Origin of the sequence: Aeromonas sp. s4, assembly GCF_040907855.1 — a bacterium.
GTDB lineage: Bacteria > Pseudomonadota > Gammaproteobacteria > Enterobacterales > Aeromonadaceae > Aeromonas > Aeromonas caviae.
Window position 1 is genome coordinate 57672 of record NZ_JBFOCP010000049.1, and the last position, 40778, is coordinate 98449.

The window sequence follows — 40778 nt, forward strand, 5'->3', positions numbered from 1 at the left end:
TACTGGAAGCCGCCTGTTGCAGAATGTTCTGCTTGGTCATGTTGGCGGTCTCGGTTGCAAAATCTGCGTCGCGGATACGGGAGCGAGCGGCAGAGACGTTTTCCGAGATATTGGCCTGGTTGCGAATGGTGGAATCAAACCGGTTCTGTACAGCACCCAGCTCCGCCCGCTTGCTATCCACCACCTGAATCATCTTGTCCAGATTGGCAAAAGCCAGCTGAGCATTAGAGTCTGTTGAACCAGATATGTCGCTTATAGTGGACCAAGTCACTGCTGTTGATGCAGCTGTCACAACCCAAGCATCAGCCGTTGTACTCGCAGCAGAATTTGTTGCTGCAGCTACTGTAGCACTCCCTTTTGTGGCACTGGCAATACCAGACATCGTAAAAGCAGTGGTCATTTTGAAGGAGATGGTCTGACCTGCATCTGCGCCAACCTGGAAGGTACCTTTGTATCCACCAGCCAACAGTTTCTGACCACCGAAAGTGGTATCGTTGGCAACACGGTTGATCTCGGTAGAAAGCTGCTTGTATTCAGCCTGCAGAGCATCTCTGTCATCTTTGTTATTAGAGCCATTGGCTGACTGCTGAGCCAGTGTCCGCATCCGTTGCAACATGGAGGTCACTTCATCCATGGCACCTTCCGCAGTCTGAGCGACCGAGATGCCGTCGTTGGCGTTGCGGTTGCCCTGGTCCAGACCATTGATCTGGGAGGTCAGACGGTTGGAAATCTGCAGACCTGCCGCATCGTCCTTGGCGCTGTTGATGCGCAGGCCGGAGGCCAGACGGGTGTAGGAGGTATCCAGGGATTTGGTGCTGTTCATCATGTTACGCTGAGCGTTGAGCGATGAAACGTTGGTATTGATATACAGACTCATGATTTTTCTCCTAAGCTATTAAAATTTAACTTTAATTCACTCAGGCTTTATTGTGTTTTGTGCCTGATATGTTTAGTTAACGGCGCCTTTTCACAAGACTTTAATTTCTTTTTTCTGCCTTTATGGCAGTAATCGCCGCCTAACCTATATATCGGCCTCTATTCCCTTCCCTTGAGAAAAAAATCGGGATTTTTTGTCACCTGACAGCCCGCCCCCCGGGCCATAGTGGCCACAGCCCGCATCAGACAAGGCGGGAGCGTGATCTTCACCCAGCCTTCAGAAACCGGCGCTGGCTCCCACTTTTGCACGCCAGCATTGCTCATCCCCACACCTTGCCCCTAAAATCGCCGCCCCATCATCTATTGGACGTGAGTTGTTCTCCATGCAGACACTGGTTGAGCAGATTGTTTACATCAGCGACATGTTTGGTACTGCGGTATTCGCGTTTTCGGGCGTACTGGTGGCCGGCCGTCTCAGGATGGACGGTTTCGGTGTCATGGTGCTGGCGGCAGTCACCGCCATCGGGGGTGGCACCATCCGCGACATGATCCTGGGGGCAACCCCCGTCTTTTGGGTGCGCGACCCCCTCTATATCTGGGTGGTCATTGCCACGGCGCTCATCGGCATGTGGATGGTCAAACTGCCCCGTCGCATGCCCTGGTATGTGCTGCCGGTGGCAGACGCCTTCGGGTTGGCGCTCTTTACCGTGATCGGTGCCCAGAAGGCCCTCAATTTCGGCACACCCGGGCTCATTGCGGTGATCATGGGCACCATGACGGGGGTTGCGGGCGGCATGATCCGTGACGTGCTGGCCCGGGAGGTGCCCATGGTGCTGCAAAAGGAGATCTACGCCACCGCCTGCATTCTGGGCGGCATCCTCTATACCTTGTCGCTGGAGGTCGGGGTAGACAGGGTCAGCGCCATGCTCATCAGCATGCTCGGGGTGTTTGGTCTGCGGGTAGCGGCCATCTACTGGCACCTCTCCCTGCCCACCTTCTCGCTGCAGCGCAACTGAGAAGTCTCAGAGTGGGCGAGATCCCATCCCGGCAGGGACAAGATTGAACCAAGCCGGCTTTTCTGTTGTCATACAGGGGTCGTTTCAAGCCGGAAAACCTCATGCAAAAACTTGGGCTCATTACCACACTTGTTCTGATGATGGTGGCAGCGGCTCATGCGGGGGCACAGGCCCTGTTCGGGCGTCTGGCATCCACCCCGGTGCAGCAGTTCAACCAGCAGATCCGTCAGGCGAGCAGCAGTCAGCAAGGCTGGGTCAACGACTATCGCGAAGTGGCTCGCCGCTTCGTCGGCCATAAAGATGTACCCACCCGTATCCATGCTCAACAGCTGGACAACGATCTGGTGCTCTCGGTGGCCCTTGATGGCCAGCGTAGCGACATGCTCTACATCCTGACCCTGTTTCGCAGCAACAACCTGTGGCAGATGCGTCAGGCCGAGATGGGCTGGCGCTGTCAGGGTCAGGAAACCTTCACCCCGGTCCCCTGCCCCTGAGCATCTACCTTCATCCGAGTGAAATAAAAAATCCGGCGCCTTGGCCGGATTTTTTATACGCGTCTTGCCGTCACATCACGGACGGTAGACCTTGACGTTGGCAAAGCCCTTCTCTTTCAGGTAAAGCGCCTGCAGCTTGCTCATCACGCCGCGATCGCAATAGAGCAGGTAGGTCTTCTCTTTCGGCAGATCACCAAAGGCGGTGGCCAGCTTGAAGAAGGGGATATGCATGATCTCGCGCCCTTCCACCACCAACGGCTTGTCGTCATGCTCCTCCATGGAGCGAATGTCCAGGATCACCTCGTCGTCACCGCTCTCGGCGGTGGTCTCCACCTCCTGCACCTCGGCGGCGGTCTCTTCACCGATGCGACGAATGTCGAGGTAACGGGCCTCGGCCACCACCTTGTCCAGAATGGCAAAGTCGAAGTTCTCCTCTTCCGCCTCGATGCGGGAGAGCTCGGCCTTCACGGTCGGCTTCTTGGAAATCACGCCGCAATACTCCGGCATGGTCTCCGCGAACTCCAGGGTGCCGATGCGGCGGGCTTCGCTGATGATGTCCGGCTTGTCCCAGGTGATGAGCGGGCGCAGGATCACCTTGTCGGTCACCCGGTCGATGACGTTCAGATTGGTGAGGGTCTGGCTGGAAACCTGGCCAACGCACTCGCCGGTCACCAGGGCCGGGATCTGGAACTCGTCGGCCACCTTGGCAGCGGCACGCATCATCATCCGCTTGAGCACCACCCCCATCTGGCCGTTGTCGATCTTCTCGAGGATCTCGGCCACCACGGGCTCGAAGTCTACCGCGGTGAAGCGCACCCGGTGGGAGGAGCCGAAACGGTTCCACAGGTGATAGGCCACCTGCTTGACGCCGATCTCGTGAGCAGCCCCACCCAGATTGAAGAAGCAGTAGTGCACCCGGCAGCCGCGCTTGATGAACTGGAAGGAGGCGACACCCGAGTCAAACCCGCCGGAGAGCAAGCTCAGCACATCTTCCTGGGTGGCGATGGGCATGCCGCTCAGCCCCTGGTGGATGGCGCTGACGATGAAAAGCTCCTCGCCATCGATCTCGAGGTTGATCTTCACATCCGGGTTCTTGAGGCGCACGCCGTTGCTCACGCAGTGCTGGTTCAAACCACCGCCCACGTAGCGCTCCACTTCGAGGGAGGAGAACTCGTGCTTGCCGTGGCGCTTGGCACGCACGCAGAAGGTCTTGCCCTCGAGCTGATCACCCCAGACGGCTTTCACCTGCTCGAAGATGTCGTGCAGGTCGGTAAACTTGCTGGCCTGCACCTCGAGGAAGGCCTGAATGCCGGGGATGCAGGCCAGGGCTTCGATGGCTTGCTCGCGGAACTGGTCATTGCGGGAGCTCACGATCAGCTTGTCCCAATCCATCCGCACCCGGGCATCGTCGTCAAAGCGGCGCAGGACATTGCGGATATTGCCCTGCAGGATCTTGATGAAGCGCTGGCGAACCGACTTGCTCTTGATGGTGATTTCAGGGAACAGCTTGATAATGAACTTCATGGTAATGACTCGGGTGGCCTTGATTTAAGGGCGCGAATTATATCAGAACTTTGTGAGCAGCGCCTACTGCATGAGCGGCCGCTCACATTCCCCCACGCAAAGTTTGCCGCATCCGGGCAATCATGCGTATATTCCCACCCCTGCATCCTGGCAACACAGCATCCATGAAAACCCATATCTACTACCCCGGCATGGAGGTACGCGACGAGCTCTGGCTCAAGTTTGCCCTGCTCTATCTGGAGCGGCTCGCCTTCGTCTTCACCGTCAGTGAGAAGAGCGGTCTCACCGCCCTGCTGGAGACCCTGCGCCAGCAAACCGACCTGCTGGCCGAGCCGCCACAACCCGCCTTCTTCGCCCATATCACGCCCCAGGTCGAGAGCCAGATTGCCGGCCTGGTCGCCCCCGATTTTGTCCGCCACAAAGTGTTTGGCAACAGAGAGCTCATCGCCCGCTGGCGTTCAGCCGCCAACCACGACTGTTTCTGCCCGGCTCAGGCGGGACTGGAGCGGCTGCACGGGTTTTGTCTGACCCACGGCTTTGCGACGCAGGATGAAGGGGGGATCAGAATGGCGCGCCGCTTTGCCAACCTGCTCTCCATGCGCCTCGCCCGTGAGTGGGCACTCGCCAATGACGGTGCGCTTATTACCGATCACGACTATCTCGACCGCCTGCTTCACCTGCTCGAATCCCGCTACCACAATCGCGGCGGTCAGGATTGCTTCCACCTCGAGATCCCGCTGCAAGTGCCCACTCACCTGGCCGACATCCCGTTTGCAGAGCTCATTGCCCTGCGGGGGCGAAGCGGCTTTCGTCAGCAGCTCGCCGAGTTCCATCAGGCCCTCGATGCCCTGCTCGCCATGCTGGGCAGCGGCTACGCCGAACCCGCCGTGTTGACCCGCTTCGAGCAGGCCCAGCAGGGGTTCACACCCTTGCTGGGACCCGAGACCGTCACCCTGCCGCTCACCACGCTCGTCAGTACTGGCTTACCGGCCATGGCGATGCTCCACCACCTCAAGGGGAGTCACCCACAGAGCGACCTGGTATTTCATCCCATCAAGAAGAGCCACTTCCACCAGCGCAAGAGCCGGCATTTCTTCACCCGGCTGGGGCAGGTCAAGCCCTGACTCCCCGCCTCTGCCGGGGAATCGACAATCAACTGACGGCATCGGGACCATCACCGATGCCGTCAATATTCTGGCGCTCACCACGCCCTCAGGAGGGGTTTTCCAGCCGAAACTCGATGCGATCGCTGTTTCCCGCCTCATCCACCACCACCAGCTGATAGCGGCCCGCCTTGCTCACTACTTGATCCCCGTCCCAGCGCAGCCGCTGGCCGTTGAGAAACCAGGCCGGCTTGCCGACACCGCCGAGCACCCTGGGCTGCAACCGATAGCGCTGGCTGCGGATAAGGTTACCCTCCCCCAGCGCCACGATGCGAATGGGGGCCTGCTGCTCGGCGCTCAGCCCCTCCCCCGCGCAGCCCCTGGCAAGCAGCGCCTGACGCCGCTCGCCCGGTGAGCGCCATGGCTCCAGCGACAGCGGCCAGAGGGCCCGAAAGCCGGATTGTGCCGCATCGTGGCAGCGGGTCAGCGTCGGCTTGCCGTCGACAGTGAGCGCAACCTGGCGCAGCGGCGAGGGCCAATCCATGGGGTCCGGCAAGGTGGGAGGGTCGCGCCCTTCCAGCAACCAGGCGCTCTGATGCTGCAAACAGGCCTCAGGCAGGGTCCCGCTCGTCTTGCGCCCCAAGGGCCAGCAGATCTCCGCTTCGCTCACCGTGTTGGGTTGTGCTGGCAGGGGGCTGTTGTCCGAGAGCCGCGAATAGACAGAAAGCAGCAGTGGCACTGCCGCACTCTGTCCATAAAAACCGGGCATGGGGGTGCCATCGGGGCGCCCCACCCAGACGCCGATGGTCCAGCGACCGGAGACTCCCATGGCCCAGCTGTCGCGATAGCCATAGCTGGTGCCGGTCTTCCAAGCCAGCCGGTTGACCCGGCCGGTCGCCTCGCTGGCAAAGGGTTGGTCCGCCCGTCCCTGCGCGCTCAATATTTGCCAGATGACCCAGGCCGCTCCCGGACTCAGCAAGGGGCGTGACACCGCCTGCTGCCCCGCCAGCCAGACCGGCATCGCCACCTGCCCCTGCCGGGTCAACGAACTGTAGAGCGCCACCAGCTGCTCAAGCCGAATGCCCGCCGCCCCCAGCGCAATGGCCGGATTGGGTTTGTCGGAAAGGGCCAGCCTCACCCCGGCGTTGTCGAGACGGCTGACCAGTTTGTCGGCCCCGAGCGCCTCCAGCACCTGCACCGCCGGCACGTTGAGGGATTGCTGCAGCGCCTGGGTCAGGGTTACCGGCCCCTGAAAGGCACCGGAAAAATTGGCGGGGCGGTACTCCGAGCCCAGCCTTGGCGCATCGGAGAGCAGAGAGGCCGAGTGCACCAGCCCCTCGTCCATCGCCAGACCGTAGATGAAGGGCTTCAGCGTAGAGCCGGGAGAGCGGATCGCCTGCACCATGTCCAGATAACCGTGGCGGCGCAGATTGCCATACTCGGCGCTGCCCACATAGGCTCGCACCGCCATGGTTTTGATGTCGACCAGGAGCAACGCCGCTGAGGTCTGCTCGGGGAAGCGGCGGATATAGCTTGCCACCAGTCCCTCCAGCCAGCGCTGCAGATCCCCGTCGATGGTGGTATGCACCAGGGCCCCGGCCTCATGGTCGGCGGCGAGGCGGGCAAACAGCGGCGCCTCCATCGGCGTGAAGTGACCGCGGGCCAGCACCGGCTCGATACGCCCCTCCAGCCACACCTGTTCGGGCCAAACGCCCTGTGCCACCAGCCGCTGCATCACCTTGTCACGGGCGGTGCGGGCCCGCTCGGGATGCCGGTCCGGCCGGTTGCGGCTGGGAGCCTGGGGCAGCACCGCCAAGAGCGCTGCCTCGGCATGGGTCAGCTTGGCCGCACTCTTGCCAAGGTAGGCAAAACTTGCGGCCTGCACCCCCTCCAGATTGCCGCCAAACGGCGCCCGGTTGAGGTAGACGGTGAGCAGGGTGCGCTTGTCGTAGTGCCACTCCAGCTGCAGTGCGCGCGCCATCTGGCGCAGCTTGCCGGGCACGCTCCTGTGGTAGGGCTCGATAAGACGCGCCACCTGCATGGTGAGGGTCGAGCCCCCCGACACGGCCCGCCCATAGCGCAGCCACTGCCAGACCCCGCGCACCATGGCCACCGGATTGACCCCGGGATGACGCCAAAAGTAGCGATCCTCGTAGCCCAGCAGCGCCTCGATATAGCGGGGGGAGACCTGCTCCAGGGTCACGGGGTAGCGCCACACGCCGCTGGTATCGGCAAAGGCGCGCAGCGGCCGCCCCTTCATGTCGAGCACCACCCGTGCGTAGGCAGGGTCGAGTGGCGGCGGCGGGAATAGTCGATCCAGCGCCAGCAATGACAGGAGCAGTGCTACAACGCCCAGCACCGAAAAGCGCAGCCAGCGTGGCAGGCGACCAAGCCAGCGCCAGCCAGCGCGGCCAGTGCGACCCAGGCTCAGCCAACCACGCTGCCAGAAAATGAGCGGGCGAACCCGCTCAAGGGAGGGTTTGTTACTCAGAGATACACACCTCGTGGATATCCTCACCCACAGCCCGGATCTCGGGGCGGTACATATCCTCCACCTGGGTCGGCGGCACCTGATAGCGACCCGGCGTCACCGCCCGCATCAGGTAGACCAGTTGCTGGTTGCTCCCGGCGCTCAGATCCAGCGCCGCCGTGTAGCGGTCATCGCGAAACTCCTGATGCTTGAGGTAGTCGTTCCACTCGCTCTGCCACGCCGGTTTCCCCTCGATGGAGAGATCTTCGAGCTTGATGCTGTTGCCAAGGGCCGGATTCTCCAGCTCGAAGCCGGCGGGCACCATCTCCACCAGCAGGGCATCGGGCACCGCCGATTCACTGCTGACGTTGAGCCGCACCACCACCAGATCGCCCACCTTCACCTTGGTCGGGTCAAAACGCTGACCGTCGCTGTTGAACCAGCTGCGGGTCACGCTTATCCCCTGACTCAACCGGGTAGGAGCCTGCTCGGGATAGCCGATGAGGGTGCGCTGCACATAGAGGGATCCCTTGCCCTCGTTGGTGACGGTGCTCGCGGCCAGTGCCTCTGGGGCGCTCTGCTGCAGCGGAGCCGAACCGCTCAGGGATCCACTGCCAAGAGAGGAGGTCACCTTGGCCTGCCAGTCGGCGGCCGGATCGAAGCGGGCTAATCGCAGCAGGGCGAGCCGCTCCTGAGTGCTGAGCCACTGACGATGAGCCAGGGTATCGGCCACCTTGGCACTGAGGGCCGGCCAGCGCTCCGCAGCCAGCTTGTGCTGGCGCAGCAAGGAGAGCTCAAGGGCCTGATCGCGCAGCGGTGAACCGTAATCCCCGAGATAATCGTCACCGCGCTCGGTCGCCAATGCCCGGCTGAGGGCCTTGGCGGCGTTCTGCTCATCCCCCATGGCCGAGAGCGCCAGGGAGAGGTGCAAGAGTGGCAAACCGGAGCGGGCGTGATCGGCCTGCTGCTCCCAGACAAGGCGCAGGGTAGCGAGTGGGGCCTTGCCTACCCGGGCCAGCACATAGGCACTGTAAGCCTGATAGGCAAGACGGCTGTGCTCGGGGGCACTGCTCCAGCGCTCGCCGTACTGGCTGTCGGTGAGATAGGTTTGCAGCCGGTTCAAAGCCTGATTGAGTATCGCCTCCGGCACGGCGTCGCCCGCCTCCTTGCGCGCCAGCAGGTAGTCGGCGGCATAGGCGGTGAGCCACTGCTCCTCGTCGGAGCGACCATCCCAGAGGCCAAAACCGCCACTGGGCAGTTGCAACCGCTGCAGCCGTTGCAGCAGGGCGCGCTGCACATCCGCCTCACTCGCCGCTTTCTTACCCTCTGCGGGTTTGCGCCAGGCGGCCCGCTCATCCGCCGTGGTCAGCAAGTAAGGCCAGGCACGGGACAGAGTCTGCTCCAGGCAGGCATAGGGGTAGTCGGCCAGCGCCTGCCACTGGGCTGCCGGATCCCAGGGGGGAGTGCCGGAGAGGCTGAGCAGCCCCTGCAGGTTGGCGCGATCCAGCCCGGTCAGCTCAGCTGGCGCAAAGCTCATCTGCTGGCCGGGGGCCAGCATCTGGTAGCGCTGGCGAGTCTCGGCAGGCCAGGGGGAGCGCAGCGGCAAAGTCCAGTCGCGGCTTATCGCAAAATCCTTGCCGCTGGCCGCCAACTGCAGGCTTGCCACGCCGCTCGCCCCGGTCACGGTGAGCGGCAGGGTCAGCCACTGCTCCTCGCCATTTTTAAGGGACAGGGTGCCTGGCAGCTCGCCATTTGCCTTGAGCCCGCCGTTGAGGGTCCAGACAAGGGAGAGGGTCTGATCCTCACCGCTCATATTGCGCAGCTGCACCAGCGCCCGGGTCTCATCCCCTCTGGCGCCAAAGCGCGGCCAGCCAATTTCGGCCACCAAAGGTGCGACCACCTTGACGGCGCGCTCGGCCTCGCCGACTTGCTGTTCGTTCCAGGCCAGCGCCATCAGCGCCAGCTCGCCGTTGAAGTTGGGCAGATCGAGCGGGATCACCGCCTTGCCCTGCTCGTCAAAACTCACCTCGCCGCTCCAGAGTGCAGCTATCTCGACTCGGCTCTCCAGCGCGCCGCCCTTTTTCAGCGGCGCCCGGTCCCCCCCGTAGTTGAGGCGGGCCAGCTTGCCATCTTGCGGCGGGATCACCTGGCCGTAGTTGTCGAACAAATCCTGGGCGAAGCGCTTGCGACCAAAGAAGATCTCGAACGGGTCGAGGGGTTGATAATCGCTGATATTGAGCACGCCCCGATCCACCGCCGCCAGCACCACGCGGCCCTGACTGTTGGGGGTGGAGGTCGCGGTCACTTCCAGTCGAGTGAGCGGCACCGCTTTGTCCGGCGCGCTCAGGGTGAGCGGCAGACGGCGCGCTTCCCGATCCAGGGTGAGCGGCACCAGACCGACCGATCGCAGGCTCTGCACACTCTTTTGGCTCACCGGCTTTGAGTCACTGTCTGGCGCGGCGATCTGGGCCGAGATATGCAGGTCATGGCGCTGCCACTCGGGGCTGACCGGGATCTCGAACTCGCCACGGGCATCCTTGGCATCGTTGCCGGCCCCCTTGAGCTCGATGCGCTGCCACCAGCGCAGGCCGTCGCCATCTTCCACCAGCAGCAACCCCTTGCCGGGGCGCGGGGCCACCAGGGTCACGTTGGCCTTGTCACCCGCCTGATAGGCGCGCTTGTCGAGAGTGATGGCAATCTTGTCGGGCCGTGCCTGCTCGCCACCGCCGCCCCAAGCGTAACTGCCTATCTCCACCCGCAGGCTCGATTGATGGCCCTGACTGTTCTCCACTTCCAATCGATACCAGCCCGCCGCCAGTTGCAGCGTGAGCGGGGTCGGCCCCTTGCCATCCAGCTGCAGGGTCTGCTCCTGTTCCAGATAGGGCTGGCTGTTGAACTCGTACTTCCACCCCTCCCCATCGGCGTAGTGCCAGTAGTAGTCGCGGTACTCGTTGATGAGGCGCACCTTCACCGACCCCGCCACCGGCTGGCCTTGCTCATCGAGGTTGAGGATCTGGAAGGGGAGCGGCTTGCCCCCTTCCACCCGCACCGCCACGAAATCGGCCTTGAGGGCCGGCCACTGGCTGCCCATGGGCCAGCCATACTGGGTGCGGCTGCGATTGACGGCGCGGCCACCGGGCTCGGCGAGCGACACCCGATAGGCCACCTCCAGCGGCCCGAGGGCGCGCACCCCATCGAGCTCATCAGCTAACGAAAAAGTCCCCTGCCCCTGCGCATTTAGGGTGAGATTGAGAGGCTCGAGATCCTTGGCCTGCTCGGCAAGCAGCACGTCACCCAGAGTGAACTCCTGCCACTGGGTAAAGGGCATGGTGGCGCGGCTTAACTTCACCTCCGCCTTGGCCTTGGTGGCACTGGCCGGCGCGCCGTAGAGATAGTCCCCCTGCAGTGGCAGAGTGAGGGCCGCGTCCAAATCAGTGACTTCGCCATCCGGCCCCTTGCCAAGCTGCAGTTTCAGCCGCTCCGGCAAGAACTCCTCCACCAGAAAGGGCCACTCGAAGCGACTGCCGGCGGCGGTCTTGAGGTTGATGGTCCAGCGCCCGAGCGGCGCATCATCCGGCAAACGCAGACCGTAGTGGGCCGCGCCCAAATTGTCCGGCAGCAGGCGCTTTTGTTCGAGCAGCTGGCCGTCCGGCTGTTTCACCTCCAGCTCCACCGCCATGCCCGGCAGCAGCTGGCCATCCTGCCCCTTGAGCAGGATCTCGCTGTCGAGCCGCTCGCCGGGGCGATAGAGATCGCGCCCGCTGAACAGATAGAGCTGTTGGGCCTGCCAGGGCTGGGTGCCGAGATCGAAGGTGGAGAGATCGAGGGCCGCCCCATCGAGGCGCAGCACCGCCAGATGCTTGCCCTGCTCGGCCAGCAGCAGGCGAGCCCCCTGCACCTGATCGAAGCGGCGATGACCCTGGGGGTCGGTGGTTTGCACCTGCAGCCGGTTGCCCTTCTGGTCGAGCAGGGAGAGCTGCACATCCTTGAGGGGGTCGGCGCTGGTCAGGGAGCTGACGAACACCTCCAGCTCATCGCGGTAACGGCGGGCACTGAGCCCCATGTCGCTCACCGCAAAGTAGGTGGTCTCCTTGCGCCAGTCGTAGTTGCCAAGGGGCGACATCACCGCAAAGTAGACGCCAGCCTCCGCCAGCTGAGGCTCCTTCACATTGATGAGGCGGGTCTCGCGCCGGTTGGCATCGAGCTCCAGCGCATAGCGGCCGCTGAACACCCGCTTGGCCCGCTTGGTGATCTGCTCAAGCTCCCAGTTGCCCATGCCGGCACCGGGGCGATACTCGGCCAGGAAACGGGGCAGATACTCCGCATCGACCCGGAAGAAGTCGATATTGACCTCGTCCACATTGACCGCGCTGATGGGCAGGCGCAGCTCGTCGCGCAGCGGCAACACCATGCCGCTCGCGGTAAACGACGCCCCTGCCTCCAGCGGCCGGGTCTTGAGGGTCCAGCGCTGGGGGGATGGGCCCAGCCCCGCCTTGAGGCTCACCTCGTAGCGTTTGTCGGGTTGCACGTTCGGGAAATAGAGGGTGCGGCCATCGTCGGCGAGGATCCACTCCCCCTGCACCTGCTTGCCCCCTTCACTCACAGAAAGCCAGCTCTGCCAGTTTGCCTTGGGCGCCAATGGGCCGGAGAAGACCAGGGCCAGCGCCGGGGCATCGCGGTATTGGCGTGCATTTGCCTGCACCACGGAGGCGGGCGCTCCCGCCTCCTGCCGGGCCATCGGTTCTATCGTCGGCACCTGGCTGGCAGGCTTGTCGGGGCCGCAACCAGCCAGCAGCAGCGCCGCCAGCCAGGCCACACGGGGAAGACGAGTCACGGGGCAGGAGAGAGAGAAGTGCATGGTGTTCATCCCGGGTTGGATCGCCGCAGCGCAGGAGCCAATAGAATAAAGCGTCACTCCCGGGAACACCAACTGCCATATCGGGCGGCATCGGCCAACAGAGATGGGCGCATCGCCTCGAACGGGAGCACGGCGCCCCGTGAACCGCGAGGTTTATTCGAGACCCTGCATGCGTTCTCCTGTTCCATGAAAGAGGATTGTCGTGATTTTCTGAACCCAGGCTAAACCGGGCACCACTGTTCACTTGTGCGTGATCGGGCCATTCATTATGCTCGGCCCTGCTCAACGCAGGCCTTCCAATCAACGACATATCAAGCAGATAAATATTTTTTAAGCCTTGAACACCTGTGCCATACATAACGTGCAGGTGCGCTCGATGTATGCCTCAACCATTGAAAACAAACTTATTAATTGTCCATCGACCAGAATGCCGACCTTGAGTTCACACAGGGTCAGTGGGGTCATGCATCCATCCCTCTCTGGAGTCATATCAGCATGGAAAATAACGATCTGTCCCTCGTCGAAAAAAGATTGGTTGCCCGATTCCTGGACATGTTCATCAAATTTGGCCTTATTCTGGCGCTAGGCTCGTTCTGCTTCACCGTGTTCTCCCCCTTCATGAACATGATGCTGTGGGCCCTGATCCTGGCGGTCACCCTTTACCCCCTCCATCAGCGCTTTGCCGCCCGACTCGGGGGAAAACAGGGCCAGTCGTCCACCCTGCTGGTCCTGCTGGGCATCCTGCTCATCGTGGCCCCCACCGTGGCCATGCTCGGCTCCCTGGGTGACAGCGTCAGCGCCCTGATAGACAAGGTGAACAACAACACTCTGGTGATTCCGGCACCTTCCGCCGACATCGCCAGCATCCCGCTGATCGGTGCCAAGCTGCACGCCTTATGGACCAAGGCATCCGTGGATCTGCCGAGCCTCCTCATCAGCTACAAGCCGCAGCTCGGCGACATGGCCAAGCAGACTGTCACCATGCTCGCCAGCATGGGGGGCGGCCTGCTGGGCTTCGTCGCCTCTTTCATCGTGGCTGGCATCATCATGGCCTGGGGGGCACCGGGTGCCATCAGCGCCGAGCGCATCGCCATGCGCATCACCGATGAGCGCAAGGGCCTCGCCCTGACCAAGCTGTGCACCAGCACCATCCGGGCCGTGGCCATGGGGGTCATCGGGGTCGCCTTCATCCAGGCCCTGCTGGCTGGCGTCATCATGTCCCTCGCCGGGATCCCGGCGGTCGGGATCTTCTTCGTCCTGGCGCTGATCCTGGGTATCGCTCAGGTCCCCGTCATCCTGATCACGGGACCGGCCATTGCCTTCATGTGGATGGCGGGGGATCACGGCACCCTGCTCAACGTCATCTACTCAGTGCTGCTGGTCGTGGCCGGCATGGCCGACAACGTGCTCAAGCCGCTGCTGCTGGGGCGTGGCGTCGATGCGCCCATGCCGGTAGTGCTGCTGGGGGCCCTCGGCGGCATGGCCACCAATGGCATCCTCGGCATGTTCATCGGTGCCACCCTGCTCTCCATCGGCTATCGCATCTTCATGGCCTGGGTCAACGACGGTCTGGCCAACGCGGAAAAATAACCCCATGGCCGACGCACTTTCTCTCCTTCGCCCCCTGTTTGCAGGGGGCACCTGCCTGCTGCTCGGTGCCTGTACTCTGCTCGGGCCCGATTATCAGGCCCCCGGTGTCGAGGAGATGGCCAACTGGCACAGCGCCAGCGAGGGTCAGCAGGCGGTGACGGTGACCGACTACCGACGATGGTGGGACAACTTGCACGATCCCGTGCTGAGCGCCCTGGTGGAGGAGGCCTTCCTCAAGAATCCGGACGTGCGGATCGCCGGCCTGCGGATCCTCGAGGCCCAGGCCCAGCTTGGCATCGCCGAGAGCCTGCTCGGCCCCCAGGCGACGGTGGGAACGGCAGAATTTCTCCAGGCAGGTCAGACCCGGGGCGGCCACAGCAGCGCCGGCAGCAGCTACGGCGCCGGCTTCAACCTCGGCTGGGAACTCGACTTCTGGGGCAAGTTCCAGCGCGGAGTCGAGGCGGCGGATGCCAGCTATTTCGCGAGCCTGGCCCAGTATGACGACATCCAGGTGTTGATGGCCGCCCAGGTGGCCCAGCTCTATGTGAGCATCCGTACCCTGGAGGCCAGGCTCCAGATCGCCCGGGAGAATGCCCGCATCCAGCGGCGCAGCCTGGAGATCACCGAGCGACTGTTCAAGAGCGGCAACAGCGCCGAGCTGGACGTGCAGCAAGCCAGGACCCAGTACCTGGGCACCCTGTCCGGCATTCCCCAGCTCGAGACCAGCCTGCGCCAAAGCCAGAACGCCCTCTCCACCCTGCTCGCCCGCGCCCCGGGGCCCCTGCCCGAGATGACCACCAACACCGGCAAGATCCCCCAGGGCGAGCTGGCCCTGGTCACCGAGATGCCCGCGGATCTGCTGCGCCGCCGTCCTGACGTGCGGGGGGCGGAGCGTCAGCTGGCCGCCCAGTCGGCCCTCATCGGGGTGGCCGAGAGCGAGCTCTACCCCTCCATCACCCTGCTCGGCACCCTGGGAGTCAATGCCAGCGGCGGGGAAAGTGGCACCTTCTCCTGGGCCGTCGGGCCGTCGCTGAGCTGGAACCTGCTGGATCAGGGGCGGCTCGGCAACCAGATCCTGGTGCAGGACGCCCGCTTCCAGCAGCTTCACGAACGCTATCGCGACAGCGTGTTCAAGGCGGCCCGCGAGGTGGATGACGCGGCCGTGGCCTATGCCAACGGCCAGGAGGAGATCGCCCTGCTGACCCAGACCGGCGAAGCCGCCCGCCGCTCCCTCGAAATCGCCAACACCCAGTACCGCGAGGGGATGGCGGACTTCCAGCGGGTGCTCGACTCCCAGCGTGCCCTGTTCAACCAGCAGGAGCGCCTGGTCAACAGCCGCGGTGCCCGGATGCGCGACCTCATCACCCTCTACAAGGCACTGGGTGGCGGTTGGGAACAGGGGCGCGAACGTCCCCTGGTGACCCCCAAGGTGGAGGCTCAACTGCGCACGCGCGCCGACTGGGCCCCCCTGCTCGACGCAGCCCACTCCCCCATGACACAGAAGGCAAACGCCCATGACTGACACAGCCTCTCCCGGCCAGGCCAGCCGCCGCGCCACCCTCGGGCTGCTGGCCGCGATCCTCCTCCTGCTCAGCTGGTATCTGCTGGCGGACAGGTTGACCCCCTACAGCTCCCAGGCCCGGGTGCAGGCCTTCGTGGTCCCCGTCGCCGCCGAGGTGGCAGGCCAGATCAAGCGGGTCTATGTCCACGACAATCAGGACGTGGAGGCCGGCGCCCCCCTGTTCGAGATCGATCCCGAGCCCTATGACATCGCCCTGGCCAAGGCCAGATCCGACTACCAGACGGTGCTGAGCGGCGTCAAGGCAAATACCGAAGGGGTCAAGGCGGCCGAGGCTTCCCTGATGGCCATGCGCGCTGCCTACGACAACGCGGCCAAGGATGCCGAGCGCCAGGAGCGGCTCTATCGGGAAGATCCGGGGGCCATCTCGGTGCGTCGCCTGGAGGTGGCCCAGGCCAACCGCGAGACAGCCAAGAGCCAGGTGGCGGCGGCCGAAGCCGACGTTCGCCGCGCCATCGAGGCCGCCGGGGAGAGCGGCGATGACAACTCCCAGCTGCTCAGTGCCCGCTCGGCGGTGCACAAGGCCGAGCTGGATCGCCAGAACACCCACGTGGTGGCGCCGGGCCGGGGGCTCATCACCGACTTGAGCACGGATGCGGGCCAGTTTATCGGGGCCGGCGCCCCGGCCATGACCCTGATCGCCATCCACGACGTCTGGGTATCGGCGGATCTGACGGAGAATAACCTCGGCAACATTCGACCAGGGGACAAGGTCGCCATCCTGCTCGACAGCCTGCCTGGACAGCTGTTCGAGGGGAAAGTCCGCAGCGTCGGCTACGGGGTGGGCGATGGCAAGAACCAGCCCGCCGGTACCCTGCCCACGGTGGACAACAACCGCGACTGGCTGCGCCAGGCCCAGCGTTTCCCGGTCAAGGTCGCCTTCCAGAGCGACGACTTCCCCCCGGTCGAGGCGCTGCGGATCGGTGGTCAGGCCGACGTGCTGGTCTACACCGGCGAGAGCGGGGTGATGCACCTCCTGGGGACGCTCTATATCCGCCTGATGAGCCTCTTCTCCTTCCTCTATTGAGACGCCAGATGCATAACGCCGACAGGGCTGTACTGCGCATTGGCACGGGCATCGGGCTCGCGACGGGGATCTGTTACGGCCTGGCGCTACCCATGCCCCACCTCGGGGTCATCATGGCCTGGGTGGTGTTGTGCCGACCCGGCGAGCCGCTCAGCCTTGGCAAAGGGTTGCTGGGTGGCGCTCTGCTGCTGGCCGTGATGGTCGGCGGCGTGCTGCTGGTGCCCCTGCTGACCCACTATGCCCTGGCGGCCGTGCTGCTCGTCGCCCTGCTGCTCTACCTGCTGATGCAGCAGGCGATGGCCGGCAAGGGGGCCGCCGCCATGCTGCTCATCATGGCCATCACGGTGATCCCGGTGGCCGGTCTCATCGAGCAGTCCCTTGCCATCGCCCTTGCCCAGATGATGGGACTGGGGATCCTGATAGGCACCCTGGTCAACCGCCTGGCCCACGCACTCTTCCCTCCCCTTCAGGTGGCGGGAGCGGCGGCAAGACCGGTGCCATTGCCCCCCGAACATCCCGAGCGGCTGGCGCTGCGCGCCGTCGCCATGGTACTGCCGATGTGGCTGCTGGCCCTCGGCAATCCGGCGTTCTACATTCCGGCGGTGATGAAGACGGTGACCCTGGCCCAGCAGAGTACCTCCCTCAACGCCAGACAGGCGGGCCAGGAGCTGGTGCTCTCGACCCTGATGGGCGCCCTGCTGGCGTTCGCACTCTGGCTCGGGCTCAGCCTCTGGCCCTCGCTCCTGATGCTGGTGCTGATGCTGGCCCTCATGACCCTCTGGCTGGCGCGGCGCCTGGTGCGGCTGGTGGCGGGGCGTTTCCCGCCATCCTTCTGGAGCAACGCCTGGATCACGGCGCTCATCCTGTTTGGCCCGGCCATCGAGGACAGCGCCACCGGCAAGGATGTGTGGTTGGCGGCCGCCATGCGTTGCGGCCTCTATCTGGTGGTGGCCGGCTATGGCTGGCTCTGTATCTTGCTGCTCGAACAGTGGTGGCCAGTCGGCCGCCCACTGGCAGAAGCCAAGCTAGGAGATTGATATGTTAACGATTTTTTTGGTCGGCATCCCGGTGATCCTGGTCAACATGCTGCTGCAATCCCTGGTGTCCGTCTGGTGCATCCGCTTCTACGTCAAGCGATTCAATCGACGCGAGGGGCCCCTGGCCGGCATGCTGGCTTTGTTTGGCATCATCACCCTGGTGATGCTGGGCAACCTGGCCCAGATCGGCGTCTGGGGCGGGCTCTTCCTGTGGCTCGGGGAGTTCGATACCCTGCAGGAGGCCGTCTATCACTCCGGGGTCAACTTCGCCACTCTGGGCTATGGCGACATCGTCATGAGCCCGCAGTGGAAGCTGCTCGGCCCCCTGGAGGCAGTCAACGGTGCCCTGATGATAGGCCTCTCCGGCGCCTCCATGCTCGCGGTCTTGCAGCACCACATTCGCAATCAGCTCGCTGACAGCCCCCCCTGAGAGCGAGGGGGCCACCTGCGGCAACCCCGTGCGGCAACAAAACGGGCCACTCACTGAAGTGGCCCGTTTGCATACAGAGTGATCAATCGGGCCATTTCAGCCACAGGATCTACTCGGCGATCACCGTCTGCCAGGTCTTGAAACCGCCTGAGAGGTTCTTGACCCGAAAACCGTGCTGGCTCAGCAGGCGGCAGGCCACGTGACCCCGCAGTCCCACCTGGCAGCTGATGAGCAGCTCTTTATCCCTGGGCAGCTCATGGAGGCGGCTGCGCAGCTCGTCCAGAGGAATGTGCATCGCCCCCGGAATGCGTCCCAGCTTGTCGAGTTCGAGGCCGTTTCGCACATCCACCACCTGCTGATGGGGGTGGCGAGCCTGCACCTCGGCTGCGTGGCAGAGCAGGGTGTCCCCCTTCAGATGGTTGCTCGCCACGAAGCCCGCCATGTTGATCACATCCTTGGCCGAGCCAAAGGGCGGCGCATAGGTGAGCTCCAGATCCTGCAGATCGAACACGGTGAGACCGGCACGCTGGGCCACCGCCAGCACGTCGATGCGCTTGTCGATGCCATCCTTGCCGATGGCCTGGGCGCCGTAAATCTTGCCATCGGGGGCAAACAGCAGCTTGAGGCTGACCGGGTGGGCACCGGGGTAGTAGCCGGCGTGGCTGCCCGGGTGGACATAGACCTTCTCGAACGGCAATCCCAGCTGCACCAGCCGCTTCTCGTTCAGCCCCGTGCTCGCCACCGCCAGATCGAACAGCTTGCAGATGGCGGTCCCTTGCGTCTTCTTGTAGGTTTCGCTTCGCCCCAGCATGTTGTCGGCGGCGATGCGCCCCTGCCGGTTGGCCGGACCCGCCAGGGGGATCAGCACGGACTCGCCGGTGACAAAATCGGTCTCCTCCACCGCGTCCCCCACCGCGAAGATGAAGGGATCCGAGGTACGCATGCCGGCATCCACCTTGATGCCGCCCCGCGGTCCCAGCACCAGCCCCGCCTTGGCGGCGAGCAGAGTCTCGGGCTTGACGCCGATGGCGAGGATCAACAGGCCGGTGTCGAGATGAGAGCCGTCATTGAGGGTCAGGCGCAGTCCACCCCGCTGGGCGGTCGCCACGGCGGCGGTCTTCTCGGCAGGCACCTCCAGGCTCTCGATGGCAGCGAGGCCGGTACGCAGGCGAAGATCGACCCCCTCCTCCCGGATGCGGGCGTGGAGCAGGTTGGCCATCTCCTTGTCCACCGGCGCCATCACCTGATCGGAGAGCTCAAGCAGGGTGACATCCAGCTTGCGCTGGTGCAGCGCCTCCATCATCTCCAGCCCGATGAAACCGCCCCCCACCACGGTGACGTGGCGGGGCTTGTCGTGCGCCAGCGCCGCCAGGATGCGATCCATGTCGGGAATGCTCCGCAGGGTGTGTACCCCCGGGCTGTCGATGCCGGGGAAGGGAGGCCGGATGGGCGCCGCCCCCGGGCTCAGCAGCAGCACGTCGTAGGCTTCGCGCCGCTCTTCGCCGGTCAGCAGGTTGCGCACCAGCAGGCTCTTGCCGGCCCTGTCTATCTCGATGACGTCGTGAAACACCCGCACATCCACGTTGAAGCGGCGCTTGAAGCTTTGCGGCGTTTGCAGCAGCAGGGCATCCCGATCCGGGATATCCCCCCCGATGTGATAAGGCAGACCGCAGTTGGCGAAGCTCACGAACTCGCCCCGCTCGAACATCACGATCTCCGCCTCTTCGCTCAAACGGCGGGCACGGGCGGCGGCGGACGCCCCCCCGGCCACACCACCCACAATCAGGATCCGTTTCATCTGCAAGACTCCACTCAACAGGAAATGACCAATAAATTAGACTTATCTAATTTAGAATTCAATGAAATTTTGTTTGCCACGGATTTGCAGTATTCTTGCCCTCCGACAATTGCTCAACAGGATAGTGTCAGTTCATGTCGTCTACCGCGCTCAGCCATCTTCCGACCGCCAGCCAGGCGCCCCTGTTTTTCCGCCTGGATACCCGTAGTCAACGGCTGGTCGCCCTGACCGATGTGATGCAGACGCCGCTCCACTGGCTCGACGAGCCCCGCAGTGCCTGGCCGGCCCAATTGCCGGACGCCCTGCGCCAACCCATCGAGCAGCGGCTGGCCAGCGGCAAGGGGGGCAAGCTGGTGCTGCGCTTTGACGCCCTCCTCTGGCACATTTCCCTCTCCCACGAGCAGGACGCCTTCTGGCTCATCTGCCTGCAGACCCAGTCCCAGGAGAGCGCCGCCAGCCTGTCCCTGCAACTGCCGCGCCTGAGCCAGATGGCCAGCCAGCAGCAGTATGACGCCATGCTGGAGAGCCTCAAGGAGTGCCTGGGGGCCGATCGCCTGATCCTCTGGCACTACCAGGCCCATGGCGCCCTTGGCGGCGAGCAGCTGACCCCGGTGTTCACCCTGGGGGTGGACGCGCTCGGTGCCATTCGCGGAGACAGCCGCTACATCCGGGCCCTGCGCGCCCGGGGCGCCCTGAGCTTCTCGGAGGCGGCCCACCAGCCCATGTTGAGCCAGCACTACTATCTGGCCGATGCCAATGTCTGCTCCCGCCTGGACGGCGCCTTGCTGGAACAGGAGAAGCTCATCGGCGTGCTCAGCCTGGAGTATGCCGAGAGCACCCTCATCAGCGATGACACCCTGCAACTGGTACGTCATTGCGCCCGCTTGCTCGGCCACTGGCAGCCGGACTCCGTGACGACCGACACCCCAGACCTCGCGCCCCCACCAGGGCTTGCCAACCTGACCGGCAACGATTACTGCCGCGCCCTGCTGCGCTGGGCCATGGGCCTGAGCGGTGCCCACAGGGGCTGGATCGGCGAGTTTCAGCCTCGCGGCCAGGATCTCTGGCTCATTCCCCGCTGCGTGGTGGAGGGGGATGCCTTCGCCGTCGTCAAACCCATGCCCATGGACATCGGCCCGGGCCGGGAGATCTTCCAGCACGGGCAGAGCCTCTACGTGGAAGATCTGGCCCTGCGCTATCCCCAGTCCAGCCAGCTGCTGGCCCTCGACGCCAAGGCCTATGTCGGCATCCCCTTCCCGGGGCCAAATGGTCTCCCCCTGGGGCAGCTCACCCTGCTGCTCGCCACCCCTCTGGCCGATCCTGCGTCCCTGCTGGACGTCCTCTACGAACAGCGCGAGCGGGCCGCCAGCGAATTGCAGCGCCTGGCCAATGACGATGCCCTGCGCCTGGCCGAAGTGGCCTTCAACACCCACGACGGCCTGCTGGTGATGGATCACGGGGGCATCATCCTCAAGGTCAATGCCTCCTTCAGTCGCATCACCGGCTTTGCCAGCGAAGAGATGCTGGGCCTGCACATCGACGCCCTGAGGCCCACCTACTATGGCGACACCCTCAAGGAGGAGGTGATCGCGGCGGTCAACCGGCAGGGATACTGGCTCGGGGAGGAACAATGCCTGCACAGGGAAGGACACCTCTTCCCGGTGCGGCTCATGGTGAGCGGGGTCAAGGACGAGGAGGAGGAGATCAGTCACTTCGTCTGCAGCTTCCACGACATCACCCAGGAGAAAGAGACCGCCCGCCACATCGAGCGCCTCGCCTACTACGACGACCTGTGCGATCTCTACAACAGGCGTAGCCTGACCGACATCATGCAGCGCACCCTGCAGGCCCCGAGTGGTCAGTGGGGGGCCCTGCTGCTGCTGGATCTGGACAACTTCAAATCCATCAACGACTCCCTCGGTCACGCCTGCGGCGATCTGCTGCTCCAGGCCGTGGTGGTGCGACTCAAGTCCCTGCCCCAGGAGAACCTGGTGCTCGCCCGCACCTCGGGTGACGAATTTGCCCTGCTCTTCACGGCGCTGGGCCAGGGCTATATCACCGCCAAGATCCTGGCGGAGCACTTTGCCCGGGAGCTGATGGGGATCTTCCGTGCCCCCTTCGACATCGGCGATCACAAGCTGCACTGCAGCGCCTCCGTGGGGATCAGCCTGTTCAGCGATGACGACAAGGATCACCTTGTCCTGATGCAGCAGGCCGATACCGCCGTCCACATGGCCAAGCGCGCGGGCCAGGGCAACCATATCTTCTTCAGTGAAGCCATGGCGGAAAAAGAGAAGAGCAAGCTTTCTCTCAACAACCAGCTGCGCGATGCCCTGCGCAACAACGAGCTGGTGCTGCACTACCAGCCCCAATACCGGGTCGACAACGGCACGCTCTCGGGCATAGAGGCGCTGCTGCGCTGGCAGAAGGCCGACGGCACCATGGTGCCACCCGGGGAGTTCATCCCCATCGCCGAGGAGACCACCCTGATCCAGGAGATCGGCTACTGGGTGATGAAGACCGCCTGCGCCCAGTACAGCTTCTGGCTCAACAACGGCCTCGCCATCCCCCATCTGTCGGTCAACGTCAGCGCCCGCCAGTTCCACACCGCCGGTTTCGTGCAGCAGGTGGAGTACATACTGCGGGACACCGGGGTGCCCCCATCGCGCCTGTTGCTGGAGATCACCGAGTCCGTGGTGCTGGAAAACCGGCTGGAGAGCATCGCCAGGATCCGCCAGCTCAAGGCCCTCGGCCTGCTCATCTCCATCGACGACTTCGGCACGGGCTACTCCTCCCTGGCCTATCTGCGGGATCTGCCCGCCGACGAAGTAAAGCTCGACAGAAGCTTCATCCAGACCCTGGTCCACAGCGAACAGGACAAGGCCATCGTCAAGGCCATCCTGGATCTCGCCCGGGTGTTTCGTTTCACCGTCACCGCCGAAGGGGTGGAGGAAGAGGAGCAGCTCGCCGTGCTCAAGGCCCTGGGATGCCAGCATTATCAAGGCTTCCTCACCAGCCGGCCGCTCCCCGTCAAGGCACTGGAGAGCCTGCTGGGTGCCACCCCTGCGGGCTAAACTGGTAGGATTTATAGGGCTTTCTGTCATAAAATAACGACCGCTCGAACCTTGTCCGCACCATTGGAGTCGTCTATGTCAGTCATTAACCGGATCCCCGCCGTTGAATCCAAGGGACCTGCCACCCCCGGCACGCAGCGGATCCCGACCGTTGAAGCCAGCGACACCGGCACTACCGACATCATTGGCCGGATCCATTCCGTCGAGACCTGCGGGACCGTCGACGGCCCCGGCATCCGCTTCATCGTGTTCATGCAGGGCTGCCTGATGCGCTGCAAGTATTGTCACAACCGGGACACCTGGGACACCCAGGGCGGCCGCGAGGTCACCGTGCCCGAGCTGATGAAGGATCTCACCAGCTATCGTCACTTCATGAATGCCTCCGGCGGTGGCGTGACCGCCTCCGGCGGCGAGGCCATGCTGCAGCAGGAGTTCATCGCCGAACTGTTCACCGCCTGCAAGGCCCAGGGGATCCACACCTGCCTGGATACCAACGGTTTCGTGCGTCACTACGACGAGTTGCTCGACCGGGTGCTGGACAACACCGATCTGGTGCTGCTCGACATCAAGCAGATCAACGACGAGAAGCACATTCCCCTCACCCACGTCAGCAACAAATACACCCTGGAGTTCGCCCGCTACCTGGCCTCCCGCGGCCAGACCATGTGGATCCGCTACGTGGTGGTACCCACCTGGTCCGACGATGACGAGAGCGCAGAAGGACTCGGCCAGTTCATCGCCGAGCTGGGGGACTGCGTCGAGAAGGTGGAGCTGCTGCCCTACCACGAACTTGGCAAGCACAAGTGGGACGTGCTGGGAGATACCTACGATCTGGTCGGCATCAAGCCCCCCAGCAAGGAGACCATGGACAGGGTCCAGGGCATCCTTGGCAAGTATCACCCCAACGTGAAGTATTGAGACAGGAGGCCGCCCGGCAGAGGGCGGCCTCTTTTCATTGCGCCGGCGTTCGCCACGGCGCCATCACCGACAGCCGCATCCGGGGGAACCGCTCATGAGTGAAGGACAAGTCGCCGCCCTCCTGCTCTGGCTGGTGCTGCTCGCCTTCAGTCTGAACGCCTCCCTGCTGCGCACCCTTGGCGCCCACCCGCTCTATCAGCATCTTTGCCTCGGCGGCGCCATCGTGCTGGTACCGCTGTGGACCTTGCGGGCCGGGTTGCACGAGGGGCTCGAGATCCACTTTCTCGGCCTCACCAGCCTGACCCTGTTGCTGGGCTGGCGCCTCGCCCTGCTTGCCCCCTGCCTCACCCTGCTGCTCCTCGCTTACTTCGGGGTCATCCCCCTGGCCGACATCGGCTGGCAAGCCCTCATCAGCGTTGCCCTGCCGGTGGCCACCAGCTGGCTGCTGTTTCTGGGGAGCTGGGCCTGGCTGCCTCGCCACCTCTTCGTCTATCTGTTCGTGGCGGCATTTCTCGGGGGGGCGCTGAGCATTTCGGCCAAGGTGATCGCCAGCGCCTTGCTGATGGGGGTGAGCGGCACCTACTCCTGGCACACCATCAGCGCCGACTACCTCTCCATCTGGCCGCTGCTGCTCTTCCCCGAGGCGCTCCTCAACGGCATGACCATGACCCTGCTCGCCGTCTATCGCCCCCACTGGGTCAACACCTTCTTCGACAGGGAGTACCTGGGGCGCTGAGCCTGCCCATGGTCCATAAAAAAAAGCCCGCAGTTGCGGGCTTTTTCTCTGCTGGCAGTCAGACGCTGCGCGGGCGCAGGTGGGCATGCCAGCGGGCTTCCCACTTCTTGAACAACCAGACTATGACGAAGGTGAGCAGCATGTAGAGCAGACCTGCGGTCAGGAACGCCTCGAACGGGCTGTAGTAGCGGGAGTTGATGATCCGCGCGGCCCCCGTCAGATCGACGATGGTGATGATGCCCGCCACCGCCGACCCCTGCAGCATGAAGATCACCTCGTTGCTGTAGGCCGGCAGCGCACGGCGAAACGAGTTGGGCAGGATGATGCGGGTGAGGGTCTGCCAGCGGGTCATGCCGAAGGCGCTTGCCGCTTCTATCTGCCCCTTGGGCATGTTCATCACGGCGCCACGCACTATCTCGGCGGTGTAGGCGCCGGTGTTGAGAGTGAACGCCAGCAGGGCACAGAACCAGGCTTCCGAGAAGAGGGACCAGGCCGCACTGTTCTTGAGCCACTCCCACTGGGCGGCACCGTAGTAGATGATGAAGAGCTGCACCAGGAGCGGGGTGCCACGGAAGAAGTAGATATAGGCCCAGATTGGCCCCTTTATCAACCAGTTGCGGCTGTTGCGCAGTATGCCCATGGGCACCGCCAGCATGAGCCCCAGCATGAGCGAGGCGGCCACCAGCCAGATGGTGGTATAGAGCCCCTCCCAGTAGGTGGGCCACTCCTTGAGAATGATCGAGAAATCCATGGCTTACCTCGTCTTGATGGCGTAGTGACGCTCGGCCCACTTGAGCGCCGAGGTAGAGACTGCGGTGAAGACCAGGAAGATCAGCGCCACCGCCATGTAGAAGGTGAAAGGCTGCTGGGTCGAGCCCGCCGCGAGCGACGCCTTTCGCACCATGTCATCGAGCCCGATGATGGAGACCAGGGCCGTGGTTTTCAGCAGCACCAGCCAGTTGTTGCCAAACCCGGGCAGGGCGTGGCGCATCATCTGGGGAAAGAGGATCCGCACAAAGACCTGGCTTGCCCGCATGCCGAAGGCACGGGCCGCTTCGAGCTCCCCCTTGTCCACCGCCAGGATGGCGCCGCGGAAGGTCTCGGTCATGTAGGCGCCGAAGATGAAGCCGATGGTGGCGACCCCGGCCGCAAACGGGCTGATGTCGATGTAATCGGGCAGCAGGGAGACCCACTCCTGGTTCGGGTTGCTCGCCAGCAGGTGGTTGTTGTAGGCCTCGTTGACCCAGGTGCAGATCCCGTTGATGAGCACCTGGCCGCCGAAGAAGAGCAGCATCATCAGCACCAGATCCGGGATGCCGCGAATGACGGTGGTGTAGGCCGCCGCGATGCCGCGTGCCCACTTGTAGGGAGAGAGCTTGGCCAGGGCCCCCAGCATGCCGAGCACCAGGGCCAGCAGCAGGGAGGCGAGCGCCACCTCCAGGGTGATCCAGGCCCCCTCCAGCAGAGAGGTTTCGTATCCTTTCAAATCAAACATATGCAATGCAGCTCCATCGCAATCGGGCCCGTCACTCCCAGCGGAAGGCAACGGGCCCGATGACTACTGACGGGATCAACCTGTCGTTGTTCGCCTGACGTCGGCTTACTCGCCGTACACGTCGAAGTCGAAGTACTTGTCGTTGATTTCCTTGTACTTGCCATTGGCACGCAGGGCCAGGATGGCGGCATTGAATTTCTCTTTCAGATCCTTGTCGGCCTTGCGCACCGCGATGCCGGCACCCTCGCCAAACCACTTGGGATCGGTCAGTTTCGGGCCGATGAACTCGAAGGCATCGCCCCCTTCCTTCTTCAGCAGGCCGTCGCTGATGGCGGCGGAGTCGGCCATCACGTAGTCGACACGGCCGGATTTCAGATCGAGGTAGGCTTCATCCGCAGTGCCGTAGCGCTTGATGGTGGCGTTGGGGAAGTTGTCGGTGATGTAGGTGTCCATGGAGGTGGCACGCTGCACGGCGATGGTCTTGCCGTCCATGAAGGCCTTGTCGAGCTGGATTTCGGTCCCTTTCTTGGCGGCGAAGCGCGCCGGGATGTGCTGGTACTTCTGGGTGAAGTCCACCTTCTTCTTGCGCTCTTCGGTGATGTCCATGGTGGCGATGATGGCGTCATACTTGCGCGACAGCAGCGCCGGAATGATGCCGTCCCAGTCCTGCTTGATCAGGGTGCACTTCACCTTCATCTCTTCGCACAGGGCGTTGGCGATGTCGATGTCGAAGCCTTTCACCTCGCCGCTCGGCTCGGTCCAGGAGAAGGGGGGATAGGCCCCTTCCACCCCGATCCGGACCTCTTTCCACTCCTTGGCCATCAGGCTACCGGAACACAGGGCCGTCATCACGGCAGTCGCCAGCATCAGCTTGTTCATGTATCTCTCCTTGATAAACACGTCGATCGTTGAAAGTACGGATGGTTGAAATTGAATCCCGTCCATCAATAGATGGACGAGATGAATTGCTTGAATCGCTCCGACTTGGGATGGGCGAAGATCTCCTTGGGATTGCCCTCCTCCTCCACGCGCCCCTGGTGCAGGAACATCACCTTGTTCGACACGTCGCGGGCGAAGGACATCTCGTGGGTCACCACCATCATGGTACGCCCCTCTTCCGCCAGCTCGCGCATCAGGCCAAGGACCTCCCCCACCAGTTCAGGGTCGAGGGCCGAGGTAGGCTCGTCAAACAGCATCACCTCGGGTTCCACCGCCAGCGCCCGGGCGATGGCGGCCCGCTGCTGCTGACCGCCGGAGAGGTGACCGGGATAATAGTCGCGACGCTCCCACAGCCCCACCCGGTTGAGCAGGTGCTCCGCCTTGGCGATGGCCTCGGCACGGGGCACCTTGAGTACCTGGATGGGCACTTCGATGATGTTCTGCATGATGGTCATGTGGGACCAGAGATTGAAGCTTTGAAACACCATGGCCAGTCGGCTGCGGATACGCTCCACCTGGCGCATGTCTTCCGGCAGGCGTTCGCCGGAACGGCTGGTTTTCATCCGGATCAGCTCCCCGTGGAGGGAGACGCTGCCCGATGAGGGGGTTTCAAGCAGATTGATACAGCGTAGAAAGGTCGACTTCCCCGAACCCGAGGAGCCGATGAGGGAGATCACATCCCCCTTGTGGGCCGTCATATCGATGCCCTTGAGCACTTCGTGGGTGCCAAAATACTTGTGCAGATCACGAACTTCCAGTGCGGCAACGTCGCTCATCCATTACAACCTTGTCTGTCCCTAGACGCCGCTTCGGCGTGACTCCACCATCGTCCATTTAACAAAACGTTAACCGATGGCAACCTTCAGCGAAAATATCATTGAGGTAGTGAAAAAACAATACAGAACCGAGGTATTTGGTGTTTTATCTGTATTTTTATTGGCCTATTGAGTATTTTTCAGCACTTTGTCTGCATAAAATCCATTTTTTGTCGCACCTTCCCTACCGCTCTTTTATACCCGCAGCGCACTGGTAGCAAGCATATTTCACCATATCCGCCAGATGTCATCCAAAAGGACTTTATTCACCCAGGCAGATTCCCCTTCTCTCGTCATTTCATGGGGATGAAATTGATTTTTCAGGTGATGTGGCCCTCTTTCTCTGTTTGCGTGCACAGCTGACTGTCATCAAAAAACACAACAATATGATAAAAAAGTCCCGTATGGGCCATGCTGATGCACAGATCCGTGACACAGGTGCAACAAGTCGTGATAAGGTGCCGTTTTTCCACGTTTTGTGATCGAGGCCCCGATGTTGCTCAATGTGTTGCTGATCCTGCTGCCGCTGGTGATCGGCTATCTGGTTCCCCTCTCTTCCGCCCGTCTGATCAAGCTGGTCAACCAGTCCCTGGGCAAGATGGTCTACCTCATCCTGTTCCTGATGGGGCTGGGGCTGGCCTATGTGGAGAACCTGGGCAGCAACCTGGCAGTGATCTTCAAGGTGGCAGGGGTGATGCTCGCCGCCATTACCCTGTGCAACCTGCTGGCCCTGTGGTGGCTGGACAAGCGCAGCCCCCCCACCCACGAGGCCAGTGACGGCAAGATGCCGAGCAAGCTGCACCTGTTGTGGGAATCCCTCCAGCTCTGTTTCGTGGTGCTGGGGGGCGTCTTGCTGGGACTGGTGGTGGACCTGCGCGCCCTGCCCATCGACAAGTTGAGCGAGTGGGCCCTGATGCTGCTGCTCTTGCTCATCGGTATCCAGATGCGCAACTCCGGCATGCGCCTGCGCCAGATCCTGCTCAATCCCTGGGGCATGAAGATCGCGCTCACCGTCATCCTCAGCAGCTGGCTCGGCAGCCTGCTGGCCGCCCAGCTGCTCGGCATGCCCTTTGCCCATGGCCTCGCGATGAGCTCCAGTTTTGGCTGGTATTCGCTCTCCGGCATCCTGGTAGCGGACAAGCTGGGCCCGGTGCTGGGGTCCGCCGCCTTCATCAACGATCTGGGGCGCGAGCTTATCGCCATCCTCATCATCCCGGTGCTGATGCGCCGCCACCCCAGCGCCGCCATCGGCTACGGCGGCGCCACGGCGCTGGACTTCACCCTGCCTGTCATCCAGAAATCCGGCGGCATCCAGGTGGTGCCGGTGGCCATCGTCTCCGGCTTTATCCTGAGCCTGCTCGGCCCCATTCTGATCCTGGGGTTTCTCGCCATCTGAACCCCATGGCACGACAAAGCCCGGCACTGCTGCCGGGCTTTTTGTTTATGAACTGAGCGGGCTGGATGACAGGCGCCGGTATTCAGGTGCGCCACCGCCCCCCACTCATCACCCGCTCGATGGTGAACGTATCAGGATCGATCAGCAGCAGATCCGCATCCTGCCCTACCCCCAGGGTACCCTTGCTCGCAAGCCCCAGCGCCCTGGCCGGATTGGCCGTCACTACCGCCAGTGCCGTCTCCAGCGCCACCCCCTTGCCGCAGGCCGCCACCACCTCCTGCCACAGGCTCCCTATCTGGCCGCAGCGCAGCTCGATGAGCCGCCCCTCGCCGTCAAAGCGCGGCAGACTGGCGTTGGCATCCGAGCTGAAGCTGATGCGATCCACGGGCACGCCCGCCGCCAGCAACGCCACCAGGGCGTCGGCCGCGAGCCGCTCCCCGTCATCCAGCAGGTCCGGGAAGCTCGACGTGGTGAGGTCGACCCAGCCACCTACCCGACCCCACTCGATGGCCTCGGCAAAGAGCCAGGGATTGCGGTTGCAGTGGGTGGGGTAGAGCTGGCGAAGCGGAATGTCGGTTTCATCGCGCAGGGCCCGCAGGGGCGCCAGCGCCCCGCGGCCATCCCCCAGGTGAAAGAAGCTGACGCCACTTTTGCCGGACAACAGCCCGGCCACCCGCGCCTCGCTCGCCAGCCGCGCCAGCTCGTCGTGGGTGGGGGCGCTGGACCTGTGATCGCTGATGGCCACCTCCCCCACCCCCAGCACCTCGGGGATCAGCATGATGTCCGACTCCACCGTGCCGGTGAGGGTCTTGACCGGCAGGTGGTAGGAGCCGGTGTACATGAAGGCGCTCACCCCGGCGGCGCGAAACTCGCGCACCTTCCCCAGCACCTGGGCCGGGCTGCGGGTCAGGCTGTCGGTGCCGAGCGCCGCCACGAGCGTGGTGACCCCCGCCGCCAGGGCTTCCCTTGCCAAGAGCTCCGGCGTGCGAAAGCCGAAGCCTCCCTCGCCGCCCCCTCCCGTGATATGGGCGAGCGGGTCCACCAGTCCGGGCACCAGATAGCGGCCGCCAGCGTCCACCCGCGTCAGTGGCCAGTCGGCCGGAACCGTCAGTCCCTTGCCCATCCAGGCGATGCGGCCATCCGCCACCAGCAGGTCCTGCTGGCCGAGCGGGGCCGGACTATGGATCTGCGCACCCTCGATCAGGGTCAACATGGGGTCTCTCCTTGCTGCATGAAAAAGGAGGGAGCAGGCTCCCTCCGACTGTTACCCATCAACCGCCATAGATATCGTACTTGAAGTACTTCCGGTTGATCTCCTGATACTTGCCGTTGGCGCGCAGGGCCTTGATGGCGTCGTTCAGCCTGGCCCTGAGATCCGGATCCCCCTTGCGCACCGCGATCCCCATGCCATCGCCAAACCATTGACGGTCGGTCAGGGCCGGCCCCACATAGTCGAACTTGTCGCCCCCTTCCTTGCCAAGCAACCCCTGTTCGATGGCCGAGGCGTCGGCCAGCAGGGCCAGCACCCGTCCCGCCTTCAGGTCGAGGTAGGCTTCATCGGCACTGCCGTAACGCACTATGGTGACGCTGGAGCCGAAGTTGTCGGTCAGGTACTTGTCGTGGGTGGTGGCCCGCTGCACGCCGATGCGCTTGCCCGCCATCCCTTCCGGCGTCAGCGTCAGTTCGGTGCCCCTGGCCGCCACGAAGCGGTTGGGAATGTGGGCATATTTCTCGGTGAAGTCGACCTTCTTGCGCCGCTCGTCGGTGATCGACATGGCGGCGATGATGGCGTCGTACTTGCGCGACAGCAGGGCGGGGATCATGCCGTCCCAATCCTGGGCCACCAGTTCGCACCTGACGGCCATCTGCTGGCACAGGGCGTTGGCAAGATCGATGTCAAATCCCTTGATCTCTCCGGACGCATCGGTCCATGAGAAGGGGGGATAGGCCCCCTCCACGCCAAAGCGTACCGTCTTCCACTCCTTGGCGGTGACGGGGGCGGCGAGCAGACAGGCAGCAACAAGGGCTGACAGGGTCAGTGTGGTCTTCATCGTGAGTACTCCATTACATAAAAAGCGCACAGGCGCGGTCAAGGCATCGCAGGCAGAGGCAAGCGATGGCCAACAAACGGCAAATTGCAGATGAGCGGGATTACGCCGCCATGGGCGTCAATGAACTGCTCCGGGGCCTCGACCTATTCGTCGAACCACTCGGAGAGATAGAAAGGCTTGAAGTAGAAGGCCAGAAAAAAGCCTCTGGCTTTGCGCATCATGGTGATTTGTCGAGTCCTGTGACAAAGATGGCAAGCACCTTAACACGCCTCAAATTTGCCCGGCAAGGGGACTTGGGGATGAAACATCCTGCCCATGGTCAATCCGGCCACGATTCGTTAGGCTCGGATCACCCGTTCACGCCCAGGCACGCGAGCCCCATCCCATGAATTTTCTCGCCCACCTCCATCTGGCGGCCCATACCGGCAGCTCCCTCACCGGCAACCTGCTGGGGGACTTCATCAAGGGCCCGCTGCCGACGGGACTGGCTGACCACTTCGACGAGGGGATCTGGCTGCACCGCAAGATAGACGCCTTCACCGATGCCCACCCGGCCCATCGGGCCGCCGTGGCGAGCTTCGACCCCCCCTGGCGCCGCTTCGGCGGCATTGTGGTGGACATGCTCTACGATCACTGGCTCAGCCAGCACTGGCAGAGGTTCAGCGCAGCCCCCCTGCCCCGCTTTCTGGCGCAGAGCTATGGTCAGCTTCTCCTGGATCATCACAGCCTGCCACAGGGCCTGCCGATGGCCCTGCGGCGCATGGCCGAGCAGGACTGGCTGGCCTCCTACCAGTACCGGGAAGGGGTGGGAGCGGCCCTCAACGGCATCGGTCGTCGGCTGCGCCGCCCCGTGCCGCTCGGGGAGGCGCTCCACGCCCTGGATCAGGCTCGCTGGACCGAGGCCGAGCACGCCTTCCTGCACTTCTACCCGGAGCTGATGCGCTTTTGCGAGGCGCAGATCGCCGCCCACCGCACTGCCACCTCATCCCCACCATAAAAAACGCCCCGAGCGGGGCGTTGTCATCGGGGGAACGCTCAGGCCTTGGGGCTGGCCGGCAGGAAGCGAAACGCCTTGGCCGGGACGAATTTCTCCGCCGTCTCCCCCGCATAGAGCTGCTGCTCGGTCAGGGGCAACTTGAGCACCGGGGCCCCCGCGGCGAGATCCAGCTTGTCCATGCTCACCCAGAAGGTGTTGGGCAGATGGGTCAGCTCGAAGAAATAGCGGCGATGCTGCTGATCCGCCACGCTGCGCCACAGGGTGGTGGAGATGTTGGGCTGATCCGGGGTGCTGATCCCCATGGGTACCGAGACGTTGCGCATCACGCTCATCACCCCGGCTACCGCCTCGTTGGCCTGGTCGGTCTTTGGCAGGGTCTTGATGTAGAAGGAGGCGCGGGCAAATCGATCCGCCGAGCGGTTGGTGCCGGGCAGCATGGTGAGACCGCCAATCTCCTCCCAGTAGTCGTTGAGAGCCAGTTGCTTGTCAAAGGTCGGCGAGTTGGTCATCACCTGATAACTGCGGTCGTGGTAGATCTGCAGCTTGCCCCCCACGTACTGGAAGATGGCGGAATCGCCGCTCGCATCGGAGAGGGAGAGGTGCAGCTGGCCCGGCTTGCCATCCGGGGTCAGGGTGGTCACCACATAGAACTCGTCCTTCGACAGGGCGGCGACCGCATCGGCCACGGTGGCGAAGTTGTCCAGCGCGTACTGGGCCCAGAGCGAGATGGAGAGAGTCTTGCGCGGATCCTTGTCGCTCGGGGTCACATACTCGGACTCGGTCAGATAGAGGAGGTTGGCCACCAGCCCCTTCTCGTTCATGCCGTCGGCGGTGCCCGCATCGAAGCCTGCCGCCACCACGGAGCCGTAGCGCGACGTCCACGTCATGGAGTGCGCACCGGCCTCCCCTTCCCGCGCGATGCCACGGGGCAGCGCCCAGAGATTGGTCGGCATGGCGCTGCGCCAGTCCATGGTACGACCGGTCACCACCAGCGCTCCCTCCCCCTGATAGACGGCGCGGGTACAGGCATCAGCGAGGGAACTGACGGAGAGGGAGACGGTCAGGGCCAGCAGGGTCTTGTGCAACAGGGGGGAACGCAGGATTGTCATATGGATCACTCGAGTCTGTTGAAAACACAAGCATACCCCTTTTTGCATAACAGGGGCTGACTGAGGCTGGCAAACCAGGTGACAGATCTGTCAACAGAGGTGCTGCCCTGCCAATCAGCGATCAATATCCATAAATTAATCAAAGAGATAAGCAAGCCACTTCGGGGCGATACCGCCAGATGCCATTCGCTGGCTTGCGTCGGTTTCAGACACATACCCTGCCCGCCAGCAGGCGGACAGGGAGGGGCTCAGCCTTCCTTCTTGCGGATACTCAGCCCCAGCTCGCGGCCACGCAGGCGGGCATAATAGATGGTGCCCACAAACGCCAGGGTGGTGAGCACCAGCTCCACCACCGCCAGCCACCGCTCCCCCTCATCCGTGGTGATCAGGGTCAGGGCGTGCAGGAAGTAGGGCATCAGCACGAAATTGCCCCAGGCGTGGGTGTAGGGATTGCCCTGCACTATGCCCTTGAGGGGGAAGAGCAGCGGCACAGTCCAGATCACCGGCAACAGCCAGGGGGCGAGATCCGGGTGGGGCGAGAGCCAGAGGTGCCAGAGCAGCACCCAGGCCAGCAGGCCGAAAAAACCGGCCAGGGTCAGCAGGCGAGCGAAGCGGGTGCTCACTTGAGGATCTCCAGCACCTGCTCGGGCGGACGACCTATGCGGGCCTGCCCGTTCTTGATGACAATGGGGCGCTCGATGAGCTTGGGGTGCTGGTGCATGGCACGAATGAGATCATCGCCGCTCACCTCGCCGAGCCCCAGCTCCTTGTAGAGCTCTTCCTTGGTGCGCATCAGCTGTCGGGGATCCGTGAAGCCAAGCTGACTCAGGAGGGTGCGGATCTGTGCCTCACTCGGGGCCTGCTCCAGATAGAGCACCACCTCGGGGGCGACCCCGTGCTGTTCCAGCAAGGCCAGGGTTTCACGGCTCTTGGAGCAGCGCGGATTGTGGTAGATTTGGGTCTCGCTCATGATAACTCCCTGATTAATCGCAAGATGGGACAAGAAATGGCGCTATTGTAGGGGAAACGGATGGTCAGGGTAAGCGGGAAGGCTATGGAAATGAAACGGATCTGTTGGCTGATTGTGGCAACCCTGCTGGGGGCCTGCAGCCCGGCACCCGACTTTACCGACGGCGCGGGAAAGAAGGTCAGCCTCGCGGATCTCGGTGGCAAACCGCTGCTGGTCAACTACTTCGCTCCCTGGTGCGCCCCCTGCCTGCGGGAGATGCCCCTGCTGACAACATTGCACCAGGAAGGCCAGATCCGGGTGATCGCCATCAACTATGACCCCGCCTCCCCCGCCGAACTGACCGAGCTGGCACGGCGCCACGCCATCAGGGTTCCCCTGATGATCCCGGATGACGACGCCCGCCTCCCGTTCCCAAGGCCCGGGGCGCTGCCCACCAGCTATCTGCTCGATGCCAGGGGCACGCTGCTGGAGACCCTGGTGGGGGAGCTGGACGAGCAGAAGATAGGCGAGATAAAACGCCGCCTGGCGAGCGCCCCATAGCAGAGCCATCCATCATTCTCATTTCTTCATCATCAAGATGCGTTGAAACCGATGAAAGGCCCTATTTTAGCCTGCAAAACAAGGCGGGGTGCCCCCAAAGGAGCACCCCGCCTGCCATCAACCCGCTCCGGACTCAGCCCTTGAGGCTGTCCAGATCCTTCTTGGCCCGCTCCAGCTGGGTGATGCGCGCCTCGATGCGGGCCAGGGTCAGCTTGTCGCTGGTGGTGCCCCGCGCCACGATCAGTTCGTCGATGGCCGCCTGATAGTCCCCGCGCAGGGAGAGGGTCTCCGCCCGCGCCATGTGCAGGTCCGTCATCCTGCCCGCCTTGCGGTAGGCGTCAGACAGCAGGCTCCAGGCCAGGCTGTTCTCGTCGTGCTCACGGGCATAAGGGTCCAGGATGGCGATGGACTTCTTGTAGTTGCCCCCCTCCAGATAGGCGTTGCCGAGGTTCACCACCACCACCTCGTTGTCCGGCATCCGGGTGCGGAAGCGCTCCAGTCTGGCGATGGCCTGGGCGCTGCGGCCCTTGGCGAGATCGATGTCGGTCAGGGCATCCACCACGAAGAGATCCTCCGGGTGACGGGTCGCCAGCTCCTGCATCAGGGTGTCGGCCTCGTCGGTGCGCTTGAGCTGCAACAGGGCCAGTGCCTTGCCATAGATGGCGGCATCCTTGAGGGGGTAATCCCCCTTCTGCAGGCGGCTGTCGAAGTAGGTGAGCAGCGCCTGAGGCGTCTCGGTGCCATAGCGCACCTGGATGCGCACCTTGGCCAGCCAGAAGTCCAGGCTCGGCGGCAGGGCGCGCGCGCCATAGCTCCCGGCCCTGGCTCGGGCTTCGCTGATCCGGGTCTCCGGCAGGGGGTGAGTCAGCAGCATCTCCGGCGGCTTGCTGGCGTAGCGGTACTCCGCCGCCAGCTTCTGGAAGAAGTTGGCCATGCCCATGGGATCGAACCCGGCGTCATACAGCGTCTTCATGCCGATGCGATCCGCCTCGTATTCGTTGTCCCGGGTGTAGTTGATGGCCGACTGCATCGACAAGCCAAGCGTGGTCTGCAAGGCCGCGATGCCGGCGGTGGGGTTGATCACCGCGAGTGCAATGGAGCCCACCAGGCCGGCCAGGGTCATGGCGGAGCTGCTCGCCTGCGCCTCCATGTAACGGGCGATGTGACGCTGGGTCACGTGGGTGATTTCGTGGGCCAGTACCGAGGCCAGCTCGCTCTCGCTCTCGGCGTAGAGGAAGAGGCCGGTGTGCACCTTGACCCGGCCACCGAGGAAGGCCGCCGCGTTGATGCTGGGATCGTTGATGAGGAAGAAGGTGAACGGGAAGCGCACCCCGTCGGCATTGGTCAGCAGCCGCTGGCCCAGATCGTCGATGTATTCGTTGAGCACGGGGTCATCGATGATGGGCAGGCCCGCCCGGGCAAAACGCATGAAGGCGTTGCCGTAGCGCACCTCCTGCTCGATGGGCAGTGCGGCGACCCCGGCGGTACCGATGTCGGGCAACTGGTTGCTCCCCTGGGCGTGGAAGGTCGCCCCCATCAGGGTGACCAACAGGGGAAGCGATGCTATCAGGGGGGAAAAACGTGCCACGTTATCTCTATCTCCAATCAGACCCCAGCGGGCATCGGCAGAATACCCTTGCCATTCAAGGCCCACAAGCGTTGTTTCATCCTCTCATCACGGCCATAATGACCGCCACGCACGCGATGGAGTTCTCATGGAACAGCTCGACCTGACCCCCTGGCGTTGTCCCGAGCCCCTCATCCGGCTCAAGCTCTGGTTGCGCCAGGCCCGGCCCGGTCAATCCGTGTGCATCCAGCTCGGGGATGCAGGCTCCCGGCAGGACATTCCCGCCTATCTGCGCCGTCAGGGTCACCATGTCCAGACCCTGGAAGAGTCAGCTGCCCGCCTCTCCCTGCTGCTCGTCGTTGCCCGTCCCCCCCGGGACGCCCTGCTCGCCCCCGAGCCCATGCCACCCACCCCGTGAGCCGCCATTCAAGGAAGCCTCGATGTTAGATGTATTGAAGCGCTGGTATCAGACCCGTTTTTCCGACCCCGATGCCGTCACCCTCTTCCTGCTGCTGGTCTTCTGCTTTGCCGTGCTCTGGCTGTTTGGGGATCTGCTGGCACCGCTGCTGGTGGCCCTGGTGATGGCCTATCTGCTGGAGTGGCCGGTGAGTCGCCTGCAACGGGGCGGCCTTTCTCGCACCGTCGCCACCAGCCTGGTCCTGCTGCTGTTCATCACGGTGACGACCCTGATGCTGCTGGGCCTCATCCCGACACTGGTGAGCCAGGGGGTCAACCTGGCCAAGGAGGCCCCCGCCATGCTGGCCCATGCCCAGGACTATGTCCGCACCCTGCCGGAAAAATACCCCGAGATCATCGACGTCAGCCTGGTGGAAACCATCATCGACAACATTCGCCAGCGCATCCTGACCGGCGGCGAACAACTGGTGAGCGCCTCTTTGAGCTCCCTCATCAACGTGGTGGCCATCCTCATCTACGCCATCCTGGTGCCCCTGATGGTCTTCTTCATGCTCAAGGACAAACAGGTGCTGATGGGAGGCCTGCGCCGCTTCCTGCCCCGCAACCGCACCCTGGTGAACCGGGTCTGGGTGGAGATGAACGACCAGATCATCAACTACATCCGCGGCAAGGTGATCGAGATCGTCATCGTCGGCATCGCCACCTATGTGCCCTTCGCCCTGATGGGATTGCGCTACTCCGCCCTGCTGGCGGTCGCGGTGGGCTTCTCCGTGCTCATCCCCTATATCGGTGCCGCCGCGGTGACCGTGCCGGTGGCCATGGTGGCCCTGTTCCAGTGGGGGCTGACCCCCGACTTCGCCTGGCTGATGGTGGCCTATTTCGTGATCCAGGCCCTCGACGGCAACCTGCTGGTCCCCCTGCTCTTCTCCGAGGCGGTCAACCTGCACCCGGTGGCCATCATCATCGCCGTGCTGGTGTTTGGCGGTCTGTGGGGCTTTTGGGGCGTCTTCTTCGCCATTCCCCTCGCCACCCTGGTCAAAGCGGTGCTCAATGCCTGGCCCAAGCGGGAAGATCTCCCCCGCCCCGCCCCCTGACCCTGGCAAGGGGCGAGGCCGGGTCTCGCCCCTTCCAGATACCGGCCACCAGCAGCACCTCCGTGACGCTGGCTCATGCTTGCCTTGTCGGGTTTAATTGAAAACCGACATCCGTTTGACTTGCTACGCCGGTCTGATTCGTTCCCACGCCCACCCACCGACAAGGATCTGTCATGTCCCCAGTCCCTGCCCTGCGCCATGCCTCTCTGGGTGCCTTTCTGGTACTGCTGCTCTGCTCACCCGTCCGGGCAGACCTCGATATCGGGGCCCTCAGCGCCTTCTCCAGCGACAGCCCCGACAGCCCCATTCCCAAGGGGCTGGTGCTGGGCGGGGCCGTCATCGGCGGTCAGGCCCGTTACCAGCACCAGGACGATACCCTGATGCCCATCCCGGGGGCCCTCTATTTTGGTGACAACCTGATGTATCTGGGGGATCGGGCCCGCTACTACCTGAGCCGGGATGGCAACCTCTCGGCCTATGCCTTCGGCCGGATGCGCTTTGGCAACCTGGACCCGGACGACGATCCCTTCCTCCATGGCATGGAGAAGCGCAAGGGGCAGTTCGAGGCCGGTGTTGGGGCCGATCTCATCACTCCCTACGCCCTCTGGAGCGTGCGGGCCACCACGGATGTGACCGGCACCAGCGACGGTCAGGAGCTGATGCTGTGGGCCAACTTCCCCATCATCCGCGGCCCCCTGCTGCTGATGCCGGGAGCCGGCGTGATGCTGCGCAGCCACAACCTCGCCAACTACTACTTCGGCGGTGTCTCGCAAGACGAAGCGAGGGCGGACAGGCCGGCGTGGAACACGGGCACCACCCTCTCCCCCATGGTCTCCCTCATCGGCAGCTATCGCTTCAGCGCCAACTGGATTGGCGGCTTTGGCATCAACTACGAGCGCTACGACAACGACATCGCGGACAGCCCCATCGTCCAGCATCAGGGAGAACTCTATGCAGGCTTCGGGGTGGGCTACATCTGGTAGCCCCATCCGGACTGGGCAACAAAAAAGGAGCCCATGGCTCCTTTTTTACGGCTATCCGGCGCAGCGTCACTCTGCCACTTCGGCGAGAAATGCCGCCAGCGCCCGGTTGATGAACGCGGGATTCTCCAGGGTCGAGATGTGACCGGCCCCCGGGATCTCCCTGAACGGACACCCCAGCACCTCGGCCATCAGATACCCCTCCAGCACAGGGCGAGCCTTGTCCTCGCACCCCGTCATGACCAGTGCGGGCAGCCTCATCTCTTCGAGCCAGTCGATGCGATCCTCCCGGGTCACGAAGCTGCGCCCCACCGCCACCAGGCTCGCCACCTTGTCGGCGGGCCATTGGGCCAGCCGGGCCTTGAAACCGGCCATCAGGGCCGCGTCCGGTTGATGGGCGAAGAAGAGCGGCGCCACCTGATCGGCGATGGGCGCAGGCACGGCGCCGACCTGTTCGATCATCGCCAGCATGCCGAGATAGCGCTCGCAGGTGATCTGGGGTTCAAGGCCGACGAAGCTGTCCATCAGCACCACTCCCTTGAGGCGAGCAGGCGCCATGCGCGCCAGCTCCACGCCCCACATGCCACCGATGGAGAGCCCCACCAGCACGCACTCGTCGATGCCAAGGGCATCGAGCAGCGCCAGATGATCCCGGGCCAGGGTCACCAGGGTGCAGGGCCCCTCGGGCAGCACATCGGAATCCCCGTGACCCCAAAGCTCGGGCACGATGCAGCGATACTGCCCCTTGAGGGCCTCGATTTGCGGTGCCCACATGGCACTGTCCCACAGGTAACTGTGGCCAAAGAGCAGTGCCGGACCCTGCCCCTCGTCCAGATAGGCCATGCGGCGGCCCGCTATCTCCATAAACTGCTTCATGTTTTCTCCTGTTGCCAGCGGCGATGAAACTGGCTTTCCTGTTTTTCTGTTGCCAGCGGCTGATGAGGCGGCAGTGTAACACGCCACCCTTGGCAGGGGTGCCCGCCTGGTGCAAGCTGGAGAGACTCACAACGAGGAGTCACCAAGGAGAGGATGATGGCCAAGGAAAAGAGCAAGAAACGCCCCCGTCTGGACAAGAAGACCTACGAACATCACCTCGCCCACCTGCAGGAGGAGCTGGTCAAGTTGCAGGAGTGGGTCAAGCAGGAGGGGCTCAAAGTGGTGGTGCTGTTCGAGGGGCGCGACGCCGCGGGCAAGGGGGGCGTCATCAAGGCGATCACCGAACCCCTCAACCCCCGGGTCTGCCGGGTCACCGCCCTGCCAGCCCCCTCGGATCGGGAGCGCACCCAGTGGTACTTCCAGCGCTACGTGGCGCACCTGCCCTCGGCGGGCGAGATGGTGCTGTTTGACCGTTCCTGGTACAACCGGGCCGGGGTCGAACGGGTGATGGGCTTTTGCAGCGACGACGAGTATCGCGAATTCCTGCGCGCCTGCCCCGAATTCGAGCGGATGTTGATCCGCTCCGGCATCACCCTCATCAAATACTGGTTCTCGGTCAGCGATGAAGAGCAGGAGAAACGCTTCAAGGAGCGCATCAACACTCCCATCAAGCGCTGGAAATTCAGCCCCATGGATCTGCAATCCCGCTCCCGCTGGGTGGAGTATTCCCGCGCCAAGGATGACATGTTCATCTACACGGATACCGAGGATTGCCCCTGGTTCGTGGTGGACGCCGACGACAAGCGCCGCGCCCGCCTCAACTGCATCTCCCACCTCCTTGGCAAGGTGCCCTACGAGGCGATCCACTACGAGCCCATCACCCTGCCTCCCATCAAGACCGAAGGGTATGAGCGCCCGCCGCTCACCAGCCAGCACTTCGTGCCGGACGTCACCGCCGCCCTCGAGTCAGACAAGCACGGGCAGTGACGGGTTCCGGCCAGC

At 63.5% G+C, this 40778-nt stretch carries 36 protein-coding genes (1 of these 36 only partly in view); 19 read left to right on the top strand and 17 right to left on the bottom strand.

The features are described from left to right. On the bottom strand, positions 1 to 877 hold the 5' portion of the coding sequence (gene flaA, locus AB5Y89_RS17335; protein WP_323950801.1) for a flagellin A. It extends 56 nt beyond the left edge of the window; 877 of the gene's 933 nt are visible here — the first part of the coding sequence; it begins with the start codon at positions 875 to 877; its stop codon lies beyond the left edge, outside the window. Between the two features lie 382 nt (positions 878 to 1259). Between flaA and AB5Y89_RS17340 the strand changes: the two genes are divergently transcribed. Both AB5Y89_RS17340 and AB5Y89_RS17345 read left to right on the top strand, forming a co-directional pair. Next, positions 1260 to 1892 (top strand): trimeric intracellular cation channel family protein, encoded by a 633-nt coding sequence (locus AB5Y89_RS17340; RefSeq protein WP_039038658.1) that lies wholly within the window; start codon positions 1260 to 1262, stop codon positions 1890 to 1892. Between the two features lie 101 nt (positions 1893 to 1993). After that, positions 1994 to 2386, top strand: coding sequence for a hypothetical protein (locus AB5Y89_RS17345; protein ID WP_039038657.1), 393 nt, complete (start codon positions 1994 to 1996; stop codon positions 2384 to 2386). A 75-nt stretch (positions 2387 to 2461) separates the two neighbouring features. Here AB5Y89_RS17345 and thiI read toward each other — a convergent pair whose 3' ends face one another. Beyond that, the gene (thiI, locus tag AB5Y89_RS17350) at positions 2462 to 3910 is read right to left on the bottom strand and encodes a tRNA uracil 4-sulfurtransferase ThiI (protein ID WP_010674285.1); all 1449 of its coding nucleotides are present in this window, start codon (positions 3908 to 3910) and stop codon (positions 2462 to 2464) included. Between the two features lie 164 nt (positions 3911 to 4074). Between thiI and AB5Y89_RS17355 the strand changes: the two genes are divergently transcribed. Then, complete coding sequence (locus tag AB5Y89_RS17355) at positions 4075 to 5034, top strand: hypothetical protein (protein ID WP_151027606.1); 960 nt, start codon at positions 4075 to 4077, stop codon at positions 5032 to 5034. Between the two features lie 88 nt (positions 5035 to 5122). Here AB5Y89_RS17355 and pbpC read toward each other — a convergent pair whose 3' ends face one another. From pbpC to AB5Y89_RS17370, 3 genes are all read right to left on the bottom strand, one after another. Next, entirely contained in the window at positions 5123 to 7531 is a 2409-nt protein-coding gene (gene pbpC / locus AB5Y89_RS17360) for a penicillin-binding protein 1C (RefSeq protein WP_368224209.1), read from the bottom strand. After that, entirely contained in the window at positions 7497 to 12341 is a 4845-nt protein-coding gene (locus tag AB5Y89_RS17365) for an alpha-2-macroglobulin (protein WP_368224210.1), read from the bottom strand. Before AB5Y89_RS17365 ends, pbpC begins: the two co-directional genes overlap by 35 nt. 330 nt (positions 12342 to 12671) lie before the next feature. Further along, positions 12672 to 12806 (bottom strand): hypothetical protein, encoded by a 135-nt coding sequence (locus AB5Y89_RS17370; RefSeq protein ID WP_010674281.1) that lies wholly within the window; start codon positions 12804 to 12806, stop codon positions 12672 to 12674. 87 nt (positions 12807 to 12893) lie between these two features. Between AB5Y89_RS17370 and AB5Y89_RS17375 the strand changes: the two genes are divergently transcribed. From AB5Y89_RS17375 to AB5Y89_RS17395, 5 genes are read left to right on the top strand one after another with little or no spacing between them, the layout of a single operon-like run. Then, positions 12894 to 13931, top strand: coding sequence for an AI-2E family transporter (locus AB5Y89_RS17375; RefSeq protein ID WP_239053311.1), 1038 nt, complete (start codon positions 12894 to 12896; stop codon positions 13929 to 13931). 4 nt (positions 13932 to 13935) lie between these two features. Beyond that, positions 13936 to 15453 carry an efflux transporter outer membrane subunit gene (locus AB5Y89_RS17380; protein WP_368224211.1) on the top strand — a complete coding sequence of 506 codons (1518 nt, stop codon included), beginning with the start codon at positions 13936 to 13938 and terminating at the stop codon, positions 15451 to 15453. Then, complete coding sequence (locus tag AB5Y89_RS17385; protein WP_368224212.1) at positions 15446 to 16537, top strand: HlyD family secretion protein; 1092 nt, start codon at positions 15446 to 15448, stop codon at positions 16535 to 16537. Before AB5Y89_RS17380 ends, AB5Y89_RS17385 begins: the two co-directional genes overlap by 8 nt. A gap of 8 nt (positions 16538 to 16545) precedes the next feature. Further along, entirely contained in the window at positions 16546 to 17574 is a 1029-nt protein-coding gene (locus tag AB5Y89_RS17390) for a DUF2955 domain-containing protein (protein ID WP_201887709.1), read from the top strand. Between the two features lies 1 nt (position 17575). Then, entirely contained in the window at positions 17576 to 18004 is a 429-nt protein-coding gene (locus AB5Y89_RS17395; protein WP_151027599.1) for an ion channel, read from the top strand. Between the two features lie 109 nt (positions 18005 to 18113). On the opposite strand, the gene AB5Y89_RS17400 is transcribed toward AB5Y89_RS17395, so the two are convergent. Beyond that, entirely contained in the window at positions 18114 to 19802 is a 1689-nt protein-coding gene (locus AB5Y89_RS17400; protein WP_368224213.1) for an FAD-dependent oxidoreductase, read from the bottom strand. A 134-nt stretch (positions 19803 to 19936) separates the two neighbouring features. On the opposite strand from AB5Y89_RS17400, the gene AB5Y89_RS17405 reads away from it, so the two are divergent. The 3 genes from AB5Y89_RS17405 (at position 19937) to AB5Y89_RS17415 (ending at position 24530) form a co-directional block, all read left to right on the top strand. Continuing rightward, the gene (locus AB5Y89_RS17405; protein ID WP_103261799.1) at positions 19937 to 22876 is read left to right on the top strand and encodes a GGDEF and EAL domain-containing protein; all 2940 of its coding nucleotides are present in this window, start codon (positions 19937 to 19939) and stop codon (positions 22874 to 22876) included. Between the two features lie 75 nt (positions 22877 to 22951). Further along, entirely contained in the window at positions 22952 to 23794 is an 843-nt protein-coding gene (gene pflA, locus AB5Y89_RS17410) for a pyruvate formate lyase 1-activating protein (RefSeq protein WP_081332104.1), read from the top strand. 94 nt (positions 23795 to 23888) lie between these two features. After that, on the top strand, positions 23889 to 24530 hold the full coding sequence (locus AB5Y89_RS17415; protein WP_368224214.1) for an energy-coupling factor ABC transporter permease: 642 nt from the start codon (positions 23889 to 23891) through the stop codon (positions 24528 to 24530). Between the two features lie 58 nt (positions 24531 to 24588). Here the strand turns inward: AB5Y89_RS17415 and AB5Y89_RS17420 are convergent, their stop codons facing one another. From AB5Y89_RS17420 to AB5Y89_RS17435, 4 genes are all read right to left on the bottom strand, one after another. Continuing rightward, positions 24589 to 25281, bottom strand: coding sequence for an ABC transporter permease (locus tag AB5Y89_RS17420; protein ID WP_010674270.1), 693 nt, complete (start codon positions 25279 to 25281; stop codon positions 24589 to 24591). A gap of 3 nt (positions 25282 to 25284) precedes the next feature. Continuing rightward, positions 25285 to 26025 (bottom strand): ABC transporter permease, encoded by a 741-nt coding sequence (locus AB5Y89_RS17425; RefSeq protein WP_010674269.1) that lies wholly within the window; start codon positions 26023 to 26025, stop codon positions 25285 to 25287. A 105-nt stretch (positions 26026 to 26130) separates the two neighbouring features. Then, positions 26131 to 26904 carry an ABC transporter substrate-binding protein gene (locus tag AB5Y89_RS17430; RefSeq protein ID WP_010674268.1) on the bottom strand — a complete coding sequence of 258 codons (774 nt, stop codon included), beginning with the start codon at positions 26902 to 26904 and terminating at the stop codon, positions 26131 to 26133. Between the two features lie 65 nt (positions 26905 to 26969). Next, positions 26970 to 27740 (bottom strand): ABC transporter ATP-binding protein, encoded by a 771-nt coding sequence (locus AB5Y89_RS17435; protein WP_010674267.1) that lies wholly within the window; start codon positions 27738 to 27740, stop codon positions 26970 to 26972. Positions 27741 to 28272: 532 nt separating this feature from the next. Between AB5Y89_RS17435 and AB5Y89_RS17440 the strand changes: the two genes are divergently transcribed. After that, positions 28273 to 29175, top strand: coding sequence for a lysine exporter LysO family protein (locus tag AB5Y89_RS17440; RefSeq protein WP_041215456.1), 903 nt, complete (start codon positions 28273 to 28275; stop codon positions 29173 to 29175). Positions 29176 to 29257: 82 nt separating this feature from the next. On the opposite strand, the gene iadA is transcribed toward AB5Y89_RS17440, so the two are convergent. Then, positions 29258 to 30388 (bottom strand): beta-aspartyl-peptidase, encoded by a 1131-nt coding sequence (gene iadA / locus AB5Y89_RS17445; protein ID WP_368224215.1) that lies wholly within the window; start codon positions 30386 to 30388, stop codon positions 29258 to 29260. A gap of 58 nt (positions 30389 to 30446) precedes the next feature. Beyond that, positions 30447 to 31226 (bottom strand): ABC transporter substrate-binding protein, encoded by a 780-nt coding sequence (locus tag AB5Y89_RS17450; RefSeq protein ID WP_010674264.1) that lies wholly within the window; start codon positions 31224 to 31226, stop codon positions 30447 to 30449. A 65-nt stretch (positions 31227 to 31291) separates the two neighbouring features. Between AB5Y89_RS17450 and AB5Y89_RS17455 the strand changes: the two genes are divergently transcribed. Next, complete coding sequence (locus AB5Y89_RS17455; RefSeq protein WP_368224216.1) at positions 31292 to 31615, top strand: hypothetical protein; 324 nt, start codon at positions 31292 to 31294, stop codon at positions 31613 to 31615. Beyond that, the gene (locus AB5Y89_RS17460) at positions 31612 to 32223 is read left to right on the top strand and encodes an ACP phosphodiesterase (protein ID WP_045525398.1); all 612 of its coding nucleotides are present in this window, start codon (positions 31612 to 31614) and stop codon (positions 32221 to 32223) included. The genes AB5Y89_RS17455 and AB5Y89_RS17460 overlap by 4 nt, the downstream gene beginning before the upstream one ends. A gap of 38 nt (positions 32224 to 32261) precedes the next feature. Here the strand turns inward: AB5Y89_RS17460 and AB5Y89_RS17465 are convergent, their stop codons facing one another. The 3 genes from AB5Y89_RS17465 to arsC all read right to left on the bottom strand — a co-directional run bounded on the left by AB5Y89_RS17465 (position 32262) and on the right by arsC (position 34302). After that, positions 32262 to 33332 (bottom strand): linear amide C-N hydrolase, encoded by a 1071-nt coding sequence (locus tag AB5Y89_RS17465; protein WP_368224217.1) that lies wholly within the window; start codon positions 33330 to 33332, stop codon positions 32262 to 32264. Positions 33333 to 33580: 248 nt separating this feature from the next. Beyond that, positions 33581 to 33955, bottom strand: coding sequence for a DUF2069 domain-containing protein (locus AB5Y89_RS17470; RefSeq protein WP_043155315.1), 375 nt, complete (start codon positions 33953 to 33955; stop codon positions 33581 to 33583). Then, positions 33952 to 34302 (bottom strand): arsenate reductase (glutaredoxin), encoded by a 351-nt coding sequence (arsC, locus tag AB5Y89_RS17475; protein WP_043155313.1) that lies wholly within the window; start codon positions 34300 to 34302, stop codon positions 33952 to 33954. The genes AB5Y89_RS17470 and arsC overlap by 4 nt, the downstream gene beginning before the upstream one ends. Positions 34303 to 34362: 60 nt before the next feature. On the opposite strand from arsC, the gene AB5Y89_RS17480 reads away from it, so the two are divergent. Next, the gene (locus tag AB5Y89_RS17480) at positions 34363 to 34842 is read left to right on the top strand and encodes a TlpA family protein disulfide reductase (protein WP_368224218.1); all 480 of its coding nucleotides are present in this window, start codon (positions 34363 to 34365) and stop codon (positions 34840 to 34842) included. A 133-nt stretch (positions 34843 to 34975) separates the two neighbouring features. Here the strand turns inward: AB5Y89_RS17480 and AB5Y89_RS17485 are convergent, their stop codons facing one another. Continuing rightward, a complete protein-coding gene (locus AB5Y89_RS17485) occupies positions 34976 to 36430 on the bottom strand; it encodes a M48 family metalloprotease (protein WP_223918331.1) in 1455 nt (484 codons plus the stop codon). Between the two features lie 127 nt (positions 36431 to 36557). Here AB5Y89_RS17485 and AB5Y89_RS17490 point away from each other — a divergent pair, with 127 nt between their 5' ends. From AB5Y89_RS17490 to AB5Y89_RS17500, 3 genes are all read left to right on the top strand, one after another. Then, positions 36558 to 36827: a sulfurtransferase TusA family protein gene (locus AB5Y89_RS17490; RefSeq protein WP_323928351.1), complete on the top strand. Its 270-nt coding sequence runs from the start codon at positions 36558 to 36560 to the stop codon at positions 36825 to 36827. Between the two features lie 22 nt (positions 36828 to 36849). Beyond that, complete coding sequence (locus AB5Y89_RS17495; protein ID WP_029314318.1) at positions 36850 to 37920, top strand: AI-2E family transporter; 1071 nt, start codon at positions 36850 to 36852, stop codon at positions 37918 to 37920. A 173-nt stretch (positions 37921 to 38093) separates the two neighbouring features. Then, positions 38094 to 38903 carry a MipA/OmpV family protein gene (locus tag AB5Y89_RS17500; protein ID WP_368224219.1) on the top strand — a complete coding sequence of 270 codons (810 nt, stop codon included), beginning with the start codon at positions 38094 to 38096 and terminating at the stop codon, positions 38901 to 38903. A gap of 66 nt (positions 38904 to 38969) precedes the next feature. On the opposite strand, the gene AB5Y89_RS17505 is transcribed toward AB5Y89_RS17500, so the two are convergent. Next, on the bottom strand, positions 38970 to 39776 hold the full coding sequence (locus AB5Y89_RS17505) for an alpha/beta fold hydrolase (protein ID WP_323926800.1): 807 nt from the start codon (positions 39774 to 39776) through the stop codon (positions 38970 to 38972). 156 nt (positions 39777 to 39932) lie between these two features. Here AB5Y89_RS17505 and ppk2 point away from each other — a divergent pair, with 156 nt between their 5' ends. Beyond that, entirely contained in the window at positions 39933 to 40763 is an 831-nt protein-coding gene (ppk2, locus tag AB5Y89_RS17510) for a polyphosphate kinase 2 (protein ID WP_201887718.1), read from the top strand. The last annotated feature ends 15 nt before the right edge of the window (positions 40764 to 40778 follow it).

Coding starts and splice junctions, on each gene's coding strand:
- AB5Y89_RS17395 (WP_151027599.1), top strand. CDS start 17,576: ATGTTAACGATTTTTTTGGTCGGCATCCCGGTGATCCTGGTCAACATG.
- AB5Y89_RS17370 (WP_010674281.1), bottom strand. CDS start 12,806: ATGACCCCACTGACCCTGTGTGAACTCAAGGTCGGCATTCTGGTCGAT.
- AB5Y89_RS17465 (WP_368224217.1), bottom strand. CDS start 33,332: ATGACAATCCTGCGTTCCCCCCTGTTGCACAAGACCCTGCTGGCCCTG.
- AB5Y89_RS17495 (WP_029314318.1), top strand. CDS start 36,850: ATGTTAGATGTATTGAAGCGCTGGTATCAGACCCGTTTTTCCGACCCC.
- AB5Y89_RS17490 (WP_323928351.1), top strand. CDS start 36,558: ATGGAACAGCTCGACCTGACCCCCTGGCGTTGTCCCGAGCCCCTCATC.
- AB5Y89_RS17425 (WP_010674269.1), bottom strand. CDS start 26,025: ATGTTTGATTTGAAAGGATACGAAACCTCTCTGCTGGAGGGGGCCTGG.
- AB5Y89_RS17480 (WP_368224218.1), top strand. CDS start 34,363: ATGGTCAGGGTAAGCGGGAAGGCTATGGAAATGAAACGGATCTGTTGG.
- thiI (WP_010674285.1), bottom strand. CDS start 3,910: ATGAAGTTCATTATCAAGCTGTTCCCTGAAATCACCATCAAGAGCAAG.
- AB5Y89_RS17380 (WP_368224211.1), top strand. CDS start 13,936: ATGGCCGACGCACTTTCTCTCCTTCGCCCCCTGTTTGCAGGGGGCACC.
- AB5Y89_RS17365 (WP_368224210.1), bottom strand. CDS start 12,341: ATGCACTTCTCTCTCTCCTGCCCCGTGACTCGTCTTCCCCGTGTGGCC.
- iadA (WP_368224215.1), bottom strand. CDS start 30,388: ATGTTGACCCTGATCGAGGGTGCGCAGATCCATAGTCCGGCCCCGCTC.
- AB5Y89_RS17460 (WP_045525398.1), top strand. CDS start 31,612: ATGAATTTTCTCGCCCACCTCCATCTGGCGGCCCATACCGGCAGCTCC.
- AB5Y89_RS17430 (WP_010674268.1), bottom strand. CDS start 26,904: ATGAACAAGCTGATGCTGGCGACTGCCGTGATGACGGCCCTGTGTTCC.
- AB5Y89_RS17435 (WP_010674267.1), bottom strand. CDS start 27,740: ATGAGCGACGTTGCCGCACTGGAAGTTCGTGATCTGCACAAGTATTTT.
- AB5Y89_RS17345 (WP_039038657.1), top strand. CDS start 1,994: ATGCAAAAACTTGGGCTCATTACCACACTTGTTCTGATGATGGTGGCA.
- AB5Y89_RS17375 (WP_239053311.1), top strand. CDS start 12,894: ATGTTCATCAAATTTGGCCTTATTCTGGCGCTAGGCTCGTTCTGCTTC.
- pflA (WP_081332104.1), top strand. CDS start 22,952: ATGTCAGTCATTAACCGGATCCCCGCCGTTGAATCCAAGGGACCTGCC.
- AB5Y89_RS17415 (WP_368224214.1), top strand. CDS start 23,889: ATGAGTGAAGGACAAGTCGCCGCCCTCCTGCTCTGGCTGGTGCTGCTC.
- arsC (WP_043155313.1), bottom strand. CDS start 34,302: ATGAGCGAGACCCAAATCTACCACAATCCGCGCTGCTCCAAGAGCCGT.
- ppk2 (WP_201887718.1), top strand. CDS start 39,933: ATGGCCAAGGAAAAGAGCAAGAAACGCCCCCGTCTGGACAAGAAGACC.
- AB5Y89_RS17385 (WP_368224212.1), top strand. CDS start 15,446: ATGACTGACACAGCCTCTCCCGGCCAGGCCAGCCGCCGCGCCACCCTC.
- AB5Y89_RS17340 (WP_039038658.1), top strand. CDS start 1,260: ATGCAGACACTGGTTGAGCAGATTGTTTACATCAGCGACATGTTTGGT.
- AB5Y89_RS17500 (WP_368224219.1), top strand. CDS start 38,094: ATGTCCCCAGTCCCTGCCCTGCGCCATGCCTCTCTGGGTGCCTTTCTG.
- AB5Y89_RS17450 (WP_010674264.1), bottom strand. CDS start 31,226: ATGAAGACCACACTGACCCTGTCAGCCCTTGTTGCTGCCTGTCTGCTC.
- AB5Y89_RS17400 (WP_368224213.1), bottom strand. CDS start 19,802: ATGAAACGGATCCTGATTGTGGGTGGTGTGGCCGGGGGGGCGTCCGCC.
- AB5Y89_RS17440 (WP_041215456.1), top strand. CDS start 28,273: ATGTTGCTCAATGTGTTGCTGATCCTGCTGCCGCTGGTGATCGGCTAT.
- AB5Y89_RS17405 (WP_103261799.1), top strand. CDS start 19,937: ATGTCGTCTACCGCGCTCAGCCATCTTCCGACCGCCAGCCAGGCGCCC.
- AB5Y89_RS17390 (WP_201887709.1), top strand. CDS start 16,546: ATGCATAACGCCGACAGGGCTGTACTGCGCATTGGCACGGGCATCGGG.
- AB5Y89_RS17505 (WP_323926800.1), bottom strand. CDS start 39,776: ATGAAGCAGTTTATGGAGATAGCGGGCCGCCGCATGGCCTATCTGGAC.
- AB5Y89_RS17455 (WP_368224216.1), top strand. CDS start 31,292: ATGGCCAACAAACGGCAAATTGCAGATGAGCGGGATTACGCCGCCATG.
- AB5Y89_RS17420 (WP_010674270.1), bottom strand. CDS start 25,281: ATGGATTTCTCGATCATTCTCAAGGAGTGGCCCACCTACTGGGAGGGG.
- AB5Y89_RS17355 (WP_151027606.1), top strand. CDS start 4,075: ATGAAAACCCATATCTACTACCCCGGCATGGAGGTACGCGACGAGCTC.